This is a genomic window from Mucilaginibacter limnophilus, assembly GCF_004005815.1.
Classification (GTDB): domain Bacteria; phylum Bacteroidota; class Bacteroidia; order Sphingobacteriales; family Sphingobacteriaceae; genus Mucilaginibacter; species Mucilaginibacter limnophilus.
Genome location: NZ_SACK01000004.1, coordinates 229,192 through 286,862, shown reverse-complemented (window position 1 = coordinate 286,862; position 57,671 = coordinate 229,192). Strand labels below are relative to the sequence as shown.

Genomic DNA, 57,671 nt, shown 5'->3' with positions numbered 1-57,671 from the left:
GCAGGTGCCTTCAAACATTACCGGTACCGGACAAGCGCGCGGTAACAGCGGTTTGTTTTTGGCGCAACTTGGCCGCGGTGATAACGGTTATGAACTACAAATATTGGATTCGTACAACAACAAAACCTATGTGAACGGCCAGGCAGGCAGTATTTATAAGCAGTTTGCCCCGTTAGCCAATCCTAACAAAAAACCGGGTGAGTGGCAAACGTATGATGTTGTTTGGACAGCCCCAACTTTTAACGAGGACGGCACAGTAAAAACTCCGGCCAAAGTAACCGCGTTTTTGAATGGTGTACTGGTACAAAATGCTACCGAGCCGCTTGGCCCGACGCAATACATTGGCAAGCCATCATACAGAAAGCATGGCGCGGCCCCTATCTATATACAATCGCACGGCGACCCAAGCGAGCCGCTTAGCTTCAGAAATATCTGGATAAGAGAGTTGTAAGACCTCACCCAACCCTCTCAAAAGGAGAGGGGCTTTTCTGTTTGGTGACGATACATTAAACAGGAGCCGGGGAAGCAAATATTTAAAGCCCTTCTTTTTATAGAGAAGGGCTTTTTATTTTTAGGTAGGATAGCTTGTGCAGAAACTTACAGGATAGTTTACCACTTAGTATATGGGATGCTGAAACAAGTTCAGCATGACATTTGAATCTAAACCGCTGATTTTTGTGATTTTTTGATTAAGCTGATTTTCTTACCTCTTATGTGTCATCCTGAGTGTAGCGAAGGATCCATTCGCCGCCAGATACTTCGTTCCCTCAGCATGACAAAAAAGGCAAACAGTAGAAAAAGAGCCAGACAACCCTTAACGTACGCTTATTGAAAGGATGCGGCATCGTAATGCCGGAAGGGCAGAGACAGTGCTATAGCAGTAACATTGGCCGGCAGTGCGCAGCCGCGAGGTTTGTTTTTGGTTATTTTTTTCTTTTCCGGCAAAAGAAAAAGTAACATCCACTGACGCATTATATGGTATAAAGCCATTGCTAACGGTGTTGACGGTGTTGACGGTGTTGACGGTGTTTACCCTGTTGACGTCAACACCTGCAACCTGTCATTTCGACCGTAGGGAGAAATCCTCTTGGCAAGGTGATTAGCAACTATTGCTCTTCTTTAAAATAAACCTTGTAATAGTTCATAGCCTTCTCGTCGTCAAAGCCTTTTTCTATCAGCTCTTTGTTTCCATGAATGTAGATATGAAAGTTCTTGTCGAGCTTTAATACGCTTTTGTACACCCTCGATTGCTTTTTAACCGCGTTGGCCGATATCTCGAAGCTATCGGCAATAGGCATGTCAAACTCGCTCTCGTATTGCTCCTTATAGCTTTTGAACGACTCAATAGCCTGCGGATTGCCAATTACCTCACCTGTAAACTCGTCCATATCAAAAGTATCCTTCTCCTTAAAATACTTCATTGATCGGTTCAGCAGGTCTATCTTATCGGCTTTATCCATTTCAAATTCCTCGTCAAGCTTCTGGGTAACGAAGTTTTTGTACACGCCCAGCACATTGGTAGTCTGGTTAAAATTATCGTTGCGGATTTTTAACTGTAAAAAGTCGTCCTTCCAATAAACCGCCGCCTCTTGCGAACCGGCTTTGTCAATTACCGCTACTTTGTAACCGTCTTCCTTGCCGGTATTAAATATCAGACAGCCCTTATCCAGTTTGTTGATGTTAATGCCGTCCTCTTCGTAATCAACACTAAAGCCGCCCTTATCGGGGTACACTTTCAGGTAAGTTTCTTTATTTTCAGATTTAAAAACACCAATAGCGTCAAGCAGTTCACCTTCTATCTGCACCTGGCGAAACAGCGCGACATATATCTCGCCGGCCTTAATTTTAGGGTGATTGGACACGCTGTACAGGTGTCTGGCTATCAACTGAGATGTTTCATGGAAGGTGGATTCATCTTCAAAAATTTTTGTGGCGAAGCTGTATATCTCATTCAGGTTGAGGTCGCCGCTGTTGTGCATCAGGTGATACACTTCGTTAGTTTTCTCAAAAGGGGTGAGGAAGTACTGTTTTAGCAAGTTAGGTATAATTTCATCCTGCAATTCCAAAGGATTATCAGACAGGGAGTACATCTCATTTTGCGATTGGTTGCCAACGTGGTGTACTGATACAGCATCAAGCGAAGCTTCAAAAAAAGTGATCATAATTACAGCCAAATAAGGAAAATTTTTCCGTTTGACACTCCTCTGTTGATAACACATGGCATTTGCCTATATTTTCACGAACTTTACGCCCTCAATACCATGGGCTATTGTCCATGGACCATGGACAAATGAATTATACTGAAGATACCATAGTGGCCCTGGCCACACCAAACGGAACGGGTGCTATCGGCGTTATACGTCTTTCGGGGCCGGATTCCATAACCATCGCTAACAGCGTTTTCAAGGGGAAAGACTTAACCCAACAGCCTTCGCACACTATCCATTTCGGGCATATTGTGGATGGTGATGTTACACTTGATGAGGTGTTGGTATCGTTATTCATCGCACCACGCTCATATACCCGGGAAAATGTGGTAGAGATATCGTGCCATGGGTCAAATTATATTTTGGAGAGTATAATCAAACTGATGATAAAGCGTGGCGCACGTGCGGCAAAGCCCGGAGAGTTTACGCTAAGAGCGTTTCTAAATGGACAACTTGATCTTTCACAAGCGGAGGCTGTTGCCGATTTGATCGCGTCAAACTCAAAAGCCTCGCAGCAGGTAGCCTTGCAACAACTTCGCGGCGGTTTTAGCAGCCAGTTAAGCCAGCTTCGTGAACAGTTGGTACAGTTTGCTTCGTTGGTTGAACTGGAGCTCGATTTTTCAGAAGAAGATGTAGAATTTGCCAATCGCGACCAACTCAAACAGTTAATATTAGATACAGTAAAAGTGATTGGGGGGCTTATACGTTCATTTGAGTTAGGCAACGTAATTAAACAAGGCGTAAATACGGTGATAGCCGGCAGACCCAATGCCGGTAAATCCACATTGCTAAATGCACTGTTAAATGAAGAACGGGCAATTGTGAGCCATATCCCCGGCACCACGCGCGACACAATTGAGGAAGTGCTTAATATAAATGGCATCAACTTTCGGCTGATAGACACTGCCGGTATACGGGAAGCTACCGATGCCATTGAGCGGATAGGGGTGGAGCGCACGATGGAAAAAATCAGCCAGTCGGCTTTGTTGATCTATGTTTTTGATGCTGAACAAATAACGATTGAGGAACTGAATTCTGATCTTGAAAGTCTCCAGCGCGAAGGATTAAATATGCTGATTGTGGCTAATAAAATTGATCTTTTGAATGCCGAGCAGCTATCAGCATTACCACATTCAGAAACAGTAATACCGGTTTCTGCACGTGAAAAGCAGCATATAGACGAATTGAAAAACAAGATTTATTATGCCGCGATAAAAGAACAATTAACCGGACAGGAAACATTGGTAACCAACATTCGTCACGTGGAAGCCCTGCAACGTACAGAAGACGCCCTGCTGCGCGTTCTTAACGGTATCGACGGTTATATAACGTCCGACTTTTTAGCAATGGACATTAAACAAGCGCTTCATTATTTAGGTGAAATTACAGGTACCGTTACAACAGATGATTTACTGGAAAATATCTTTAGCAAGTTCTGTATCGGTAAATAATTGATTTTCAATAAGTAGCATTAACTTTCATAAACACATATTATCTCTCATTAGTTCTCATTTTTTAACATTAATCTTCAGTTTAAATGTAACTGTGGTGTAACTGGTGAGGTTGAGTTACAATTTCAGTTTACAACAGTAAGTTTAAAGAACTGCCGCATAATTATAAAAAGCTAAACGAGCAGGAAATCAAAACCATAAACGATCATCCGGCCTCATACAAAGCATTTCCCCGGCAGGAAAAAGGCAAAAGGCAGTTATGCGCGTTGCCGTATAATTTGCATGCAAACGGTCAGCTAAATAAAGCAGGCGATAGCTTTAAAATCACCATGAAATGCGGTGCCGTAAGCGGTGCGCCATTTAATGTTGCTGCACATTCGCCATACACCGAAGCCGGTAAAACGAAACAGATGCGAGTATGAAATTTTGCGGTTAAACCAGGGGACGAATTTAGTTACGAATGATATTTTAACAATTTTGAAAACAGCATATATCATTTGGTATTAAACGGTCCAAACGGTTTTTCCGGCAGTTTAAAGGGGATAAAAACGACCCTGAACTACATGTTAATCTTATTTATAACAAAGCCGGCAATCTTGAGATAGAGTTTCATGATTTGAGTAAACAAAGAGGATATTATATCACTGTAGCCGACCTGTCATATATACGGTCAACTCACAAAGTTCATACTTAAACCCGGACAATGGATCAATAAAATCATCAATCTTCAACACAGCCACCACTGGTATGATCTAGGTATTGCTATTGATGGTACGATGCTTTTGTACGACGTTTTGCAGGGCGCATTGAAACCGGCAAACATGGCTTTACCGATCCTGCTATTGGCGCTTGATTGGCTTAACAGCTCAACAACTTTGCATGTTTTGTTAAATAGGAATTTGGCGTACTTGCTAGGAAATTGCCGCAATTCCCTTCCGAAATCTTAAAAAATTTGTTTTTTAAAAAGTACTAAGATCTATTAAAACGCTGAACCCGTTGATATTCTAATCAACCATTTACAATGCAAGGTGGTGTAAATTCGTAAGGAAGTAGTTTGAGAAATCTCCACTAAGTACTACCTTAAAGGCAAATCAGACCCTTAATCGATTTGCCTTTAATTTTTCACTCACAAACCGCCTTGACCCTATTAAACCGCAGATTGTCTCAATGATGAGAGTAGTAGAGTTTCCGAGCCGTCAAAAGAAAGATTTTCTAGGTAGATCGAACTTACGAAATGTCTTTCTTCTTACAACCAGCATTTTGGTGCAACTTTGGCGGCGTAAAATTTTTAATGCCTTGTTCGGCAAAGTGTCGATGCCTCCAACTTTGATGTGTAGAAACCTCCACTAAATTCCTTCAAGTATGGCAGTTTGCGGTTCTTTTTTTGTTTGATGTCGCTGTGATTGGTAGTGTCAAGGTCGCCGCTTAACAACAAATCTTGCAATTTATTCTTGAGTCATTGGAGAGACTATCATTTATGACTGACAATTATGAATTTAGCAAATGGGCTGGCTGGAAAGGACGTCAGGGGCTATTTCTACAGCTCCGCTAAGCATAACGTTGCCAAACTATACTCTTTTAATATAAAACTTTTTGCCTGTGTATGGAGTCGTTATATCAAGCTCCCAAAAGTTTTCATTTGATATGAAGTGTAGCGACTGGTAAAGCTCCTTTACCATCATGTTTTTTGCTGTGGGAATATATTCACCCTGTATTTTACTGAAGCCATTTTGAAGAGCATCGGCTACAATGCAATTAATAATGAACTGTTCCATACCGCGTTTTAATACACGACAGCTCATGGCCCAGTTCTCTATAAAAAGAATATCGTCGTTAATTTTTTTCAGCACAGCAAAGGATATCAGGCCGTTGTCGCCAAAGGTATCGGTAAGGGTGAAGGAATAGGTAAAATAGCTGTCGCTGTTTACCATAGCATTCAGTTCCTCTTCGGTGTACCTTACCGTGCGTAAATTAAACTGGTTTGAGCGTTGTGACAGTTGCGACACCCGCGGAATAGTAAAACTATTAAACGACGCCACTACCGACTTCATGTTAAGACTTGCCAAAAACTCATCTTCGTTGGCAAACTTTTGCATTTTTATGGTGCGTTTGGCTTCTTCCTGGTATTGCTGTGTGCGCTGCGCGTCGCCTTCGGTGTACGATGCCGTTTCGAACAGGTTCAGCTTTTTCAGAAACAACAGGTATTCGGCCGGGTCTTCGGGCATATCAGGTACGGTAATGCCGGGTATTTCCTTTTTTACCAGTTCGCGTTCAAACGGGTTATCATCAATAAAAACAATAGCATCCATGTTAATGTTCAGTACGCTTTGAATGGCGCGAATGTTATCAGCTTTATTTTCCCAGTTTGCCATAAATACAGCAATATCCTCAAGCCGCAGCACCATTTCGGGATGATTTTTAAAAGGTTCCAGTGCAATTTCTTCGGTGTTTTTGCTGCATACGGCTACTATTATCCCGCGTTGTTTAAGCTGTTTTATCCACAGTTGCAGTTCAGAGAATATTTTGCCTGTGCCGAGATCGCCAATCTGAATGCCTTCCATACCATCGTCGCCAATGATGCCACCCCAGGTAGTGTTATCAAGATCGAGGATGATGCATTTTTTAAACTTGCCATGTATAGAAAGTATCACATCACAGATGTTTTTGGCAAGCACCGGCAAAAAATCGATACTGAAAACCATATCTGCAGCCACATATATTTTACTATCGAAGGTGTAACGGTAACCGTGATGCGTTACCAACGCGTCAATATCAACCAAAAAAAGGTTTTTATTGATTTGCGCCAGTTCCATCAACCCAAGGTTTAATTTTTTCAGTTGAAACGGCAACGATGAGGGTACTTTTGCAGCATAATTGCCAAATACAGCATCATTAAGTTCAATAAATGTATTGGTAATAACGCGGCAATGGCTTATGCTGCTTAAAATGGTTTGGTGTAAATTTTCAGTATAGCCAAGCTGAGCATCAGCAAAAGTTGTCTTCGCATCAGCTTTATAAAACTGCTTAGTTAAACGTTCGGTACCGCGAAGTATCAGTACATAATCAGGTGCAAATTCGTAAAGTTCCGAATTAGGGTCGAGTATCTGACGGTCAATTTGGTTATAATCGGCCTCAAAAACCACAAAGTTAACGCCGTATTCAATGGCGTAGCCTTTTATTGCCTGTGTTATGAATTGCGAGGCCATATCAGCCAGTATGGCCATGCGTAGGGTCGGCATGCCGGTAACCACCTTTTTCAGGTTTCTTTTCAAATGATTGAAATCGGGGATGTTCATTGCCTTGTAGGATTAAGTTGTTGGCTGCAGGTCGGCGGGCAATTCGTTATGCGTTTCTACCACAAATTTTGCGGGCTGACCGGAGTAAATACTGTCAGACTTTTTAAACGCCTTGGTAAGTACCGAACCAGGCGTAAGTACCGAACGTGCGGGCAATATGCTGCCGGCAGTTACCACGCAGTTGCCGCATATCCACGAACCACTTTTTATTATCACGGGCTTGGCCGCATGTGGCCCGAAACGGTACGACCTACCCTGAAAAGTATGATTGCCGCCAGAAATAAGGCAGTTTGGGCCGATAATGGCTTCGTCTTCAATAGTAAGATCGGTAGCTATAATAATAGTGCGATGACCAAAACCTACATTATCGCCCACCCAAAGACCGCTTAGCGAATTGATAATGACTGTTGAAGGTACGAGGAAATTCTTACCGCAATGCTTCATCATCAGTGAATACAAAAATCCACGGAAATACATAAACACAGGCACATCAGGCAACCAAATGGTGGCCATGCGTACAAAACACGAGTATAGGATTGACAGGCGTGTTTTCACTACTTTTTAGCTACAAAGGCGGCGTACATTATCGGAATTTTATATTTTTCGGCATAGGCTGACGGTTTGTTGTCGGTTATGGCAATGGTTTCTTGCAGTATGTGCAGCCCGCAACGGTCGAATAATTCGCGTATCTCATCTGTATTGTTAAACAGGTAAATATGGTCAATCATGGGCGCGTTAACCGGGGTGGTAACATAGCATACGCCGTTACCGGTAAGCAGCTCTGTTATTTTATTAAGCATCTGGTCGGGGGCTTCCAAATGTTCCAGCACTTCGCCAATGGTTATCACATCATACTTTACACTCGCATCAAAATCAAAAAGATTTTTGTGGTAGTAATTGATGCTGTCGTTATTCAAAATGCCTTTGGCCAGATTAATTGAGCTTTCGCTGATATCAACCATATCAAACTGTTTAACATCTTTAAGCAGTTCAAAAGCTTCGTAAATATACAAGCCATGCCCGCCGCCTATTTCAAGGTAGTTTTGCGCACCTGCGGCATATTTCGGCAGATTTCCGCTGAAGAACAGAAATCGCTGAAACTGATCGTACCACATAAACTGGGCAAGTACCAACCCGTGCATGTGTATATTCATTATTTCGGGGTTTGAATATACCTGCTGCTCCACTTCGGCAAACGAACTGTTTGAATATTTGCCGCTGCGTATAAACTCCATCCGCTCTTCGCGCATGTGGGTCACCATTTCCATGTAGCAGTGTACACCATAATCGGGCTGCCTGCCGCTGTTTTCGAGGTAAACTGAATATCTGCCTAAAAAATCAGCCGCTTTTTGTTCGTACCAGTCGCCAAGCCCGGTAAGGCTTTCGCGTAGGTGCGCTTCGTGTTTGGGGTTGCGGGCAGCAATTTCGTTAAGTATGGCTTCCGGATGGTTAAACATAACAAGGGCTTTTTAAGAAACTGCTTGCTTTTGTATAATAGCGGCAACAATATCGCCCACGTTGCTCCAGTTTTGAGCCTGTGCGGCGGTAAATCTTATGTGGTAGTGTTTTTCAATAGCCACAACCAGTTGCAAATGATTTAACGAATCCCAGTCTTCCAGGTCGGCAGCGGTGGTTGTTTCATCAACAGAAATGTCGTTATTATCAAACACCTGCCTGAAAATAATATTCAGTTGTTGTATTATTTCTTCGTTAACCATAATTGTGTTGTTTAAGCCGGGTCAAAGTAAAATGTTCAATGTTATCGGTATGTCAACGCTGTTTAATCATTGTGATTTAAGAGCCGTTTAAACAAGTGTTTTAGATGGTATTTAACTGATTTTTAAACAAATGCATTTTGTATAATTAACAATAATTTAACCGGCAGGGCTGAGGTTGGTAATATTCGGCGTTTAATTTTACCGGCTGTTAAGGTACGCTTATCACACATCTCCCATGGTAAAACTGGTATCGTTAATATTAAAAGTACTGCCCCGCGCCGTGGTAATATTTATTTATGATATGGTGAAGCCTTATTCGCACAAGTTATTTTACGGCATCAGGTATTGCGTGTTAAAGCGCCTGTGCATGCGTGTTGGTCAAAAGGTTATTATTGGTGCCAACGTTACCATTAAGCATTGGGATAACATTGTTTTTGGGTCAGGTGTTAGCGTGCACGAAAACTCGTACATAGAGGGCTTCGGCCATGTTGAAATTGGCGATAATGTGTCAATAGCCCATAACTGCTCAATAATTAGCTTCACCCATACCTGGGCCGACAGAAATTTGCCCATACGCCTTAACCCCTGTATTAAACAACCTGTGCATTTGCATAACAATATTTGGATAGGCTGTGATGTGCGTGTACTTGGCAACGTTACCATTTATAACGATGTAATAGTGGGCGCCGGCACCGTAGTAGCCAAAAGTCTTGCGGCAAATGGGGTGTATATAGGCAATCCGCCAAGGTTTCATAAACCGGTGTATGCCGATGACGCTATCACAATTCCCCTACAAAATCATCAGCTAATAAATATCAACTAAATGGAAAAGCTGCTTATACATGCCTGGGTGGTACACAAGCAAAACGGTAAATACTTTTTGCCCTACACGCATTGGATATACCTACAGCAAATTGTAAAGTACTACAGCCATATCTGCCTGATATCACCGGTAAAAAAAATAGCCGATGGGGGTGACGATAAACTTTTCTCTTTGGAAGAGTTTACTAATTTGTCGGTATATGAACTACCTAACAGCAACTATAGCTATGCCGGAGCCATAAAACATATAGGCAGTTATTACAATGCTTACAAGAGGCTGCATAAGCACTTTGACAAAGTGTATGTACGGTACCCGGTACCATTTGGCTGGTTAAGCAAGTTGTTTTTTAAGGATGCTGATCGCACTATCCACTTTGTAGGTTATCCGCTTGAAGTAACTAAACTGAACCCGGAGCTAAGTACATTTAAAAAGAATTTGCTGCTGTTTCTGTTCCGTCCCGAACATAGTTTATACGTATGGGCATGCAAGGGAGCAAAAGTATTTACCAACGGGCATCATATAAAAGAAAACCTGTGCAAGCAGGGCGTTAATGCCACGGCGGTTATATCGTCAACCCTGGTTGAGTCTGACTTTTATTTCGATGAGTATAAGCAAATTGATACCGCTAACGTCAAGCTGTTGCATATTGGCTACCTGCGCAAATGGAAAAACATCGACGTTATAATAAAAGCCTTTAAACTTTTACTGGCCGATAAACCGGGCGCCACGCTAACCATTGTTGGCGAAGGTGAGTGTAAAGAACAACTAAAATCGCTCGCCGTCCAATTGCAAATAGCCGATAAAGTTGATTTTAAACCCCATGCCTCGCGCCGCGACGAGCTGACCGGCTACCTGCGCACACACGATATTTTCTGCTTTTCGAGCATTTCCGAGGGGTCGCCTCGGGTGATACTGGAAGCCATGGCTAACGGTATAAACGTGCTGAGCAGCAGGGTAGGTTCGTTGCCATTTATTTTTACCCATAAGGTTGACATTGCCTTTGCCGACAATAACGAGCAGGATTTTTATAACAAATTAATCAAGATAACCGCCGATGCGGGATTAATGGCTAGCATAAGGGCCAACGCTTTTGATAAGGCGCAGCAGTTTACCATAGCGGCATTCATCCGCACTATATTTAACCAGGTACCTGTTGCCGAAGAGCAACCTGTTTATGAAATTTAAGCTGATACAGGTGCTTAGGGCTATAGCCGCTTTGGTGGTTATACTTTATCATTTAATAGCGCACATCAATCAGCATTTTAACTATACGCTTTTTAATAACATTTTTCAATTCGGTGTAGCAGGGGTTGATTTCTTTTTTGTGCTGAGTGGTTTTATTATTACCTGGGTACATTATAATGATATAAAGCTGCAAGGCAACTGGCGTAGATTTTTTACAAAACGCATTATTCGCATTTATCCGCTGTACTGGGTTATCGCAATCCTGTCGGTAGTCATCTTTGTTTTCATGACCCCTAACCGTCTGAAAAGTACAGGCCTCACTATGGACCTTACCTCTCCTTATATATTAGGCTCGCTGCTGCAATCATTCGTGCTTATACCACAAAAAGGCATGTACCTGGTAGGCGTAGCCTGGACATTGTCTTACGAAATGCTGTTTTACCTGGTGTTTGGCATGTGTATAGCTGGCGGTTACTATTTAACACGTATAGTCACGGTAGCATGGTTAACATTAATTACAACCAACGCTCTGTTTTTTAGGTGGGATAATTTTTATATTGATTTCCTGCTCAATCCGATTATACTTGAATTTATGATGGGCTGCGTGGTTGCATGGCTGTTTATAAAGCGGATAAAAATTCCGGTTAAGCTATTATATGTCCTGCTGCCCGTTTTGTTTGTATTGGCTATCTTAACCATTAAGCTCGACGGTCTTAAAATTGATCGCGACTTATTAACAGTGCTGATATTGGGTATTTCGTTCGCCGTGTTCACTTACGTTGCCGTTGATGCCGATATAGGCTATCCAAACGCGCGCTACCCAGCTGTATTGCTGCTTATAGGCGACGCGTCTTACGCGATTTATCTTTTCCACCAAACACTTTACGGTGCTACTGTACGCATGTATTTAAAGGCTGCCGTAATGCTGCACATCAGCCTGCCGCCGGTGGTAGTGGCTTTAATAATGGTAGTTATAACCGTATTTGTTGGCGTGTTTATACACCTGTACATTGAAATGCCCCTGCTTCGCGCCCTGAACAGGAAATTTACACAGACCCCAGCACCGGCTTTGCAAGCCTCGGCAAGCTAAAATTACCCTGTTTTTATTAACAGATAACCAAAGCTACCGCCGCTTTTGGTGCATGTGCATGGCGCCTGCATAACTGGTGCTGTGTGCCCTGGTATTTGCGCAGGTTTCTTTTAAGTAAAATATTATAATATATGTACGTGGTATTAACAATGGCATAATTTGTTTTTTATACCAATGCAGTTTTTGTCTTTTAACGTGTTGATTTATAACGAAATGTTAACAGGCTTTTTATGCTTTAGATATTTTACCTCCCTTACTTTGTGATGCATGTAAGCTATAATACATACATAAACATAATATTAATAAGGCCTTTAAATCATCATCACATAACCACAATCTATGCTGTTTTTTTACTTCCAAAGCTTACTCACAAAATTTAATAAACAGGCGGTTGTTTTAGCGGCAGTTGTTATGTTGCCGCTGTGTGTGTTGGGTAGCGCAGGTGAAAATTTTGGCGCGGCATTTTTTCAGGCTAACGGGCGTATAGCGGGCAGTGTGGTTGACGAAAAAGGCGTATCGTTTCCCGGGGCTACGGTAAAAATTGTGGGCCAAACCACCGGCGCGCAAACCAGTATCGACGGTACCTTTTCTTTCAGCATGAAGCCCGGTACTTATGTAGTCGAAATCAGCTTTATATCATACGAAACCAAGCGGATAACCGACGTTGTGGTTAAAGCAGGCGAAGTTACCTCGTTAAACATAGCGCTTAAGCCGCAAACCAATAACCTTAAGGAAGTAGTAATTACATCGTCATACAACAAATCATCAACTGAGGGGCTTTACAGCAAACAAAAAAATTCGGCTACCATAACCAACGGTATTTCGGCCGAGCAGATTGCCAAAACCCCAGATGTCAACGTAGGTCAGTCGCTTAAGCGTATAAGCGGCCTTTCAACTTTTGATAACAAGTATGTTATTGTGCGCGGTATATCTGAGCGTTATAACGTAGCCACGCTTGACGGTACCCCGCTGCCAAGTACCGATTATTCGCGCCGTAACTTCTCGTTCGATCTGATACCCTCGGAAATGATTGAAGGAGTAACCGTTGTAAAAACTGTTACACCTGATTTACCTGTTGGTTTTGCAGGTGGCTTGGTGCAAGTTAATACGCGTGATATTCCTACAAAAAACTTCGTCAACTTTTCGGTTGGTACAGGTATAAACGATCAATCAACCGGTAAAGATTTCCTTTCAACCAAACGCGGCAAGTATGATTACTGGGGTTTTGACGACGGTACACGCAAAATGGCCGGATATTTCCGCGTGACTGATGGCAACGCCTCGTCGGGTAACAATGCCGAATTTACCGAACAGGATTTTGCCTTTAGCCGCCAGTTTACCAATAACTGGAACCTTTACAGGTACAAAGCCAACCCGAATCGAAATTATACCCTGTCGTTGGGCCAGTCGTATAACTTAAAAAATCCGAGTGAACGTATAGGTTTTATAGCTTCTGTAAACTACCGCAATACCCAAACCATAACCGAGATATTAAACAAACGCGACCTGTTTCTGATCACACCTGAACAGAACACCGCATTTGACCAGGCTAGGGTTCCTGCCGGTTCAGGGAAGGTGTATAATTTCAATACCACATTTGGTGGCATACTTAACCTTGGTTACCGCAGTAAAAAAAATCAGATAAGCCTACGTAACAGTTATAGCAGGATATTCAGCAATCCGCTTACGGATGTTTTTGGTTACGATAACGACAGGGGGGGCGTATTCATTGGCCCGCAGTATGCGCCGTCAACCGAACGTATTGTTACCGAGCCCGACTTTTTAAGCCTGTTACAAAACAAATTACAGGGCGAGCATCAATTAGGCACCGTAAAGGTAAATTGGGATATAAGCCGTACTACTATTGACCGTCAGCGCAAAGATATGTTGCGCAGGCAGCTGGAAAACGATAACCAGCAATATGGAAGCTATTTCCACGACATTGTAGATGCCGACGGTGCTACGGTATTTCCTGCATCAAGGCAAACTTTTAACCTGAAGCAAACCGATTATAACTGGATGACGTCGGCATCACGTTATATTATAAAAGAGGGCGATTTTGCTAATATCCTTAAAATAGGCTATATCGGCTTTAGCAAAAAACAGGAAAACAGCTTTATTACTGCTTATTTACGGCCAACAACCGCTGCTGCCGCTGCCGAATTTAACTCTTCAAAGTTTCAACTTGAGGATGTGTACAATGATGAGCTGTTTGGCCCCGGTAAATTGGTCTACCAGGTTGACCCCTTCGGCCTGAATGAATACCAGGGAACATCGAAGTTTCATGCAGGTTATGCCATGCTTGACCAAAAGTTTTGGGGCAGGCTGAGATTTATAGGTGGCTTGCGTGTCGAGTATTTTAAGCTGTTTCTGATTGATGATGCCATATCATCAGTTAACTCGCTATTTCAACCCGGTGTAAAGCTTGTTCCGAGCGAGCGTGACAGGGATAAAGAGTGGCAGTTTCTGCCGTCGGCAAACTTAACCTACTCACTTACCGATGAGATAAACTTAAGAGCGGCTTATTCACAATCAATGGTAAGGCCTGAGTTTAACGAACGCTCATTATCAAGCAACTTTAACGCCGACCTGCAGGCTGACGTTACCGGAAGTATAGTGGTAAGTACAAAAACCAGCAGTTACGATTTTCGTGCTGAGTGGTTCCCGGGTTCGGGCGAAGTGCTGTCTGTCGGTGCATTCTATAAATACCTCGACCGTCCGTTAGAGCTCGTAAGGCAAAACGCGCAGGCGCTGTATATATACAATAACAGCAATTGGGCCAAAAGCTACGGTTTAGAAGCCGAGGTGAGAAAGAAACTTGGTTTTATAAATGACGACCTGCCTATACTGCAACAGTTTACCGTTTTTAGCAACGTAACCTTTCTGCGTTCAAAAGTAGAGGCGGTTTATTCCCCGCGCGCTGTACAAATAGACCCAGAGAATGATCCGCTACTGTATCAGCTGCAATATGAAACCGACAGGCAAACACGTCCGCTGTACGGCCAAACACCGTTTCTTTTAAACGCCGGCTTTGAGTATAACGGTGAAATTTTCGGGCTTAACATCGTGCACAACCATTCGGGCCGTAAATTCTTTATCCTTACCAACAATATAAGCCTTAATGAGTACGAGGCACCGTATGACCAAACTGACATACAACTTAACGCAAACGTCTTCAGAAAAAAAGGGAAAATACGCTTCAACCTGGGTAACCTTTTTAACAACGTTAACTTCTTTTATAATAGTCAGAACAGCTACGATTATATAGACCCGGCCGATCCCACAAAGGGGCAGGCGCTGCGCCCCGGCTTCACCGATAATTATGAAAAGGGTGACTTTATCACCTTCAGGAGGAAGTACGGACGCACATTCACCATGTCATTCAGCTATACATTCTAACAAGCAATAAATACGCAAACAAACAAACAATAAACTATACCACACAAAAACTAATTGTCAAAAAATTCATCATGAAAAAGTTTTTAATCCTTAGCGCTGCTGTAGCATCACTTGCAGTAAGCAGCTGTAAAAAAGAATCAGCAAAAAATGTTGAGCCTGCAGGTAACTCAAACCAGGTTGATCCTAAAGCTGTTGATTACGCTCAAAGCGCACTCCCAAAAGACACTATTTCGGGCAACATCAGCACAAACAGAACGCTTACTGCCGACAAAGTATGGTACCTGCAAGGTATAGTTGCAATTGATAACGCAACCCTTACTATCGAACCAGGTACGGTTATCGTTGGTTTAGTTGACGCTAACAACAAACCAGGTACACTTGTTATCTGCCGTCATGGTGCTATCAATGCAACAGGTACTTCTTCTGCACCTATCATCTTCACCAGCAAAAACCTTGTTGACGGTAACACTTTCACTCATGCTGCTCCCGGCGATTTCGGTGGTTTGATCCTTTTAGGTCAGGCTCCGGTTAACGTTGCTAACAAAACTATCGAAGGCTTAAGCGCTATCGAACCGTTTGACAACAGGTTTGGTGGTAACGTAGCTAACCACTCTTCAGGTATATTGAAATATGTACGTGTTGAGTTTGGTGGTTACATCCTTTCAGAAGGTAACGAAGTTAACGGTATCACCTTCGGTGGAGTTGGTAGCGGTACTACTGTTGATCACGTACAAGTATCTTACGGTAAAGACGACTCTTTCGAGTTCTTCGGCGGTACTGTAAACTGCACTTACCTGGTATCAGTAGCTTGCGATGACGACGCTTTTGATTTTGACAACGGTTACAGCGGTACTATACAGTACGCAGTAGCAGTTGGTGACGTTTACGCTACTCATAGCGCAAGCGGGGCAAACAGCGATTCAAACGGTATCGAAGCTGACAACAATGCTCCGGCTGAAGACGGTACTTTCGCTCTTACTCCAAAAACTCACCCGATACTGCGCAACTTAACTATCATTGGTGCACAATCACTTAACACCTGGGCTGCTCCTGGTTACCTGTATGCTGCCCGTGTACGTCGTGGTGCTGAGATTGAGTTATATAATTCTATCTTCTTAGGTTACCGTGAGGCTATCAACTTTGATACTACTTCCGATGATTTCATCGCCGGTACTGCTACTGTATCTAAAGTACAAAACAACATCCTTTCTGCTTTCACAACATCAGTTACTCCTACTACTTTAAACAGCAAAATTGACGGTGCCGGTAACAGAAGGAACGTATTTGCTACAAACAGCAACGGTTTCGCTAAAATTACTCAGCCTTACCTAAACAATAACAACAACCAACTTAACCTTGTTCCTGTAAGTTCGTCTCCTGCTACTACAGGTGGTTGGGGTGCATTTAACAACACCAGCCGTCCACAGTGGTTAAACACTACCTGGATCAAATGGTATTTTTAATATCTGAACGTTCTTAAAATAATCATTTGTTTGTTTGAAAGATCTACTCCTTGTATAAATTTTATATAGGGAGTAGATTTTCAGTTATAGTACCATCAGCATAATCACACAATGAAATCACTCAAAAACAATATTCTTAGCATTTGCGCACTTTTTTGCGGCATGATAATTCTTAACAGCTGCAGTAAAGAAGAGCAATACCGCCCGGGTTTTGAAAAAGGCACTACCTTCCCTAAAATTAACCTTAAGGGTTTTACGCTTGATAACATGCAGGTACGTATAGGGCCTAAAAGCTCGCTGGCAGGGAATGTTTTTGAGGATATATCGGGTGTGGCTTTTGAGGTGCCCTTTGCCGATACACAACGCCTTAACCGTGTAGTTTTTTACAGCGAAGACGGCAAAACTCCATACAAAGGCAGCCAGATACGGTTTGAAACGCCTGGTAGGGACACTACCGTGGCTATATTTTATGATGGTAAAACATTTGTGCAAAATCCAGTTTTCCCGATGCCTGCCCCCGGCAATATGGGTGTAAGGTTTAATTTTAAATCAACAGCTTCGGCTTACAAAGGCCGTGTTAATATTGAACTGCACGAAGAATATGCCGCCAATGTAAGGGTACCGGCCCGCGACCCGCTTACCGGGCAGGTAGTACTTAATTCACGAGGCGATACGGTAAAAATTGATTCAACTGTGTTCAGAATCAAACCACAGATAGCCCTTACTGTACCCGATGTTAAGTGGACAGAGTTTGCCGTATTTACCGAAATTCCCCCGCCTGTTGAGCCTGATTTTTCAAGCTATGTGTTTTATATCCGCGTAGCCGATACCAGTAAACCGCTGCCATACCCTGCCGGATTAGACATTACTCCTTATGGCAGAATAGATTTTATTCCGGATTATACCGCGCTTTATACCATACAGGATATCCGGATTGAAACCGAAACACCCAATAGGATAAATTACCTGGTGAACGACCGGATGTCAAACTTTATGCAGTAACATTGTTTTAGTTACCGGCCTGCATTGCAGTATTGTTTTGCATAGCCGAGTTAAATAATGGTAACGTTACCGAAGCATTTTTTAATGCTGATGGCGCTTTACCTGCCGCTACCTTCCCGGTAATCAGGCTGATGGCTTTGCTGATAAAAGGGTCGGTTTCATCGCCAAAAGGTTTTAAAGGAAGGATGTCGGTTTCTGACGCGGTGAAATTTGGGCTGAGACCCGAGCTGTATCCACCTATGCCCGCCGCGTTGAACACTTTGTAAACAATGGGCTGCAACGTCCAGTTGATGCGTTTAGCAGCGCGCTTATCGGTAATGGTTATTGATGCTTCATCTTTACCTCGGGTGGTTTCGCCTATCTGTACTACCGTCATATACGGTCGTAAATTATTTATCATCAGTTCGGCTGCCGATGCTGTGGCTTGTGTGGTTAACACATATAGTTTGGTGATGTTTAGTTTGCGCTGCTGTAGCTGTGCAAATGAAGGTCCGTTTGAAACGCTTGCCGCCGTGCCGAAATTGTCTTTACGCACGCCTACATTGCTGTTGCCCCGGTATTCAATAAAAAGTTCTTCCTGTTTAACAGTCTGGGCTATCATGGCACACAGGGTAGCCGCCGCAGATACATCACCGCCGCCATTATAGCGTAAATCAAGTATCAGTTCGGTTATGTTAACTGCCTTAAAGCCGTCAAACACGGTTAAATAATCATTTCTTTCGGCACTGTTAAAACCGGTGAAGAACAGGTAACCTATTTTTTTGCCATCGGCGGTAAAGTTTTTTTGAAGGGCGGTTTGCTCAAATGTTTCGGCAGCGTTAATGGTGGTGTTGGCGCCTTCCTTAACAACACCATCTTCAAGCGTGGCCCGGGTTAACTGGACTGTTGTACCGTTAACTAATTGGCTATAAAGCTGGGCGGCATTGTCCTGGGTGATGGTCGTGCGGTTAATTTTGGTAAAATACAGGCCGCGCCTTATACCCGCGCCATGCGCCGGTGAAGTGTTAAGCACCAGTGTAACTAATCCTAGCACCCTGTCGCTGGCATCATCATGTATCACCATGTAATCAAAACCATATTTTACACGGCTGGTAGGCGATAAGGATGATATGCCGCCCGGCTGCATGATAAAGGAAAACCTGTCGGCATTATCCTTTATCGTGTTTAGGAAAGCGGTGGGCTCCAGATCTATGTTCGGGTTTGCCGGAAGGCTGCTTGCCCAATAATAATACTTTTTCAGGCTGTCAATTACCCACTGGTTAATTTCACGGTTTGTAACGGGGCCGGTTGGCGCGTCGGGCTTTGGGTCGTTTTTTTTGCAGCCGCACAAAAACCCAAGGCAAACAGCGGTTGTAAACAGGGTATTGGTAAAAACATTTTTCGATTTAAAAAGCACGGTATCTCATTTTAAATATGCCCTGAAATTACTTAACTAATGTGCTGATAATATCTAAAATGATATTGTGCCGATAAAATAATAGACGCTTAACAAGCTGATAATAAAGCATTGAATATGTTGCCGAGGCATTATATTATGAGAATGTATTAATAACATTAAGATAATACTGATAAAATACTTTTACGGCAATTAAAACTCCGCGTACACTATTGATTCCTTATCGGTATAATGCTTAAAAGAAATCCTAAACCCTGCTTAATTTTAACGAGCATTATGGTATGCTTTGCGGTGCTGGTTTTATTGTCATCGTGCGGGGTCAAGCGTAACCTGGTTTATTTAAGTGATTTGAACGACACCGCCAAATATACCTGGCAAATTAAAAATCATCTTGAACCGCGCATACAACCCGGCGATAATTTGGCGATAACGGTAAGTAACGTCGACCAAGAATCAAGCAACTTATTTAATAAGGGCGTACTCCCGGCGGCCAATCCGGTATCAAATGGCACGATTATGCAATCGGTAGAATTGCCCGAATATTTGGTTGATAAAGATGGAAATATCAATTTCCCGGCCATTGGAAAAATAAGCGTTGCAGGATTAACCATTGAAGAAGCCGTTCTGCGTTTAACCCAAACGCTTAGTAAGAGTGTGAAAAATCCCATTGTTGAAATAAAGTTTACCAATTTTAAGGTGACCGTAATTGGCGAAGTGAACCGCCCCGGCGTATTCAATATACCCAATAGCCGCGTAAATGTGCTTGAAGCACTTGGCCTTGCAGGTGATATGACGCAGTATGGCAAACGCGAAAATGTTATTGTTGTGCACGAAGAAAACTGCAAACGCAGCCTTACACACCTTAATCTTAACAGTAGCGATATGCTGCAATCTCCGTCATTTTATTTGCAGCAAAATGATGTGGTATATGTAGCGCCCGATAAGCTTAAAGAGCGCCAGGCACGTACCGATACGCGCTCACTGTCAATAGTAGTAGCTGCAGCTACGGTAATTACCGTTATTATTTCACGCTTATTTTAATCCAGATAACATATGTCGCAACCCAACCCTTTCCAGTTGCAACCGCTTGAGCCTGTCAACATAAAAGACACACTTATGCAGTACTGGCGTAACTGGGGCTGGTTTTTGCTGTCACTGGTACTTTGCTTAACCACCGCATTTATTTACCTGAGATATGCCACAACCGAATACATGGTTGAAAGCGCCATGGTAATAACCGACGACAACAACGGGGCGGATTTGCTGCAAACCGGTAATGTTTTCAGCGATCTTGAACTATTTAATACCTCAAAAAATATTGACGACGAGATTGAAATATTGAAGGGAAAAACCCTGATGCAACACGTAATACGCAAGCTTAACCTGCAGGTTACTTATCAAAAAAAAGGTAAAATAAGAGATTCGGAAGTGTACGGCCCTACATCTCCGGTTAAGGTAAGTATTATACGTTTCGATTCGCTTGAAGCTGGTAAAAAGGTCACTATAAAACCGCTCTCGGCAAAAGAATACACGCTTAGCGACGGGCCCCATAAAGCTGTTTACCAGTTTGGCCAACAGGTTGTGCTGCCATGGGGTACCTTTTTTATAACATCAACGCAGCAGCTGGCATTGTCATTAAATACCGATATTAATATCGAATTTAACAGCGTAAAAAAAACAGCCGCGGCATATCTGGGCGATCTTACCATTACGCCGGTAAATAAAAAAGGCAATGTACTTAAGCTGTCCATTGTTAGTAACATCCCCCAAAAAGGTATCGATGTTTTAAACGAACTGATTGAGCTTTACAGCCTCGAAGCCATAGAAAATAAAAACGAAATAGCCTCAAAAACCATAAGTTTTATTGACGATAGGCTCGTGTACCTGGTAAAAGAGCTGTCCGGAGTTGAAAAGGACGTAGAAAACTACAAAAGGCAAAACGACATTACTGACATCAGTTCCGAATCTCAGCAATACCTTCAAAATACCGGCGACTATGATAAAAAACTAAGCGAGTATGAGATACAAATAAATATACTAAGCGCTATAAAGCAATACATTAGCAGTGCCAAAAATCAAGATAACTTGGTGCCGAGTTCGCTTAGCATACAGGATGTTACCCTAGCCCAGCTGATAAGCAATTTCAACCAGTTACAACTGCAGCGTAAACGTGCGCTAAAATCTAACTTTGAGAGCAACCCCGTTGTGATTAACCTTACCGAGCAGTTGGTTGCCTTACGCCAGAACATCTTGGAAAATATAACGAATATACAACAAGGTTTAACCATAGCGCGTAATGCATTAAGGAGTAAAAACACAAAATTTGAGTCGCTCAAACAGCACGTACCGCAAGTTGAGCGTCAGTTATTGGAGATTAAGCGTCAGCAAAATATTAAGGAAAGCCTTTACCAATACCTGCTGCAAAAGCGTGAGGAAGCTAGCTTGGCCAAGGCGGCGGCAGTGTCAAACCTAAATATTATTGATAAGGCCGATGTTAACGATACCCCGGTGAAGCCGCGTAAACCGCTGTTATTGATGCTGGCCTGCGTTGTGGCGTTCATTATTCCTGTGATAGTGATATCACTTAAAAAGATATTGAAAAACAAGATATCAACCATTGATGATGTTAAGCATGTGGGCGCACCGGTGTTAGGCGAAATAGTACACACCACCCTAAAGGAGACATTGGTGGTTAAAGAGGGCAGCCGCACTGTGCTGGCCGAACTTTTCCGCTTACTGCGCAGCAAACTGCAGCTTTCGGCAGCAGCCGATAAGAATAAGGTGTTTTTGGTGACTTCAACCATGAGCGGTGAAGGGAAAACTTTTTTTTGCGTAAACATGGGTGCTACCATGGCGCTTGCGGGTAAAAAAGTGATAATGCTTGAGTTTGATTTACGTAAGCCGATGCTGTTATCGGGCTTAACGTTATCGGCTAATACGGGTATTACCAATTACCTGGTGTCGGGCGTAACCAATATCGACGAGTTGATAATGAAAGTACCCGGTTTCGATAGCCTGTTTGTGATGGGCGCTGGCGCTACGCCACCAAATCCCTCTGAACTGATTTTGAGCGAAAAAAACCAGGAATTATTTGGTTTGTTGCGCGAGCGTTTTGATTACATCATCATTGACTCCCCGCCAGTTGGGCTTATCGCCGATGCTTTCAACCTTTCGGAGTTTAGCGACCGCACACTGTACCTCATTAGATATAATTACACCTTTAAAAAACAAACCGGTTTAATAAAGGAGATTTATGAAAAGAACACGCTTAAAAACCTGATGCTGGTATTAAACGACGGGCATCAGGAAAACATAAACCAGTATGGGTACGGATATAATTATGGTTATAGTTACGGCTATGTCAGTGATGAACCGGAACGCTCGTGGTTGAAAAGGTTATTTAAGAAAAATATTTAATATTTTGAATGATAAGTTAAAACTGTATTCATGTAAATAACATATCCAAACGGTTACTTTATTGAAAAATACAATCACCTTATGACACCTGATTTCAGTTTAGCTAATGCGCATATCACAGTAATTGGTCTAGGTTATGTTGGTTTACCGCTGGCAGTAGAGTTTGCCAAACAATATAAAGTAACCGGTTTTGACATCAATGTAGGCCGTATTGCCGAGCTTACCGCAGGTTACGACAGGACAAAAGAGGTTAACGATGAAGATCTTGCAGCGGTATTAAAAGTAAGCAACGAAAAGGGCCTTACTGTTAGCAATAGTTACGACGATATAAGCCAGTCCAACATATACATTGTTACCGTACCTACACCCGTTGATAAGTATAACCGTCCCGACCTTAAACCACTGTACAAAGCCAGCAAAACGGTAGGTACGGTTATTAAAGATGGCGATATTGTGATATATGAGTCAACCGTTTATCCGGGCGTTACTGAGGACGAATGCGTACCCGTAATTGAGCAGGTATCGGGCATGAAATATAACGAGGACTTTTTTGTGGGCTACTCGCCCGAAAGAATAAATCCGGGCGACAAAGAGCACACGCTTATACATATTAAAAAGGTAACATCAGGCTCAACACCCGAAGTGGCCGATTTGGTTGATGAACTGTACAACTCAATAGTTATAGCGGGTACCCATAAAGCACCGTCGATAAGAGTGGCCGAGGCAGCCAAGATCATCGAAAATTCTCAGCGTGATATCAACATCGCTTTTGTAAATGAGCTTTCGAAAATATTCACCAAACTTGATATCGATACCCGTGACGTGCTTGACGCCGCCGGTACCAAATGGAACTTTTTGAAGTTTAGTCCAGGCTTAGTGGGCGGGCATTGCATAGGCGTAGATCCATATTATTTGGCGCAAAAGGCGCAGGAAATGGGCTATCACCCCGAAATAATACTTGCCGGCCGTAAACTTAACGATGGCATGGGCGAATACATAGCCCACGAAGTAGTAAAGCTGATGGTGAAAAAAGATATTCCCGTAAAAAACGCGCAGATATTGGTGATGGGTATCACCTTTAAAGAGAACTGCCCCGATGTGCGCAATACCCGGGTTATTGATATTGTGAACACGCTGAAAGAGTACCATGCCGATGTGCTGGTGTACGACCCGCTGGCCAATTGCGCCGAGGTTGAACATGAGTATGGTATTAAATGCGTGAACGCGCTTGAAGACGGTAAACGCTTTGATACATTGGTGCTTGCCGTTGCTCATGATGCTTTTAGAACCCTTGATGTAAATACGCTTTGCAACAGCCATAAGGTTATTTATGATGTAAAATCGGTACTGCCGAAAGGTGTTGCCGACGCAAGGCTGTAACGTAGCCAATTATGCTGAAACGGCTTTTAAATAAACCCGATGCTAAAAGCTATGCCTTCTCGTTTTTAGGCAACATGGCCAGCGCTGCCAGCCAGTGGATAGTGCTGATGTTGCTTACCAAACTTTACGGCACCTTGCCCATGGGTAATTATTCGCTTGCCATGGCGTGGATATTGCCGCTGTATGCTTTCTTTTCATTACAAATAAGAAACATACACGTTGCCGACCAAAGGGACAGCTACGGCTTCAACCTATTTTTCAGCATACGCTTGCTAAGCGCCGGCGCTTTTTTATTGACGACATTACTTATAGGCGCGTTGTTTTACAAAGATATTTTCACCGTATTCCTGTTCGGCGGGCTGTTTAAAACCTTTGAGATGCTGAGCGATATGATACATGCCGAGTTTCACAAACGCCGCCAAATTGAAGTGTACAGCAAAATGCTGATATTCCGCTCGGTACTGGCCATTGCGCTTAACATAGTGCTGTTTAAATTTCTTGCATCGTATCAACTCGCGCTGATATCATTACCGCTGGCCTACCTGTGTAGTCTGGCTATTGACGTTCGTTTGCTTAAAGGGTTGAATTTTCCGATATGTGTAAACTTTGCTGATAAGCGGATAAAAAAAGTAGTGGCTACCGCCTTGCTTACAGGATTATCGTTATTGTTGGTTTACATGCTGCCGGGCATACCGCGCTTCATTCTCGAAAAATTCCGCAGCAATTTCGAGGTCGGCATTATATCGGGTTACCTGGCATTGGTAGTGTTTGGGCGGATATTTGTACAGTCGGTTGTGCAAAACAGCCTGCCGCGCTTGGCCGCGCATTTCGACGGGCATAATTATAAAGGCTTTCTAGCAGTATTAAAAAAAGACGCGCTGGTGATAGGTACGCTTGGCCTGATGCAGTTTATATTGGTGCCCATCAGCAACTGGTTGTACCCACTGATATTTAATGCCGATTTTGCAGGCAGGCAGGGCTTACTGTCGTTAATCTTCGCCGGGTCGTTTTTCTCGTTTATGGCTTTCGTGCTCAACAATGGCATTAATGCCATGAAAATGTTCCGCATACAATTGCCGGTGTATGGCGCTGTGTCGGCGCTGTCGCTAATGTTAAGCTATTTGCTTATTCCTGTTTACGGCTTAAACGGCGCCGCGCTGGTATTTCTGGTGGTTAACCTATGCACCTGTGTGCTGCTGTTTATTCCTTTCTATATAAAAATAAAAGCTGCCATGGCGGCGGCTAAAAAACCTGTTGAAAAGTTAGACTTAACCCTAAGCCTATAATATGAATACCCCGGTAAACAGGTTAACAATTGCACTATCGGTAATGGCGGTTATAAACCTGTTTATGCTGATGGTGCTGAATATTCCGTTCGACTGGTACCTGCTGCCGGTTTCGGTAAGCGGGGTGATGTCGGTTTACCAGTTGCTTTATCTTTTGCACATTACAAAACAAAACGGGTTACGACTGCCCATGGTGTTTTACTTTTATTGCACCATTTGGTTTGGTTGCTACTTTGCGCCGCTGCTGCATTTCGCGCTTAATTTCTGGCTTATATTCAACGCCTCGTTAATGCTACCCCAGCACTGGGAACCTTATGTATTCATCATCGGTATATTAAATGCTGTTGGGTTAGTGATTTTTATTTTAGCGTACAGGTACTTCTATTCAACCAGCAAACCGGGTAAAAAAGTGTACCTTCTGCTTAGCAGTACCAAGCTTAACTATGTTTACCTGCTTTGCCTGATAAGTTTCTTGTTCCAGATGTTTATCTACAGCAGGCTTGGGGGTATATCCGGCTTTATATCTACTTATGAAGCCCGTGGCGAAGACCAGGGCTTCGCTGGTTTCGGGATATTGTTTATCATATCCGAGTTTTTCCCTATAGCACTTATCTTCCTGTTTTATGTGAATGCTATGCGTAACGCCGCCTTGCAAAAGGGCAGTGCCATTGCCATATTTCTTGTCATACTGTTCGCTGCCTGTATATTTTTCGGCGGATTACGCGGCAGCCGCAGCAATACGGTGCTTACTATACTGCATGCCTGTATGATTATGCATTACTTCATCCGTAAGTTCAAAGTGCGCGAAATGGTTATTGGCACAATGTTACTGGTGGGCTTCATGTATGTATACAAGTTTTACAAGCAGGGCGGCTCCGAAGCGGTGTCGGCTTACACGCAGGGAACATTGGACGAATCGGAAGAGAAGTATAATTTTGATATTTTCGAAATGCTGCTTACCGATTTTGCCCGCGGCGATATACAACCCTACCTGGTTTACCGCTACGAAAATTCAAACTATCAGCCCAAAATGGGTGCTACTTATCCCGGCGGATTTGTGCATTTCTTCCCGTCGTTTATTATTGATAAGGAATCTGTCACCACCAAAAAAACAGCCGCAACCGAGTTGATGTACAATTATAACGGCGAAGTAATGGGTTTTTACACCACCCGTATTTTTGGTTTGCTTGGCGAGTATATTTTGAACTTTGGTTATTACACGGCCTTCCTGGTTTTTTTACCGCTGGCGTTTTTTATGGCTAAGCTTGATAAGTGGGTGTATTCGCTCACGCCCGGCGACGTACGCAATTTCATAGTGCCGCTATGGATATTGTTCGTTATTTTCCTCTTTAATGCCGATTTGGATAATGCTATTTTCTTTTTTATGAAACGCATGCTGATGGTGATTGTGATGCTGTGGATGGTATCGGCAAAATTTATAATGCGGCCCGCAGCCAATAAGGAAATTGACCATGAAAGTTAAGCTGTTTATTTTAACACTGTACGTATTGGCATCGCTGAACGCGTGTGCGCAAAATGGATTTTTTTACAAACCCATACCTTCACAATTTCTCCAAATAAAAGAAAGTGCTGCAGTGCAAACCCGCTTTAAAAACCTGAAGCAACAAGCCTACGATGCCACAAGAGCCCTGCCGCAAGGTTATAAAACTGATGGTACTGTTGATTATACACGCTACATGCAATTAGCTTTTAACGCTCACGACGTAGTGCTTATGCCCAATTTTCCAGTGATGGTGAATGATAGCGGTTTAACCGTAAATAACGGACAAACCATTCTTTTTGATAGCCTGTCGACATTGTTGCTAAAGCCGAGCAATCTTGAAACTTACGAAATATTACGTGTGCACCAGGTACAGAATGTAGAGATATACCGCCCGGTTATTTATGGCGATAAATACACGCACCTTGGTGCTGCCGGCCAGTGGGGAATGGGGATAGCTGTGCGGGCATCAAAAAATGTAAATATTGTTAGTCCGCACATATATAAATGTTGGGGCGATGGTATTTACGTAGGCCAAATAAATAAAATACCCGCGCAGGGCATAACCATTACCGACCCACTGCTTGACGATAACCGCCGCAACGGCATGTCGATTACGGCAGGTAACGGTGTTACAGTTACAGGGGGTATAGTAGCTAATTCAAATGGGCAAATGCCCATGAGCGGTATCGACATTGAACCCAATCATACTACCGATGTAATTGACAACATCACCTTGACTAATTTAACTACCATGAACAATCGTAAGTATGGTATCGTGGTGTCGTTGCAGCATTTGCTTAAGCGTACCGTGGGCAAAACAGCCATAAGGATAACTAACGCGAGGGATGAAGAATCGGGTGTAGGTTTCGGTATCATAGGGCGGCCATCAACTGATACTATTAACGGGGCAATTTATGTGCTTAACCCGGTATGGATAGAAAACAAAGAGGTAGCCCTGCGCTACCCGGTGCGTAACTTTGGCATGTACGTATTGTTTAAAAATCCGGTTATACAAAGACGTACAGCGGCTTACGAATTGAAGCGATTAAGACAGCAAGCCGAAGCCGACCCTAAAATAGTAGTAGAATAGCACTTTAACATAGCGTTGATGTTAAATGCATAGTGTTTTCATTTTCAATGCAAATATTTGCAGCGACATGGTTTCTATTATTACTGCTGCATACAATTGCGCGCCATATATTCAACAAACAATACGTTCGGTACAAAGTCAAACCTACGAAAACTGGGAAATGATTATTGTTGACGATTCTTCTACCGACGATACTCTTGAATTTGTAAAAGCTGAGGCTGAAAAAGACAACCGTATAAAATACTTGGTTAACGAGCGGAATTTGGGCGCGGCAAAATCACGTAACCGCGGCATTGAAATGGCCCGGGGCAAGTACCTAACCTTTTTAGATGGTGACGACCTGTGGTTGCCCGGCTTTATTTCCACATCACTTATTTACATGAAAAGGCATGATTATTCCTTTGTTTTTTCGTCGTACAGGCGTAAAGACGAAGAACTGAATCCTTTATATGAAGATTTTATAGTTCCGGCGAGAGTGAATTACAACAGCTTGCTAAAAACCTGCCCAATATCATGTCTTACTGCGTTTATTGATATTGAGCGTACAGGAAAGTTTTTTATGCCTGATATACCCAAGCGACAGGATTATGGCTTGTGGCTGTCGATATTAAAAAAAATAGGCAATGCCTATGGGATACAGGAGCCACTGGCTGTGTATCGTATCCGTAAAAACTCATTGTCGCGCAATAAGTATAAGGCCATGTTGTATGTGTGGAAGGTATATCGTGATGTAGAGAAAATTAATATTTTCTATTCGTCATACCTTATGGTGAACTATGTAATAAACGGGATGATAAAATACGCACGATGAAAAATGTGATAATAACCGGTTACAGCGGTTTTGTAGGGAAAAACCTCACCGGCTATTTAATGCGTAAAGGTTGTAAGATTACTGGTGTAGGGCGTACTCAAGGTGTTGTTGAGCCGTTTGATACTATAACTTATTCTCAATTGTCGCAATTAAATAATTTCGATGCGATAATTCACCTGGCAGGCAAGGCGCATGATCTAAAAAACACAAGTCTGGAAGCCGAGTATTTTTTAGTAAATACCGATTTAACCATGCAGGTTTTTAAGGAGTTTTTAAGATCAGAGGCTACCGATTTCATTTACCTGAGTACAGTTAAGGCCGCTGCAGATAGTGTAAGCGGTGAATTACTGGAAACAGATGAGCCCCAACCCGCAACTGCCTACGGCCGCTCAAAACTGGCTGCCGAACAACAATTGCTTGCCATGCCGTTGCCTTTGGGTAAACGGCTTTTTATTATACGGCCATGTATGATACACGGGCCGGGAAATAAGGGTAACCTTAACCTGCTGTACACGCTGGTAAATAAACGTGTGCCCTATCCGCTGGCGGCGTTTAGCAACAAGCGATCTGTATTATCAATACAAAATCTGCTGTTTGCCCTTAACGCAATTTTGAGCGATAGCAAAATACCCGGCGGCATCTATAATATTGCTGATGACGAGCCGCTGTCAACCACGCAAATGATTGATATTATGGCGAAGGCTTTGCATATAAAAGCGTTTAAATGGCACATATCGCCGGGACTTATCAAGTTTGCCGCCCGCGCTGGTGATAAGCTGCACTTGCCGCTAAACAGCCATCGCCTGCAAAAGCTTACCGAGAGTTATGTGGTTAACAATGCCAAGTTGAAAAAGGCCTTGGGCATAAGCAAATTCCCTGTTTCGGCCCGTGATGGTTTAATCTACACTGCTTTAAACCTATAGCACATGTATTTGTACCTATTAATATCGCTGTTGTTGGTAGCTGCCATACTGGTTTATTTTCGCATAGCCGAGAAATTTAACATTATTGATGTCCCCAATCATCGCAGTTCGCACCAGCAGGTAACCATACGCGGGGCAGGTATAATTTTTCCGCTGGCAGCTGTAACAGGTATATTTTTAACGCTTGATATATCATACCCGCTGTTAATTAGTGTGGTACTTATAAGCGCCATAAGTTTTATTGATGATATGAACAACCTGTCGTCGGGCGTGCGTTTGGGTGTGCAGTTACTATCTTCGGCATTAATGCTATACGCGGTTAACGGGCAGCAAATGTTTCCTTTTTGGCTACTGTTTGCTGTGCTGATAGTGATTATTGGCGCTATAAATGCCTTTAATTTTATGGATGGTATAAATGGTATAACTGGCATATACGCGCTTGTTGCCCTGCTTACCATGTGGTATATTAACAAGTATATAACAGGTTTTGCCAACAACGCTTTGATGCTGTGCCCTGCAATTGCCTGCGTTATTTTCCTGTATTTTAATTACCGCCCCAAAGCCCGTTGTTTTGCCGGTGATGTGGGTAGCGTAAGTATAGCCTTTTGGCTGCTGATGCTGCAACTGCTCATCATCCGCGAAACGCAATCGTACAAATACCTCTTCCTGTTCAGCGTGTACACGGTTGATGCCGTACTTACCATACTTAAGCGCCTGACGCTTAAAGAAAACATATTACAGGCACACCGCCGCCATGTGTATCAATTGCTGGTAAACAACGGCAAACTACCGCACCTTTTTGTGGCCTTAACTTACGGAACAATACAATTACTTATCAATTTTATACTGCTAAATACATCATTTACTGTGCCTGTTTACCTGTTTATCATTATTGTGCCGCTAAGCTTATTATATTGGGTGTTTGAACGCCGTTTTAATAATTCTGCATCAGCGGTAGGTGCGTAATGGTTTTTTACATGTTTATTCTAACTATCTAGAAATCAGTCCGAAATATGATGCTTTACTTTATTTTCACAATGGCATATAGATAAGTTTATACAGCTTATTAATTGATATTAAATATGCTGTTTCTAATCTCTACAATTAATAGTGACTTAATTTTCATTTATCACATCCCCACTATACTTGTAAAGGCTTGCTGTTTAACGCTTTTGCACAGGTCGTAATAGAAAAACAGGTATAACCAAGTCACATTTAGCCGCAATGTTCAAACTACTCAGCAAAGCCAAACACATACCCCGGTGGTTAATACTTTTTGCTGATGTTTTAATTGCAGGCATCGCTTTCAGTGTATCCTACTTCATTATACTTAAAATAGCCGACACCGCTTTTGATAGCAACACGTTTTTACCTGCGATACTGGCATATGTCGGCCTTTCGGCGGCGGTGTTCTGGCTGATGCGTATACATACTGGCTTAATACGCTACACCAACTCTGAAGATATGCTGCGCATATTTACCGGTGTGTTTTTATGCAGCCTGCTGTTTTGCGCGGCATACCTGTTTGTATTCCCCTTTAAAAGAGCCATAGCTGCCGATAAACTTGCTTTGCTGTTGCTTATCAGTTTCTCCATAAAAAGTTCGGTAATGGTAATGTTGCGTACTATGGTGCGCAGTATTTACTTTTATTTGAAGTTCAACTCATCAGCTAATAAAAAATCAATACTTATATATGGTACAACCCATAATTCGCTATTGTTGAAACAAGCGCTTGAGGCCACCCGCCGTGGTGATTACCATGTGGCCGGGTTTATCGAACTGAACAGCGATAAAGTGAACCGTTTTATTGAGCAGCGTAAAGTGTACCCGTTGGAGGCGATAAGCCGACTGAAGAACAGGCTGAACATTCAAAAACTTATTATCCCCGACGATAAAAGCATTAGTAATGAGGCAAAACAGCTTGTTATTGAAAAATGCCTTCAGGCAGGAGTACGTATATCAACCGTCCCATCGTCACACCAACTACTGGCCGATGAAGGGCTTTATAACCATATCAAGCTAAAAAATCTAAAAATTGAAGACTTGCTGTCTCGACAGCCTATAAGTATCGATGACAAGGCAATATTTGAAGAACTTAGCAGCAAGCGCATCCTGATAACCGGTGCCGCGGGTTCAATAGGATCTGAAATTACACGACAGGTGCTTAAATACAACCCGGCACAGGTAGCCTTGTGCGACCAGGCCGAATCTCCCTTGCACGATTTGCAAATGGAGATAAACGACCTGAACCCGCAAACAACAGTGGATATTTTTATTGCCGATGTACGCAACTACCGCCGTATGCGCGCCTTGTTTAAACAGGTGCGGCCCGAGATTGTGTTCCACGCGGCGGCCTACAAGCATGTGCCGCTTATGGAAAATTATCCTGCTGAAGCCATACAAACCAACGTGCTTGGTACCAAGAACGTAGCCGATCTGGCCGTACATTTTGATGCCGCCAAGTTTGTGATGGTATCCACCGATAAGGCGGTTAATCCAACTAATATAATGGGCGCCTCGAAACGTATTGCCGAAATATACGTGCAATCGTTAAACGAGGCGATAACGCATGGGTATGAGCATCTGACTTCGGTTGCAGATTTTTACAGGTCAGATGCGTCAACAACTGTTAATACCCGCTTTATTACTACACGTTTTGGTAATGTGCTCGGCTCAAATGGGTCGGTAATTCCGCGGTTTGCCACCCAGATAAAAAAAGGCGGACCGGTTACTGTTACGCACCCTGAAATTACCCGCTATTTCATGACCATCCCGGAAGCTGTACAACTGGTGCTTGAAGCCGGTGCAACGCTTGATGGGGGTAAGATACTCGTGTTTGACATGGGTGAGCCGGTTAAAATTGCCGACCTGGCCGATAAGATGATACGGCTGTCGGGATACATCCCCGGTAACGAAATAAAAATTATTTATACCGGTTTGCGCCCCGGCGAAAAGTTGTACGAAGAGCTGCTGAACAAACACGAAAGCACCCAACCCACACATCACGAAAAAATAAAAATAGCCAACGTTGGCGTATACGACTATAAGGACGTGGTGGCCGATATTGATGAGCTTATAAAACTCGCAAGCAAAGACGACCACAATGCCGTGGTGAGAAAAATGAAGAAAATGGTGCCCGAATACCTCAGCAATAACTCGGAGTACGAAAAATTTGACGTCGGTACGGCCAAAGTAAACTGAAACAACACATATAACTATTGATAAAATGTTACGTAAATTATTCGCTTTATTGTGCTTGTATTTAACCGGTACATCAGTTTCACAGGCACAACAGGTATTACAGCGCGATAGCCTCTACCGCAATACCGATTTCGAAATCATTTCGGCAAAATTTTACAGTTTGCGAAGCACTGCACCACAATCGGGCATTGTTGTCGACCTTTCAAAACAATCAAAAGTTAAAGGTTCATTACCTATACATCAGGGTAACCTTGATGCCTGGTACTTTGACGCCGAATTAGGCTCGAACAATGATTATGTGCCGCTTTTTGACAAAGGTAAATGGGCCACCAATGCTATAGGAGCCTTTTCATACACCGTGTTTTTGAACAGGGATAACCGCTACTGGGGGGTAGATAGTCTTGCTATATTGGGGCCGTCATTTTTGAAACCTACGCAAACATTTTGGATATGGCTAAATGCAAAGGCCGGTTACAATCTGAACAGTTTCCTGTTCGCTAATGATAACCCGAACAATGCTAACAGCTATATTTCGCGCCAAACTTATCATAATATTTTCGGTCAGGTTAACGCGGGTTTTTATTTCGACCCTTTTAAAACGCAATTTACATGGCTGTCGTTCGCGGGTAATGTTGGTTTTGAGTATCGTCAAAATGATCATAACTATGCTTCAATGCAAACTGTAAGGATAAACTCATTAAATACAGTCGGTAACACAGCACCGGGCGGTACTGAGGTTGAAATTGAAAGCGAAAAAACATCAGCAAAACATGGCAGGTTCATAGTGGCCAATACACCTGTTGTAAACTATAATGTCAACCTGTTGGTAAACAGCTATAACAATATCACCTTTGGGGTTAACTTTTTTGGCCGTACCCGTTTGGCTGAAGCACTACGTTCAACAGACATTGGTGTTGGCGTAAACTTACCGGTACACAAAATTTTTAAAGCCCAAAAAAGGATAATGATGAACCTTAATCTTGAGTACCAGGTACCTGATGTTACTAACAACCTTGGTACAAACGCGCGTTATTCAGACAAAGGCATACTTAGCCTGGGGGTGGCTATACCGGTTTATTCGTTAACGTATAAAAAATAATTTGCACAGCAATGCACGGTATAAGCAAAAGCAAACATGAACATCTTATGGATGCGTTGCTGCAACTGGAAAATTTGTTGCTGATGGAAACTACTGCACATACAGAGGTTACTGACCCCGAAACTGGCACGCAGGAAATGGAAAGTACCTACAAGTCGGTAAAAAAAACGCGTGCCGAATTGGAGGAATTATTTTCTACCTACAATGTTGCGCTTGGTTCGTTAGCCACTATGATACAGCGCTACGAGGAATTATACAATTACTCAAGGGTGGAATATTTGGCCAAGGTGCTTAAAGAATTACGCCGCCGTGCCAACCCAGCCGATGACCAGTTTAAACTCATGAAAGAAAATATCCAAACAGTTTACCGCACGTAGATTACACCCTGTTAAATTTACTTAATTTTTCACAAGATCAAAAACAGAAAAGCTGTACATCTGCAAGGTGGCGCATTTCGTCAATGTAAGAATAAGGTAGATAGGAGTTAATGAGCACAGGAACGTAATCAACATTTCTTACATTTCGGATAAAAAATAGTTTAGTAAACGTAGCTATTCTAAACTAGTTAGAATGACACAATCATGGAAGTTCATTTTCGTCTGGATTTTTTTTGTGGGCCTGATCACCTCATGTAAAAAAAGCGAACAGTCACCCATCGCAAGCGACTGCGCGTAAACGTCTGCCTTACGACCTACATCATCCCTGCTGTGTTAGAGCCGTCAGGTCCGGCGATAAGGGTTAGCTTCCCGTTATCAATGCGTTTAATGTAGCCGTTTGCGGCGATGTAAATAGTACGGCTGTCCTTGTTCAAAATAATGCTTGTAATTCCACCCAGATCTAAGTTTTTAATATCCGCTCGGTGTAGCCGTTGGGTAAGTGTTTGTACAAGTGGCCTCCGTAAGCAAAATACATCACATTATTGTAACCAACCGTAAGTGCGCTGCGGTTCCGGTGACGCTCCTCGCTTTCTGGATATCCAGGTATTCGTTGGCGAAATATGGCGGGTCGGTGCCAATCCAGCCGCGATCCGGTGTGATCAGAAATTTTACCTGAAGCCCATTTTGAGCAGTCCAGAAAAAGTCACCGTATGTCTTTGACTAAAGTGCCGAAATGGCATAAAACGGTGCAATGGCAAAGTAGAAAGTGCCGTCAGCTTTATAGATACGATTCTCGCTGAAACCTTCATAACTTATACATATCACGTTGATGATACCCGTTTACTTACCGCGATATATTCCGGCTGCATAATCGGGTTGGCGACCGGCTGTGGTACCGGCAGCGTGGTTACTTCTCCTTTGGTAGTCACTTTGCGCACTGTATTGGTATTTCTGTCCGCAACATAAATATTTCCGTCCGTAAGGTGTGTAGAATCTCGCGTTGGCTCCCTTTCCATCCTGGTAATCTAATCCGCCACCGGCAATGGTAGTGATGGTGTTTGGTGTGACTGCATGCTTACGGCCAGCATTATAAAAATCCGGACGTCCTTTCGAAGGATAACGCAATCCTATCACTGATGAGACCCAAATTTTTTAAGAAAACGCTGATGTGGTTCCTGCTTAATGTTTGTACACATAGACTGCGTAGAGTGATCCGGGTTGACGACCTGGTCATTAATAAAGCGGGCTGACATATTGTAGCTTGCAAGTCAGTGTTAACGGTGACGTAGTTGAATATTCAAACCAAGTAGCTGAGCAAAGCTTTTTGCCACTACGCTATGAATAATTTTAAAAAGTTACCTTCTGTGTGTTTGTTATTAAATAATTAACAACTTTTTGTAAATTAGGCCATCATGGCCGTAGTTACCCAGCTATCCGATTCAGAACTGCTCACACTCATGGGAGGGGACGACCGTGCTGCATTCAATGAAATTTATAATCGTTATTGGAAATTGTTGTACCATTCGGCGTGGAATGTTCTAAAGGACAAAGATTCATGCATGGAGGTGGTTCAGGAAGTGTTTGTGTGGCTATGGGAACATAGGGCCGGAATTCGAATCAATTCACTAACACCTTATCTAAAAGCTGCTGTCAAATATAAAGTCACTGATGTTTTACGTGCATATAAGGCCCGGGATGCGGTCTTTGTCAATTTGGATGAATTGGATGTTGTAAATTTATCATTTGAAGACGATCCGCTTGAAATTAAAGAATTGAAAGAGATTATTGTAAAAATGAGTTCAAAATTGCCTGCAAAAGCTAGATTAATTTTTGAATTAAGCAGAAACGAGCAGCTTTCAAATCGCGAGATCGCTGAAAAGTTAGGCATTGCTGAAAAAACGGTTGAAAATCAAATGACTATTGCGTTAAAGAAGCTAAAGATTTCCTTGGGGAGCTTGTCTGCATGGCTCTTCTTTCTATAAATATCGGTTTTTTTCTCCTGTTTATGTTTTTTTTAATTTTTTTTCTAATCTTTTTGGGGGTTGGTTGTCATTTTTTCGCCTTAATATCGAAAAGGCTTAAATCCTCGATAAGAAATGACAAAGGAAAAATTCTTAAAGATTGTTGACCGCATTAGAGACGGTAGTGCCAGTCACGAGGATGTTCGTCTTTATAACGCCTGGTTCAATAACTTTACGCCGAATAGTGAATGGGATGCAGAAGCGGGCGATGCTGAAACAATCAGGAATATAATGTCTCGCAATATCAACGAGCGCATTGCAACGCGGCGTGTCAATCACAATATTACGCCATTGTGGATAAGGTTGGCAGCAGCCGCTTCTATTGTTTTATGCCTGATATTTGGTAGTTTTTATATCCTGCAGAAGCAGGAACCGGATCAACCGCACTATAGTAATGATGTCGCCCCGGGTCATAGTAAGGCAACGTTAACTTTAGCGAACGGGCAAAAAGTTTTATTGACAAAAGGATTGTATAAGCAGCTCACCCAGGGTGCCGCTAGCATACAGATTGACAACGGAATCATTTATTCAAAAGGTATAACCGACGCAGCGAAGATTACCTACAATACCTTGTCTACTGCAGCAGGAGAACAATCCCCGTATCCGCTGATCCTTCCTGATGGGTCTAAGGTTTGGTTAAACGCCAAATCCTCAATAACATTCCCGATCGCATTCTCCGGTAAACAAAGAACGGTTAAAATGAGGGGTGAGGCCATGTTTGAAATTGTGCATGATGAAAAGCATCCTTTTATAGTACAAACCGATGAGCAGACTATTGAAGATATCGGTACTATATTTAATGTGAATGCCTATGCAGATGAAACAGCAACCAGAACCACTCTGGTGGAGGGTAAGGTTAAGGTGAATAATATTCTTTTAAGCCCGGGTCAGCAAAGCGACGGTCATAGCCTTAAAAAGGTCAATGTTAAAAGATACACAGCGTGGCAGAATAATGATTTTCATTTCGAGAACGACGCTATTGAATCCATCATGAAAGAGCTTGCGCGTTGGTACAACATTGAAGTTAAGTATGAGGGCGATATCACAACGGAAAAGTTCACGGCGCAAATTAACCGTGACAAAAACCTCAGTTCCATACTGCAAATATTAGAGAATACAAAAGGTGTGCACTTTAAAGTTGAAGGAAGGAGGGTAACCGTAACAAAATAATCCCTAAAAAAGAGCACAAAAAAAGTCATCTGGCGGTAACCGGATGACTTTGGATAGGATTGCTCCAATAATTAATAAAACTATTATGACTTGCGCCAGCCTGGTGTCTTCGAAAACTGCAAGGCGAACGCACAACCCTAACTTAGCAAATGTACAAAATTTACTCAGAACACTTTGTCCTGCCACCTGGCTTTGCAAAAAAAATCGTTTTGTTCATGAAACTGACCTCCCTGATGCTGATCCTGGCCTTGATGCAGGTAAGCGCGAGCACCCTTGCGCAAAAGGTTACCCTGTCCGAACGAAACGCATCATTATCCACCATATTTGAGCAGATACGTAAGCAAACAGGCTACGACTTCGCTTACACTACGGCAACCATTGAAGCCGCCAAGCCGGTAACCATCAATGTAAAAAATATGGAACTGCATGACGCGCTGAAATTGGTTTTCAATAACCAGCCGCTTGATTATAAAATAGATTATAAGTCTGTAAGTGTAACAAGGAAAGAGCCATCTTTTCTGCAGTCCCTTCAGGAAAGGACCGCTAAATTACTTAAACTTCCCACTGATATTCGCGGCAGTGTTACCGATAGCCTGGGTCAGCCGCTGATTGGGGCAAATGTGAGCTTAACTGTAAAGGGGCTTAATTACGGCGCCATAACCAACGAAAATGGTGAATTCTATTTTGCCAGTGTGCCGGCAAACCGTTACACATTATCCATAACCTACGTTGGTTTCAGTAAACTTGAAGAAACTCTGGATGTTACCGGCGGAGAGATATTGTTAAATCTGATTATGCATACGTTACCATCAGCGCTTGATCAGATACAGGTTATCGCTTACGGTACCGAATCGAAACGGTTCAGTGTTGGTTCGGTTTATACCGTTGGCGCCGACGTGATAGGGAAACAACCGGTCACAAATCCCCTGCTGGCATTACAAGGGCAGGTGCCGGGGCTTTCTGTTATTTCCACTAATGGCGTGCCAGGTTCCACTACGCTGGTGCAACTACGGGGGCAAAATTCACTTGCTACCGACAGGCTTTCATTTAAGCCCTACGATCAGCCTTATTTTATTGTTGACGGCGTGCCTTTCTCACCGCAAAATGTAAACATTAGTCAGTTATCCAATCTGGCCAACGGACAATCATTTAGCGGTGGCCTCGACCAGCCAATGGGTATAGGTGCCTTTAATAATATTAATCCTGCTGATATTCAAAGCATCACCATACTTAAGGATGCCGACGCAACAGCCATTTATGGTACAAAAGGCGCTCACGGAGTTGTCTTAATAACCACAAAAAAAGGAAAAGCCGGAAAAACGGTTGTCGATATCAACGTAAACTCGCAGGTTAACGCGGTGGCCAGGCCAATACAACTGTTAAACACAGAACAATATTTAGAGTTAAGAAAAGAGGCATTTAAACAGGATGGTATAACGCCAAACAATGATCCTAATGATTACTCCGGCGGTTTTGCACCGGATTTGACAATTTATGATCAGAATAAATATACAAACTGGCAGAAAATTATTCAGGGAAACAGCACACATAATACCGATATACATGCCAGCGTATCGGGCGGAAGTGGTGGCAGTACTTTTATTGTTTCCGGTGGTTACACACAATCTGATTATAATTACCCTGGTGATTTTGGTGATAAGAGGTATACCCTGCACAGTGCATTAACCACTGCATCTGCAAATAAAAAATTAAACCTTACCCTTATTGCTGATTATACTTACGAGCAAAATAACTCAGCCAGCGGATATGGAAATGGCGTGTTGTTACCACCAAACACACCCGATTTGATTGATGGAAACGGCAAATTGGTATGGGACTATAAAGGTGTCCCCTTTTACACGAATTTTTACGCGGGTTTAAAGCAGTTGTCGGACCTTCAGAGCTTCAATTTTAATAGCTCATTAAATGTTAGTTATGAAATAATTGAAGGGCTGAAGATTGGTGCCAATGTTGGTTATAACCGTAATACCGGTAACGAGCATTCCATAAATCCGTCTACTGCTCAAAATCCTACCTATATCAATATAAGTGCGGCCTTTGCCAATACTTCCGCGCAAAACATCAACATCGAACCGCAGATAAATTTTAACAAGTCGATCGGCAAAGGCGAATTCACCGCATTAGTAGGCGGTACTTATCAAAAAACTACTACATATTCTTTTCAAACGCAGGCTTATGGTTATTCAAACGATGCCTTCCTGAATTCGATTAACGGAGCCAGTTCACTAACACCATTTGACCAGGCGGGACTTATTAAGTACGTGGCCTTGTTTGGCCGTTTGAAATATGTCTATGATCAGAAATATATCATTGAGTTCAGCGGCAGGCGGGATGGATCGAGTAATTTTGGGCCGGGCAACCAATTCGGTAGCTTCGGTTCAATAGGGGCGGGCTGGATATTTTCTGAGGCGGCCCTGTTCAAAAAAGCACTGCCTTTTATCAGCTTTGGTAAACTATCGGGAAGTTACGGTACAACCGGCAGCGATGCTTCGTCAGGATACAAATTCCAAGCCTTGTACAGTGCTTTCCCTTATGGTAATACCACACCTTTTCAGGGTATAAAACAGAACATTCCGATTAACCTCTACAATCCTGATTTTAAGTGGGCTACAAAAAGATCAATTAATATCGCGTTAGACCTTGGGTTCCTGAATAGCCGCTTATCGGTAAATGCTACCTATTACCGCGATCGTGAAGGCGACCAACTGGTTGAATACCCATTGGCTTCGCAGGCAGGTTTTGCTACCGTATATGAAAATCAGCCCGCTACTGTTCAAAACAAAGGCTGGGAATTTACGCTGACATCCATAAACGTGAAAACTACTGATTTCACATGGTCAAGTAATTTCAACATATCATTTAACCGCAATAAACTGCTGGCGTTTCCAAACCTGGAATCGTCCTCCTATACCAATCAGTACGTTATTGGTCAGCCTACCAGTGTTATATTCGGCTACAGGTATAAAGGCGTGAACCCTGAAAGCGGCCTTTTCGAATTTTACAAGGCCGATGGGACAGTCACTACCACGCCCGATTACAGGCCGGTATGGAAAGGTGGCGACCAGGTAATAATTGCCAACAGGGAAACAAAATTCATGGGCGGATTTGGTAACAATTTTACCTATAAACAATTCAGTCTCTATGTTTTCTGCCAGTTTTCAAGCAGTACTCAACCCAATGCCATTTCGGCACTTTATAACAACCCGCCGGGTTTTGCAAGTAACATACCTGCTTATGTGCTTGGTAAATACTGGACCGGGCCCGGAGATACCGATGCCATACTGCAACGATTAGCGAGCAGTTATAATTCGCCATACGTAAATGCAGCGTACAGGTTTATTCCGTCAACCGGGGGCTATAGCAATGATACTTACCTGCGCGTAAAAACCGCGGCTTTATCGTATCAATTGCCGCAAGCCTTGATTGAAAGGGTAAATATTAAAGGTGCCGGAGTTTTTGTGAACGCCCAAAACCTGTTTACCATCACCAACTACAAGTTTGGCGACCCGGAACAGCCCGGCAATTTTAACATTTTTCCCCTGCAGCGCATTATAGCATTTGGTTTAAACCTCAAATTTTAGACGATCAGCATCATGAAGAAAATATTATCTGATAAAAATAAAATACTGGCGAGTGGTTTGTTAGTTGCTCTCAGTACCCTTGTTTCCTGCAAAAAATTAATTGAAATTCCTGCTAATCCACCAACGCAAATCACCCGAGAGCAGGTGTTTGCCGATAGCGCTACAACGATTTCGGCCGTAGCAGGGGTTTTCTCTTATACCCCCGGTGGGCATGGCATACCTTACAGCGATGGACTTTTCACGGCTGCAACCTCGCTTTCGGGTCATGAAGTGTTTTACACCAACAGTAATGGCGACAATGGTCAATTTTATAATTATCGCATCACACCGATAAATGAAGAATTAGAACAATTATGGGCAATGCCTTACGCAGAGATTTATCATGTTAATGATGTGCTAGCCGGAATAACCGATAACAGCAACTTATCAGCGTCGTTTGTCAAGCAAATAACTGGTGAAATGAAGGTAGTAAGAGCTTTCTGTTATTTTAATATGGTTAATTTATTTGGCGGGGTGCCGTTAATTACTACAACCGATTACTCGGTCAACGCGCAGATGCCCAGGGCTTCGGTTGACGCAATATATCAACAGATATTAACGGACCTTGACGATGCTGTTAAAAAATTACCCGAAGCTTATCCGTCGTCGGGCCATGTGAGGCCAAACCTTTACACGGCTATAGCATTACAGGCAAAGGTCAATCTGTATCAGGAAAGATGGCAGGCCGCTTATAACGAAGCAGATTCGGTTATTAAATCAGGTTTGTATGATATTACAACAACACCCTTAAGTGATGTGTTCTTAGAGGGAAGTGCCGAAGGGATATGGCAGGTGCCTATTCAAAATCAATACGCTGGATCGGGAGATGCTAACCAGTTTTACCCTTACTCCTCTGACGCTACACCCAATTACATAGTGACAGATTCATTGTTAACTCAATTTGAGGCCGGAGATCAGCGCTTTAGCAACTGGGTGGGTGTTAACGTGGTAAATGGTGATAATGTATATTTCCCAGCCAAGTATAAAGACCTGCAGCCAACCAGCCCTGCTACTTATTTTATGCTGTTGAGGCTTGGCGAAATGTACCTTATCCGCGCCGAAGCTGCCGCACAACTTGGTCACCTCGAACAGGCTTTAGCTGATGTTAACATCTTACGCAACAGGGCGGGCTTGGGCAACAGTACAGCTAACCTGGCATCACAAACCGCTGTATTAGCTGCTGTTAGAAAGGAAAGGCGAACGGAGTTGTGTTTTGAATTTGGCAACAGGTGGTTTGATGTAAACAGAACAAGTACCGATAATAAATACCCGTTAAACGGGCAGGCAGCTGTCGTGCTTGCAAACTGGAAACCTGATTTTGGCTTATATCCGTTGCCTCAATCACAACTGCAGTTGAACACCCATTTGTCACAAAATCCGGGTTACAATTAAGTAGTAAATTTTAATAGAAAGCATCTTGAATCATATCCGGGGCATGGTTATGCCCCCGGACAGGGCATCTCATTTCAAAAATAAATATGGAAAATTCAATTTTGAGTATTAAAAACTTATCGCACCGCTACAGTACCAGCTGGGCTATCCGCGACATCAACCTGGATATAAACCGTACCGGGATTTTAGGCCTACTCGGCTCAAATGGCGCCGGTAAATCCACCACCATGAACATTATGTGCGGCGTTTTAAACCAAACGGAAGGTACGGTGCTGGTTAATGGTGTTGATATACGTGAACAGCCTGAATTGGCCAAGCGCCAGATAGGCTTTCTTCCGCAAAATCCGCCATTGTACCTTGACTTCACAGTAGATGAATACCTGACTTACACAGCCGAGCTGCGGAAAATGGCCCCCATGGATATTAAGCCCGCGCTGGAAGAGGCGAAAGACCGTTGTGGTATAGCGCATTTCAGTAACCGGTTAATCAAAAACCTGTCGGGCGGTTACCGCCAGCGGGTAGGTATAGCGCAGTCTATTATCCATAAACCTAAGCTGGTGGTCATGGATGAGCCCACAAACGGCCTGGACCCTAACCAGATTACCGAGGTGCGTTCACTCATAAAGGAAATTGCTGTGGAACACGCCGTGATTTTTTCGTCGCATGTTTTATCAGAAGTGCAGATGCTGTGCAAAGAGATAAAGATGATAGCCGACGGGAAAATCGTCTTTTCGGATACCATGGATGCTTTTAACAACTATGTTGAGCCGCATAGTGTGCTGATGAATATGGAAAACCCGCCAACAGCGGCCGAGCTGTTGAAAATAGCCGGTGTAAACAAAGTGGACTTTGTGACAGAGCGCCAAGCCCGTGTTTATTTTACCGGCGACCGTGAGATTACCGAAAGGCTGATAGCGGCAAGTGTGCATAACGGCTGGCGTTTAAGAGAAATCAATCTTGACAAAACAGCGCTCGATGAGATTTTTAAACAATTATCTACCAAAACAACGCAATCTTAATTTATCCTGAAATGAAACTAACGTTCAAAATAGCGAAGGCCGAGCTACGCAACCTGTTTTACTCGCCTATAGCGTGGTTCTTAACCATCGCTTTTATGGTGCAATGCGCCTTTTCCTATACCAAATTGATAAACAACTATGCCAGTCAGCAGGAAATGGGCGGTATGGGGTTGAACTACATGAACCAGTTAACCTATAATGTATTTACCAGTCCATACGGATTGTTTAACGGCATCATGCAAAACCTGTATTTATATATTCCACTGTTAACCATGGGGCTTATCAGCCGCGAGATTAATGGCGGTACCATCAGCCTGCTGTATTCGTCACCGGTAAAAATAAAAGAAATCGTTTTCGGCAAATACATCGCGATGATGGCTTACAGCGTGATTTTGCTGCTGGTGATAAGCATTTTTATGGTAGCCGGTGTATTGGATATCAAGTCTGCAGATTACGGGATGCTTCTGGCAGCAGCCCTTGGCTTTTACCTGTTGCTGTGCGCTTATTCTGCCATCGGACTATTTATGTCGAGTTTAACCAGCTACCAGATCGTAGCGGCGGTAAGTACGTTTGTAATGATTGGTGTGCTTACGTATATCGGCACCCTGTGGCAGAGCATAGATTTTGTACGCGACCTCACCTATTTTCTTTCTCTTTCTGGGCGTACCAGCCACATGCTTGGCGGGCTTATCACCACAAAAGATGTGATTTATTTTATTATTATCGTGTACATCTTTTTGGGGCTCACGATTTATAAGCTGCAATCGGGACGTGAAACAAAACCTTGGTATGTCCTGGCAAGCCGTTATGTTGCGATTGTTGTTTCGGCCTTGGTCATCGGTTATGTTACCTCGCTTCCAAGCCTTATTGGTTATCTGGATACTACCGCTAATAAAGACAATACGCTTACGCCTAAGGTGCAGCAGATTATTAAGGAATTGGGCGATGGTAAGCTTGAGGTTACCTCATACAACAACTTTCTGGATAACTATTCGTGGTTTGGCCTGCCTGAGCAACGCAACGATTATTTAGGGAGATGGGAGTCGTATTTACGTTTTAAGCCGGATATAGAGTTTCATTATGTAAACTACTATGACATGCCTTTAGCCCTCGGCTACAACCTGTTTGAATCGTACAAAGGCAAAACCATTAAACAAATTGCAGAGCAAAGGGCCAAGGGATCTGATTTGAGCATGGATATGTTTAAAACACCTGAGCAAATTCAGAAGGAAATTGATTTAAAGCCCGAGCTGAACCGTTTTGTAATGAAATTGACCTACAAGGGTAAGTCAACGTTTCTGCGTGTGTTTAACGACCAGGTTGTTTGGCCGATGGAAGCCGAAGTTTCGGCTGCTTTTAAAAGATTGCTGGAAGCAAAGATGCCTAAGATTGCCTTTGTAATCGGCAACGGCGAACGTAGAATTGGCAAAAAAGGCGACAGGGAGTACAAGCTGGTAACCAGCGACAAAACATTTCGCTACGCCCTTATTAACCAGGGATTTGATGTAGATACACTTGCGTTGAATACTCAAAACATTCCGGATGATATAAAGGCATTGGTAATTGCCGACCCGCAAACCGAATTAAGCGCGGAAGCCACTCAAAAAATACACGCCTATATAGCAAAAGGCGGCAACCTGTTAATAGCTGGTGAACCGGGCAGGCAGCACTTGCTTAACCCATTACTGAAAACATTGGGCGTGCAATTAACAAATGGTATGCTGGTGCAGCAAAGCGAAGACTACGCGCCAACATTGGTGTTGCCATATATGACAAAGGCTGCCATAGGTTTCGCCAAACTGTTGGACAAACCTTCGATAGATACGTTGCCAATTTCTATGAACGGCTCAGCTGCATTAACCTATCGTGATACCAGCGGCTTTACTGCAAAGCAATTGCTGATTACCAAAGCCGGGCTTGTTAGCAATACCATGCGGCGAAACCCTGATTTGGATATTGTTAACACCAAAGACGAGGAGAAGTCAACATCAACCGGCGGAGTACAAATAATGGCTGCTGGTGGTGGTGGTTTTGTTACAGCTGCACCAACGGCTACTGGTGGCGCGAAAAAGCCAAAACCAGTTTCGACTAAAAAGAATACTTCAAAAGAAAAATTTACCATCGCTTTAGCGCTAACACGCCAAATTAACGGTAAAGAGCAACGCATTCTTATTAGTGGTGATGCCGACTTTTTAAGCAATTCAGAATTAGGAAGGTATGAACCACGAACATCCAATTTTAATTTTAGCACTGCCTTATTTAGCTGGTTGAATTATGGTCAATATCCTGTAGATGCCTCACGACCGGATGCCAAAGACAACCGTGTTACGGTAAGTACAGACCATGTTGCCTTTTTAAAGATACTGTACATATACGTTGTACCGGGATGCATCCTGATTTTCGCCGTTATCTTTTTAATTCGCCGTAAACGGAAATAAGCATGTTATTTACAACTGACAAGCAAACACAAGACGACCTCAATATCTACGGTAAACAGGGGACTGATTCTATCTTTTCCCTGTTCAACCGTACATCAACGGTCAATGGCTCAAAATTACTGGAAGAGTTGTTTCGTCACCCGCTTTCGGAAGCAGAAACGATTAACGCGCGCAGCGAAAAAATCAGTTACCTGAAAACCGTAAAGGCCGTGTTCCCTTTCGGTGCCGAACTGTTTGACCAAGCCGAGCAATACATGGCAAACACCGATGAAAGAACCAAACTTACCGCCGAAAAACCATCGTTTGAAAAAATGCTGACCGCCCTGGTAGCATCGAATGCCGACTATAAGCAGATTGTTAGCGGGATAGGCGCGTTGATAGAAATTGTTCAGCTGTTGAACAGTTATTTAAACGATGTTTTGCTGTTAGCTGGTAGTCCGTTTAAAAAAGACGAGGAAATAGCTGATATCCATAAGTTGCTGTATACCGAACCGGTAAATTTATTACTGAAGGAAAACGCAAAAAGCAAGCTGCCGCATGAAAAACTGGTGGCTTATGATTTAACACTGAGGTTCAGGCACCGCGATACTGTGCAGCAAATATTGCGGTGCATTTACCGGCTCGATGTATATATCACGGTTGCCAAAGTAGCTGCCGAACGCAATTATGTTTTCCCCAAAGCCGTGCCCAAAAATTACCACCTAGTAAAGATTGATGCTTTTTATCATCCGCAGTTAAAAAATGCGGTAGCCAACAGCATACATATAACAGCCGACAGTAATGTTATTTTTTTAACGGGGGCCAATATGGCAGGTAAATCAACCTTCATGAAATCGTTTGGAATAGCCATGTACCTGGCGCACATGGGCTTCCCTGTAGCGGCCACAGCAATGGAGTTTTCAGTGCTCGACGGAATATATACCACCATCAATTTGCCCGATAACTTAGGTATAGGCGCAAGCCATTTTTACGCCGAAGTATTGCGGATAAAGAAAATTGCCAAAGAACTAAGCGCGGGCCACAACATCTTCGTGATTTTTGATGAACTGTTCAGGGGTACAAATGTAAAAGACGCTTACGAAGCCACCATAGCTATCACCACCGCTTTCGCAAAAAAGCGCGGCAGCAAGTTTGTTATTTCCACCCACATTATCGAGGCGGGCGATGTACTGAAACAACACAGCAACATAAGTTTTAAATACTTGCCTACCAAAATGGACGGAACTACGCCCATATATACCTACACCTTACAAAGCGGCATAACCGACGACCGGCACGGGATGATCATCATTAACAACGAAGGCATACTGGATATGCTGAAAAAAGGAAAGGGAGGCGATAACAAATGAGTTTTATAGCTGATAAACAAACGCTTGAAGACATGAACATGCTGGGCAAGTACAACCACCACTCGATCTTTAACCTGTTTAACAAAGTAAAAACAACAGGTGGAGAAAAGCTGCTTCAGCAGATGTTTCAAACCCCGCTTACTGATGCGGAGCTGATTAATAAACGCAGCCGAACTTTCGCATATTTTCAAAGCACGCAAATCACTTTTCCGTGTAGCAACGAACAATTCGGCGCTATGGAGAATTACCTGAGCGGCAGTATCGGTAAATTTTTTCCGGGGGTAATTATATACCATGCAAGCAAAAAATTACAGGCTGCTGTATTAAGAGACGAGGAATATCCAAAGCTGCAAAACGGCTTGCAGCAAACAATTGCGGTATTGCGGCAGTGCAAAGCATTCATCAGCCAATTTGAAGAAAAGGCAAGGCAAAAACATCCTTTTTATGATGAACTGCAAATGGTTAAAACAATACTTAGTGACCCGAAACTGGAATGGCTGAATAAAGCGCAAAGTGGCCAATCGTCCCTGTTAAATACAGCCAGATACGATTACCTGTTACGGCATACCATGCAACAGGCTCTGCAAACTGTAATGGATACGTTTTATATGCTGGATGTATATCTCGCGGTAGCCAATTTAGCCCGCGAAAAACAGTGGAATTTCGCAACAGCACTGCCAAACGGAACTAACCTGTTTACGGCAACCGAACTAAGGCATCCCAACATTAATAAAGCGGTAGCTAACCCGGTATCATTTAATAGCGACAGCAACCTTATATTTTTAACAGGGGCCAATATGGCGGGCAAATCCACCTTTATGAAGGCCTTTGGTATCAACGTTTATCTCGCGCACATGGGCTTTCCGGTAGCGGCAAACAATATGGAGTTTTCGGTTAAACAAGGTATTTATACATCTATCAATGTACCCGATAACCTGGATATGGGGTTAAGCCATTTTTACGCCGAAGTACTGAGGGTAAAAAAGGTGGCCGAAGAAGTAAGCAGCGGAAAAAATCTCGTGATCATTTTTGATGAGCTGTTTAAGGGCACCAACGTAAAGGATGCCTACGATGCCACACTGGCGGTAACGGCAGCTTTTAGCGAATACCGCAATTGTTTGTTTATTATCTCCACGCACATTATTGAAGCAGGAGAAGTTTTAAAACATCAAAGCAACATCCAGTCGCTTTACCTGCCTACTATTATGAATGGCTCTGTTCCCACTTACACATATCAATTAGAAACCGGCATATCGGCTGATCGCCATGGGATGATGATTATTGAAAACGAAGGGATACTGGAATTGCTGGAAGCACAAATCAATTAACAAATGTCTTGATTAAATCAAACCTGATTATGCACTCAAAAATTTATCGCAAGCCCTACATTCTGGCGCTTGTATGCTTTTCATTTTTTACATTCAATATAAACGCGCAAACCATCCCATTGGATGCAAAGGTGCGCACGGGTAAACTGGCCAACGGCTTTACCTATTACATAAGGCATAACGAAGAACCCAAAAACAGGGTGACCTTTTACCTGGCCAACAAAGTTGGGGCGGTATTAGAAGATGACGACCAGCGTGGCCTGGCGCACTTTATGGAGCACATGAGCTTTAACGGTACAACTCATTTCCCTAAAAACGAATTGATAAACTATCTGCAAAAATCGGGCGTACGCTTTGGCGCGGATATTAATGCTTATACCAGTTTCGACGAAACGGTTTACCAGTTACCGTTGCCATCAGACAATCCGGAGATAGTAAAGAACGGTGTTTTAATTATGCACGACTGGGCCAACGGTGCCACGCTTGATGACACGGAGATAAACAAAGAACGTGGTGTAGTACTGGAAGAAAAACGCCTTGGACGCGGTGCCGGTGACCGCATGCGGACTAAATATTTCCCCGTTATACTAAACAATTCTCGCTATGCCGACAGGCTGCCTATAGGTACAGAAGAAGTGTTGAGTAACTTTAAACCCGAAGCCATTAAACGCTTTTACCGCGATTGGTACCGTCCAAACTTGCAGGCTTTGATTGTAGTGGGCGATATCAATGTCGACGAGATGGAGAAAATCATTAAATTGAAATTCGCCGATCTTAAAAATCCTGTAAAGCCAAGGGTGCGTACCAAATACTCGGTACCGCTAACCGGTAAAAACCAGTTTATAGCAGTAACTGATCCTGAAATGCCTGCGATTAATGTCGAAGTCACGATTAAGCAACCAGAGCTGAAATTACATACTAAAGCCGAATACAGATCAAACATAATACGCGGCTTATATAACCAAATGATGGCTGAACGCTATACCGAATTACAGCGCCAGGCGGAGCCGCCTTTTTTAAACGGCGGTGCAGGGATCGACAAATTTTTGGGCGGGCTTGATGCTTACACCGTATCGGTAACTGCCAAGCCGGGCGAACTAGAAGAAGGCTTTAAAGCCGCATGGCGTGAAAACTATAGGGTTAAGCGTTTCGGTTTTACTGAAAGTGAGTTGGCACGCGCAAAAACCAGCTATCAAAGCCAGTTTGAAGCCATGCTAAGAGAAAAGAATAAAACGCGATCTGAAAGTTATGTAAACGAATACCTACAGCACTTTTTGCATGGCACAGCATCTCCGGGCATCGACTACGAGTACAAATTAGTGACAGAAAATTTGGCCGGTATTACCCTTAATGAGCTAAACACGCTTGCTAAAACAATTATCAAATCTACAGACAGGGATATTTTGCTGATGGCGCCTGAAAAAGATAAAGCAGGGTTACCAACAGAAGCTACTTTCAATACCTGGATGAAAGATGTGGAAGCCGAAAACTTAACACGATATCAAGACGAAACAAGTACCGAAACCTTGCTTATGAAAGAGCCCGTTGCGGGTAAAATAGTAAGCGAAACCAAAGATGCAAAATTAGGCATAATCACACTTGCCTTAAGCAATGGTATAAAAGTGCTGTTAAAGCCAACAGATTTCAGAAACAACGAAGTGTCGTTTTCAGGTTTCGCGCCGGGAGGGACATCGCTGTATTCTGACGCGGATTACCAGTCTGCCTCAGCTGCGGACATCGTCCCTGAATTTGGCGCCGGAAATTATAATGCGACAGTCTTAACTAAATACTTATCAGGCAAGCAGCTAAGCGTGCAAACTTCGATAGGCGAGCGGGCTCAAACTATAAGCGGCGGCGCTGTGAATAGTGATCTGGAAGCTGCCTTGCAACTGGTGTACGCCTATGTTACAGAGCCGAGAAAAGATACGGCGATGTTTCATGGTATGATGCAACAGGCAAAAGGCAGCCTGGTTAACCGACTGAATGATCCAAATAGTGTCTTCCAGGACACCATAAGTGCTGTTTTGAGTAATTATAGCGTCCGCCGTTCCGGTCCATCGGTTGAAAAGATAGATCAAATAAATCTTGATAAGGCATACTCGGTTTACAAAGAACGTTTTGCTGATTTGAGCGGGTTTACCTTTGTATTTGTGGGTAGTATTGATACAATTACCATTAGGCCGTTAATTGAAAAATATATTGCAAGTCTTCCTGCAAACGGTAAAACACAACAGGCAAAGGACTTGAATATTAACATACCACCAGGCCTTATCGAAAAGATAGTTTACAAAGGGTCGGAACCTAAGGCAACGGTAAGATTGGTTTTTTCTGGAGCTTTCGATTACAGTTTTGAAAATAAACTCAAGATGGACGCGCTGAAAGAAACTTTGCAGATAAGAATGCTGGAAAGATTACGCGAAGACGAAAGTGGTGTGTATTCACCGGGTGTGCAAATGAATACAGTTAAATTACCAAAAGGCAGGTTCAGCACCATCATCACTTTTGGCTGCGCCCCACAAAATGTCGACAAGCTGATTGCTTCAGCGCTTGATGAAGTAAATAAGATCAAAACCGATGGTCCGCCGCAGATCAACGTAGATAAGTTTAAGGCTGAAACACAAAGAGGAATAGAAACTGCCTTAAAAAACAACGGCTTTTGGTTGGGTTACCTGAACACGCAATTACAAAACGAAGAAAAGCTTGATGAGATCGATCATTATATCGATCAGCTGAACAAGATAACACCAGCTGATGTAAAACAAGTGGCTGAGAAATACCTCACAGGCAAAAATTATATCAAGCTCGTGTTGCTTCCTGAAGACGCAGGAAAACCCGGCACCAAATAATTGTTTTTGTTCTTTATATCAGTTAGTAGTTACCTCAGTAATTACGGTTAATTAGTGCAAAGCGCCCTCCTTGAAAAAGCGTGGGCGCTTGCTACATTTTGCGATCCGTAAAATTTCAATAACAATGTGCCGGTCGTAAAATAAGCAACAAGCTTATTTACCAATCAGTAGCTGTTTCGTGTTTAACAATTTCGGCGTTAATATTATCAAAAACATTTCCTCCAAAAAGCATTTAAGCTTACCTGTCCTAAAATTAAATGAGTCATCCTGACTCGATACTCAATTTAGTGATTTGACTGAGACCAATGTAACGAGCATGCTAAACACACGGCGCCCGACTTGTACAGTTTTACCGGCCCTGTACACGGGTATGTCGGCGAATTTAGCCTGATGGGTAAGTAGGGGTAAGGCACCTACTTATAATGCATGGGAACGATGGCTGTTCGGAGGGTTCAGTGGCAGTCAGGTTAGTTTCATCAGGGGCCAAGGCTCCGGGGCAGCATAGCTTATTGCATTTAATTGCAGCATTTAGTCCAATAAAAAATATTAATTCAGATTTTACCATTAAAGGAAGGAACCTTTCGATAAGTACCCCCACCTTTACAGGTATAACTTCATCATCGAATGCCGACCAAAATTGTTCACTGATCAGTAACTGTTGATAGTAATATTCTCCGGCGTTAACTTATTATTAACTACGCTGTCCGTTCAAATGTTAAATAATGTCATGCTTTTCATTGTCTGCTGCATTCGGTAGGACAGAGTTTGGCCCCCGACTGGAAAAGGTATTGCGCTTGCTGGATTCTGTATAGAATATGGCGGATAAATCGGTATTTTTCTGATTAACGCGATAAAGTTTGCTCGCCGTAAACACCACAACCGTTAATCTTCATACGGCAAAATTTTATGAATTGTTAAACTACTTTTAAGGTTGCAAGCTTTTTTATACTTTTAGTTTCAATACCTCCCCTGTTAACTATAGCGTTTTGGCTGACTATAAAGTGTACTCAGATGCTGACCTTACCGTGCTTTTAAAAGCAGGCGACAGGTTGGCTTTTGCCGAAATTTACGACCGCTATAAACTGATACTGCACAACCACGCCTGGAACAAAACCCGCAACACTGTTGAAGCACAAGATGTCATTCAGGAAGTGTTTTCAAACCTATGGACGAAGAGAGAGGTGCTGCAAATTGGCAGTAACCTGTCGGGCTACCTGTATAGCGCGGTGCGTAACCACATACTTAACCTGTTTGCCAAAAAGCAGGTAAAAGAAAAATACATACAATCTATACAACAATTCAATCAGCAGCGCGCCGGTGTTACCGACCACCGTGTGCGCGAATCAATGCTGCGCGAATTGATAGAAAAGGAAATAGCGCAACTTCCGCCAAAAATGCGCGAAGTATTTGAACTGAGCCGCAAGCATCATCTCAGCCACAAAGAGATAGCCGAAATAATGGGTACAACAGAGCAAACTGTAAAAAAACAGGTATCGAACGCGCTGAAACAATTGCGTAGCAAACTTGGCCTGTTGTTGTACCTGTATTTGCTTTGGACCCTGAAGCACTAAGCAACGCACCTTTATTTTAATCCACAATACCCCCTGCATCCAACCACCCTGTCTTACGGTATAAAAACACTGTTTAGATAGTTGGAAAATAGCATTGTAAAGGCATCAAACCTGTCGCACAGGTATAGTCGCGATTGGGCAAATCAGGGATATCAATCTCGAAATAAGTAAAGTAGGAGTGCTAGGTTTGCTTGGCTCGAACGGAGCAGGTAAATCAACTACCATGAATATTTTGTGCGGCGTACTCAGCCAAACCGAAGGCACGGTGCATATTGATGGTATAGACTTGAGGAAACATCCCGAAGAAGCTAAAACCCGCATCGGCTTTTTGCCGCAAAACGCCCCGCTGCACCTCGACCTTACAGTGAGGGAATACCTTACTTACTGCGCGCATCTGCGAAGCATAAATAAAAGAAATATTAAGACTGCCGTTAATGCCGCTATGGAAAAATGCGGGGTGGCGCATTTCAGGTCAAGGGTGATCAATAACCTGAGTGGGGGGTATAGGCAGCGGGTTGGCATTGCCCAAAGTATCATCCATCAACCTAAACTGGTGGTGCTTGATGAACCTACCAACGGCCTCGATCCAAACCAGATTTTAGAAGTACGCAAGCTGATAAAAGAAATAGCGACAGAAAGAGCGGTAATATTTTCATCGCATATACTATCTGAGGTGCAGGCTACTTGCGATGAGATACGCATGATTGAAGGTGGCCGGATGGTGTTTGCTGATACCATGACGGCGTTTAATAACTACATATTGCCCAATTCGCTACTGGTGTATATGGATAACCCGCCGCCTGTTAAAACGCTGGCGGCTATACAAGGCATAAATGCTATCGAACAGCTTACTGATGGTGGCATACGTATGCATTTTGACACCAGCACAAAAGTATCGGCAAAAATTATCGTGATGGCCGTAACCAACAACTGGCAGCTAACTGAGATAATGCTCGAAAAAAGCAGTCTCGATGAAATATTCGTCCAATTATCAAATAAAACTGCCGAACCATTATCATGACCAAGATTTTAAAAATTGCCAGGCTCGAACTCAGCATCCTCTTTTATTCGCCGGTGGCCTGGCTGGTACTTGCTATTTTTATGGTGCAGGCTGGTACGGGCTTCTTCGGCATGCTGAGCAGCTTCCAGGAGCTGTTTATGATGGGCGAAAAGGCGGATAATTTAACGCGCATGCTTTTCCCGGGTATAAACGGTTTATTTGATAAGGTACTGCAAACACTTTACCTGTATATTCCGCTGCTCACCATGGGGCTTATCAGCAGGGAACTAAGCAGCGGGTCGATAAAGTTGCTGCTATCATCACCGGTAAAAATAACGGAGATAATATTGGGCAAGTACCTTACCATGTTGTATTACGCGCTAATGCTGATAGCCATTTTAGGCATATACAGTTTAATTGGAGTAGTTATTAAAGATTCGCTGCTGTATAAAAGCATGATGGACCGCTCAAGGGCACGGTACTACAACCGCGCAAACGACCCCGGCGCTGCGTTTAACGATACCATAAGCGCGGTTTTAGGCAACTACAACTTTCGCCGCACAGGACCATCGCTCAAAAAACTTGATATGGTAAACCTCGATAGGGTTTTTAGTATATATAAAGAACGGTTTGCCAATGCCGCCAATATGGCTTTTGTGTTTACCGGTAATATTGATGTAAAGGCAGCCAAGCCACTGTTTGAAAAGTATCTTGGTTCGTTGCCGTCAACATCAACTACTGAAAAACCACGCGACCTGGTTATTGACCCACCGGTAGGCAAAATATCTAAAACGATTATAAAAGGTAAAGAAGCAAAAGCCACGGTGGTTATGGTGTATTCTGGCAAGTATGATTTTAATAATCAAAACAATATTGTTTTTGATGCTTTACAGGAGAATTTAAATATCAGGCTGATAGAAACACTTCGTGAAAGGGATGGGAGCGTTTACAGTCCGCGGGTTGATTTTAATTTGGTTAAAGAACCCGCGCAAAGGTTCTCGCTCACCATACAGTTTGGATGCGATCCGGCGAATGCCGAAAAACTTATTGCCTCGGCACAGGAAGAGGTGCGCAGGTTATCGGCCGAAGGCCCGCAGGAAGAAAATATAGCCAAATGGAAAGCCGAATGGCGCCGCCAGCGCGAACTCGACCTGCGTGAAAATGGCTGGTGGCTAAATTATATAATACGTCAGCTACAATCAGTCGCTGATGTAAAGGAATGTAATGAAGATGCTAAAATTGTTGATGCTGTTGATACTTCCGCAGTAAAAAAGGCTGCTAAGCAATATCTGCTAAACGGTAACCTGATAAAATTTACCCTTATGCCCGAAGCACACTAGTGAAGCGAGAGCAAGTAAACGTTTTTTCATTTTACGTTAAAAATGAGGTTTTACAGTTAATTAGGCGCTCCCCTGAAATGGGGGCGTTTTTTTGCTATGCAGCCCATTAGCGCTGTAACCCTGTAAACGGTAACCGCTAAAAATTTATGCCTAAACCATTTCGCGTAACCCTTGTTAACAACATATGAATAAATTTTTCAGGGCAATTATTGCAGCCTGGGGTGCAAAAAAGTTAGGCGGTGGTTGTTTGTCAACTATAGTAATTTTTGTATTGATTTATGTAGCTTTAGGTAAGTGCAGCAATTCGCGTGCTGCTGAAATGCCTGCAAAACGTCATAATGTTATTGTAGCAAAATAACTAGACATACTGTTATTTCGCCTTTTCTTTATCTTTCTTTTTGTTGCGGCCCAATTTGATTTTAATACCGCCGTCTTCATCGTCAACAGCCAAAAGGTGTACTACTATTCCCTTCATGCGTTTTTTCTTCAGTTCTTCTTTGTCAGTTATCTTGTAATCGTCTTTCGGGTTGCGCAGCGGAACGGCCAGTTCTATATTGGTGCCTTGGGTTAACGAGTAAACCCCGGCCACGTCCATATTCAGTACGCTCGAACTTATTTGCATGGGATGTATGGTAATCAGGTTTCCGCGCATGTCAAACCTGCCGTTTAGGTTGTTAAAGGTGATGTTGTTCAGGTCGCGGAAGGGGAAAGCGAATTTGCCGACTTTACGTATCGGGTCAAAATTAAGCAATGCGCCTTTCTGCAAGTCAAAAGTAACTACCCCGTTTACCGACCGTGGCACCAAATCGCCGGTATTGCTTATACGCCCGGTTACATTGGCTGTTGATGAAAAGTTGCCACGCAGGTTTTTTGAGGTAAGGCTTTTCAAACCAAAGTTATCAAACGCGTAAAAAAACTGGCTGATGTTTACATGGTTAACCAAGCTATTCAATGTAAAGGTATTATGGCTGCTGTTTTGTGCCAGTTTGCCGCTTAGTTTGATACCGCCACCTGCATGACGAAGGTTAATGTTCTTTATGATAATACTATTATCACGAAGAAATAAATTAGCGATACCGTTTGTGGCCAAAAATTTACGGTAATAAATCTTATCGGCTTTTAAGTGTATTTCTGCACCGCCTTTTTCAAACACATCGCTAAGCTGGTCGGCGTAATTTATTTTGGCAGACTTACGCGGCGAGCGTTTTACACTTGCACGGGCATTAAGTAACCCTAAAAATTCACCCAGCCTAACTTCCGGGCTATAGATATTCCAAACCAGGTTGATCTTTTCGGGTGAGTTGTAATACAAATTCAAAAAATTACTTACCCGGCCATCCATGCGCACAATGCTTCGCCCGCTTTGCAATTGTATGTTACGCAGTATCAGGTCGTCTTTCACAAAATTAAGTGTAAACGATGTGTTGTTGAACTGAAGGTTGCGTGGCACATATTTCACTTCCGCGCCGCTGATGCTTATGGTACCGGCCAGCATGGGTTTGTTGATCTGGTAATCTACAATATCGGCCTTATAACGCAGGTTCAGGTTAGCGTTGCCCTTGCCGAACTTCAGCGGATCACCGCCCAGCGAGTTGTTGAGCTTAGCTACCGGAAATGCCGACTTGAACGTTCCCAACGCTATGGGGTTATAAAAGTTGATAATTATGGTTGTATCGGCTGTAAAAGGCATTTGCTGGTAGCTGCCTTTCAACCTGAATAGTTTGATGGCCGAATTTTCATCGCCGTTTTCTTTACCTTTTTGATAATTGTTGGTAAACATCCCGTCGAAATCACAGCTATCTATACGCCCGCCCGGACTGATTAGGACATTGTTGCGCACCTGGCAGGCCACATCAATTTTAGGGTCGCCGCCGCCACCAAAGTTACCATCTATAACGGCCTGCACCTTAAGCGGTTTTTTCAGGTTAAACATGTTCATTTTAGCGGTAATGTTTGGCGCGAGTATAGCCGACGCGTTTCTCCAAAGTAATTCATCAGCTTTTATATTGATGGTAAACGCAACCGGTTCATCCTTTGTGCGGAATGCAGCACTAATAGTAAAATCGTCATCACCAATTTTTAGATTATTTGGTTGTACATTTATTACACCATTACTTCCGTGATAGCTAACATCAAAAATACCCTTTAACTGCTTGTCTTTTAGAAAGCTGCCCTTTCGGGTGTTAAATGCCATACTTTTTACGCGGGTATCTAAATCAAACTTTCCCTGCCAGTCGTCTCCCTCGTAATTAACTTTTCCACGCAATGTGTTTACATCGAACTGAAAATTTTTATAAGCTTTTTGATTGTCCATCGTAAAACTCACCTTATTCATATTTATACGCTTAATAGTGGTCAAAGCGCTATCATCTCCCTTATCGCGTTGTTGCTGTGGGGCGGTATTGTTTTTTTTGAAAACAGCTGTATTACTGTAGCCT

The 57,671-nt window shown here is 43.0% G+C and carries 42 protein-coding genes (2 of these 42 only partly in view); 33 read left to right on the top strand and 9 right to left on the bottom strand.

Translation table 11 applies throughout. The features are described from left to right. Positions 1 to 451: the 3' portion of a 3-keto-disaccharide hydrolase gene (locus EOD41_RS12115; RefSeq protein WP_240663370.1), read on the top strand. The gene continues 314 nt to the left of window position 1, outside the view; only the last 451 of its 765 coding nucleotides appear in the window; its start codon lies beyond the left edge, outside the window; its stop codon occupies positions 449 to 451. Positions 452 to 1,106: 655 nt separating this feature from the next. Here EOD41_RS12115 and EOD41_RS12110 read toward each other — a convergent pair. Next, a complete protein-coding gene (locus tag EOD41_RS12110; protein ID WP_127705192.1) occupies positions 1,107 to 2,162 on the bottom strand; it encodes a nucleoid-associated protein in 1,056 nt (351 codons plus the stop codon). 128 nt (positions 2,163 to 2,290) lie between these two features. Between EOD41_RS12110 and mnmE the strand changes: the two genes are divergently transcribed. Further along, positions 2,291 to 3,658, top strand: a complete 1,368-nt coding sequence (gene mnmE / locus EOD41_RS12105) for a tRNA uridine-5-carboxymethylaminomethyl(34) synthesis GTPase MnmE (protein ID WP_127705258.1) — start codon at positions 2,291 to 2,293, stop codon at positions 3,656 to 3,658. 296 nt (positions 3,659 to 3,954) lie between these two features. Here mnmE and EOD41_RS12100 read toward each other — a convergent pair whose 3' ends face one another. The 5 genes from EOD41_RS12100 to EOD41_RS12080 form a co-directional block, all read right to left on the bottom strand. Then, positions 3,955 to 4,155, bottom strand: a complete 201-nt coding sequence (locus EOD41_RS12100) for a hypothetical protein (RefSeq protein WP_127705189.1) — start codon at positions 4,153 to 4,155, stop codon at positions 3,955 to 3,957. 1,071 nt (positions 4,156 to 5,226) lie between these two features. After that, positions 5,227 to 6,954: an HAD-IIIC family phosphatase gene (locus EOD41_RS12095; protein WP_205780549.1), complete on the bottom strand. Its 1,728-nt coding sequence runs from the start codon at positions 6,952 to 6,954 to the stop codon at positions 5,227 to 5,229. A gap of 12 nt (positions 6,955 to 6,966) precedes the next feature. Continuing rightward, positions 6,967 to 7,509: an acyltransferase gene (locus EOD41_RS12090; RefSeq protein ID WP_127705187.1), complete on the bottom strand. Its 543-nt coding sequence runs from the start codon at positions 7,507 to 7,509 to the stop codon at positions 6,967 to 6,969. After that, complete coding sequence (locus tag EOD41_RS12085; protein WP_127705185.1) at positions 7,509 to 8,411, bottom strand: class I SAM-dependent methyltransferase; 903 nt, start codon at positions 8,409 to 8,411, stop codon at positions 7,509 to 7,511. Before EOD41_RS12085 ends, EOD41_RS12090 begins: the two co-directional genes overlap by 1 nt. A gap of 12 nt (positions 8,412 to 8,423) precedes the next feature. Further along, a complete protein-coding gene (locus EOD41_RS12080; protein ID WP_127705183.1) occupies positions 8,424 to 8,672 on the bottom strand; it encodes an acyl carrier protein in 249 nt (82 codons plus the stop codon). Positions 8,673 to 8,907: 235 nt separating this feature from the next. Here EOD41_RS12080 and EOD41_RS12075 point away from each other — a divergent pair, with 235 nt between their 5' ends. The 6 genes from EOD41_RS12075 (at position 8,908) to EOD41_RS12050 (ending at position 17,634) form a co-directional block, all read left to right on the top strand. Then, complete coding sequence (locus EOD41_RS12075; RefSeq protein WP_127705181.1) at positions 8,908 to 9,495, top strand: acyltransferase; 588 nt, start codon at positions 8,908 to 8,910, stop codon at positions 9,493 to 9,495. Next, positions 9,496 to 10,680: a glycosyltransferase gene (locus EOD41_RS12070; protein ID WP_127705179.1), complete on the top strand. Its 1,185-nt coding sequence runs from the start codon at positions 9,496 to 9,498 to the stop codon at positions 10,678 to 10,680. Then, on the top strand, positions 10,670 to 11,770 hold the full coding sequence (locus tag EOD41_RS12065) for an acyltransferase family protein (RefSeq protein ID WP_127705176.1): 1,101 nt from the start codon (positions 10,670 to 10,672) through the stop codon (positions 11,768 to 11,770). The genes EOD41_RS12070 and EOD41_RS12065 overlap by 11 nt, the downstream gene beginning before the upstream one ends. A gap of 339 nt (positions 11,771 to 12,109) precedes the next feature. Continuing rightward, positions 12,110 to 15,169: a TonB-dependent receptor domain-containing protein gene (locus EOD41_RS12060; protein WP_127705174.1), complete on the top strand. Its 3,060-nt coding sequence runs from the start codon at positions 12,110 to 12,112 to the stop codon at positions 15,167 to 15,169. A 71-nt stretch (positions 15,170 to 15,240) separates the two neighbouring features. Further along, complete coding sequence (locus tag EOD41_RS12055; RefSeq protein ID WP_127705172.1) at positions 15,241 to 16,632, top strand: hypothetical protein; 1,392 nt, start codon at positions 15,241 to 15,243, stop codon at positions 16,630 to 16,632. A 111-nt stretch (positions 16,633 to 16,743) separates the two neighbouring features. Beyond that, positions 16,744 to 17,634: a hypothetical protein gene (locus EOD41_RS12050; protein ID WP_127705170.1), complete on the top strand. Its 891-nt coding sequence runs from the start codon at positions 16,744 to 16,746 to the stop codon at positions 17,632 to 17,634. Positions 17,635 to 17,641: 7 nt separating this feature from the next. Here EOD41_RS12050 and EOD41_RS12045 read toward each other — a convergent pair whose 3' ends face one another. Next, the gene (locus tag EOD41_RS12045; RefSeq protein WP_127705168.1) at positions 17,642 to 19,030 is read right to left on the bottom strand and encodes a S41 family peptidase; all 1,389 of its coding nucleotides are present in this window, start codon (positions 19,028 to 19,030) and stop codon (positions 17,642 to 17,644) included. 276 nt (positions 19,031 to 19,306) lie between these two features. Between EOD41_RS12045 and EOD41_RS12040 the strand changes: the two genes are divergently transcribed. The 12 genes from EOD41_RS12040 to EOD41_RS11985 all read left to right on the top strand — a co-directional run bounded on the left by EOD41_RS12040 (position 19,307) and on the right by EOD41_RS11985 (position 34,118). Next, entirely contained in the window at positions 19,307 to 20,071 is a 765-nt protein-coding gene (locus EOD41_RS12040; RefSeq protein WP_127705166.1) for a polysaccharide biosynthesis/export family protein, read from the top strand. 12 nt (positions 20,072 to 20,083) lie between these two features. Then, positions 20,084 to 22,447 (top strand): GumC family protein, encoded by a 2,364-nt coding sequence (locus tag EOD41_RS12035; protein ID WP_127705163.1) that lies wholly within the window; start codon positions 20,084 to 20,086, stop codon positions 22,445 to 22,447. An 81-nt stretch (positions 22,448 to 22,528) separates the two neighbouring features. Next, positions 22,529 to 23,827 carry a nucleotide sugar dehydrogenase gene (locus tag EOD41_RS12030; protein WP_127705161.1) on the top strand — a complete coding sequence of 433 codons (1,299 nt, stop codon included), beginning with the start codon at positions 22,529 to 22,531 and terminating at the stop codon, positions 23,825 to 23,827. Positions 23,828 to 23,838: 11 nt separating this feature from the next. Beyond that, positions 23,839 to 25,113 (top strand): lipopolysaccharide biosynthesis protein, encoded by a 1,275-nt coding sequence (locus EOD41_RS12025; protein WP_127705159.1) that lies wholly within the window; start codon positions 23,839 to 23,841, stop codon positions 25,111 to 25,113. A 1-nt stretch (position 25,114) separates the two neighbouring features. Continuing rightward, on the top strand, positions 25,115 to 26,596 hold the full coding sequence (locus tag EOD41_RS12020; RefSeq protein WP_127705157.1) for a hypothetical protein: 1,482 nt from the start codon (positions 25,115 to 25,117) through the stop codon (positions 26,594 to 26,596). Then, complete coding sequence (locus EOD41_RS12015; protein ID WP_127705155.1) at positions 26,586 to 27,707, top strand: right-handed parallel beta-helix repeat-containing protein; 1,122 nt, start codon at positions 26,586 to 26,588, stop codon at positions 27,705 to 27,707. Before EOD41_RS12020 ends, EOD41_RS12015 begins: the two co-directional genes overlap by 11 nt. Before the next feature lie 67 nt (positions 27,708 to 27,774). Then, positions 27,775 to 28,518 carry a glycosyltransferase family 2 protein gene (locus EOD41_RS12010; RefSeq protein ID WP_205780548.1) on the top strand — a complete coding sequence of 248 codons (744 nt, stop codon included), beginning with the start codon at positions 27,775 to 27,777 and terminating at the stop codon, positions 28,516 to 28,518. Next, entirely contained in the window at positions 28,515 to 29,441 is a 927-nt protein-coding gene (locus EOD41_RS12005) for an NAD-dependent epimerase/dehydratase family protein (protein ID WP_127705151.1), read from the top strand. Before EOD41_RS12010 ends, EOD41_RS12005 begins: the two co-directional genes overlap by 4 nt. A gap of 3 nt (positions 29,442 to 29,444) precedes the next feature. Beyond that, positions 29,445 to 30,407 (top strand): MraY family glycosyltransferase, encoded by a 963-nt coding sequence (locus tag EOD41_RS12000; RefSeq protein ID WP_127705149.1) that lies wholly within the window; start codon positions 29,445 to 29,447, stop codon positions 30,405 to 30,407. Positions 30,408 to 30,665: 258 nt separating this feature from the next. Then, positions 30,666 to 32,642 (top strand): polysaccharide biosynthesis protein, encoded by a 1,977-nt coding sequence (locus EOD41_RS11995; protein ID WP_127705147.1) that lies wholly within the window; start codon positions 30,666 to 30,668, stop codon positions 32,640 to 32,642. 25 nt (positions 32,643 to 32,667) lie between these two features. Further along, positions 32,668 to 33,741, top strand: coding sequence for a hypothetical protein (locus tag EOD41_RS11990; RefSeq protein ID WP_127705145.1), 1,074 nt, complete (start codon positions 32,668 to 32,670; stop codon positions 33,739 to 33,741). Between the two features lie 11 nt (positions 33,742 to 33,752). Then, positions 33,753 to 34,118 (top strand): hypothetical protein, encoded by a 366-nt coding sequence (locus tag EOD41_RS11985; RefSeq protein WP_205780547.1) that lies wholly within the window; start codon positions 33,753 to 33,755, stop codon positions 34,116 to 34,118. Between the two features lie 840 nt (positions 34,119 to 34,958). Here EOD41_RS11985 and EOD41_RS11980 read toward each other — a convergent pair. Beyond that, positions 34,959 to 35,252, bottom strand: a complete 294-nt coding sequence (locus tag EOD41_RS11980) for a hypothetical protein (RefSeq protein WP_127705142.1) — start codon at positions 35,250 to 35,252, stop codon at positions 34,959 to 34,961. A gap of 278 nt (positions 35,253 to 35,530) precedes the next feature. Here EOD41_RS11980 and EOD41_RS11975 point away from each other — a divergent pair, with 278 nt between their 5' ends. The 13 genes from EOD41_RS11975 (at position 35,531) to EOD41_RS20745 (ending at position 55,591) form a co-directional block, all read left to right on the top strand. Next, entirely contained in the window at positions 35,531 to 36,100 is a 570-nt protein-coding gene (locus tag EOD41_RS11975) for an RNA polymerase sigma-70 factor (RefSeq protein ID WP_127705140.1), read from the top strand. Between the two features lie 114 nt (positions 36,101 to 36,214). Then, a complete protein-coding gene (locus tag EOD41_RS11970; RefSeq protein WP_127705138.1) occupies positions 36,215 to 37,309 on the top strand; it encodes a FecR family protein in 1,095 nt (364 codons plus the stop codon). Between the two features lie 215 nt (positions 37,310 to 37,524). After that, positions 37,525 to 40,911: a SusC/RagA family TonB-linked outer membrane protein gene (locus tag EOD41_RS11965; RefSeq protein ID WP_240663368.1), complete on the top strand. Its 3,387-nt coding sequence runs from the start codon at positions 37,525 to 37,527 to the stop codon at positions 40,909 to 40,911. 12 nt (positions 40,912 to 40,923) lie between these two features. After that, entirely contained in the window at positions 40,924 to 42,342 is a 1,419-nt protein-coding gene (locus EOD41_RS11960) for a RagB/SusD family nutrient uptake outer membrane protein (protein ID WP_127705134.1), read from the top strand. Between the two features lie 86 nt (positions 42,343 to 42,428). Beyond that, positions 42,429 to 43,361, top strand: coding sequence for an ABC transporter ATP-binding protein (locus EOD41_RS11955; RefSeq protein WP_127705132.1), 933 nt, complete (start codon positions 42,429 to 42,431; stop codon positions 43,359 to 43,361). A gap of 11 nt (positions 43,362 to 43,372) precedes the next feature. Next, positions 43,373 to 45,799 (top strand): Gldg family protein, encoded by a 2,427-nt coding sequence (locus EOD41_RS11950; protein WP_127705130.1) that lies wholly within the window; start codon positions 43,373 to 43,375, stop codon positions 45,797 to 45,799. 2 nt (positions 45,800 to 45,801) lie between these two features. Beyond that, positions 45,802 to 47,148 carry a MutS-related protein gene (locus EOD41_RS11945; protein WP_127705128.1) on the top strand — a complete coding sequence of 449 codons (1,347 nt, stop codon included), beginning with the start codon at positions 45,802 to 45,804 and terminating at the stop codon, positions 47,146 to 47,148. Beyond that, positions 47,145 to 48,476, top strand: a complete 1,332-nt coding sequence (locus EOD41_RS11940) for a MutS-related protein (protein WP_127705126.1) — start codon at positions 47,145 to 47,147, stop codon at positions 48,474 to 48,476. The genes EOD41_RS11945 and EOD41_RS11940 overlap by 4 nt, the downstream gene beginning before the upstream one ends. 29 nt (positions 48,477 to 48,505) lie before the next feature. Next, positions 48,506 to 51,322: a M16 family metallopeptidase gene (locus tag EOD41_RS11935; protein ID WP_127705123.1), complete on the top strand. Its 2,817-nt coding sequence runs from the start codon at positions 48,506 to 48,508 to the stop codon at positions 51,320 to 51,322. Between the two features lie 986 nt (positions 51,323 to 52,308). Beyond that, complete coding sequence (locus EOD41_RS11930) at positions 52,309 to 52,893, top strand: RNA polymerase sigma factor (protein WP_127705121.1); 585 nt, start codon at positions 52,309 to 52,311, stop codon at positions 52,891 to 52,893. 178 nt (positions 52,894 to 53,071) lie between these two features. Then, entirely contained in the window at positions 53,072 to 53,914 is an 843-nt protein-coding gene (locus EOD41_RS11925) for an ABC transporter ATP-binding protein (RefSeq protein ID WP_317133199.1), read from the top strand. Beyond that, positions 53,911 to 55,233 (top strand): insulinase family protein, encoded by a 1,323-nt coding sequence (locus EOD41_RS11920; RefSeq protein WP_127705119.1) that lies wholly within the window; start codon positions 53,911 to 53,913, stop codon positions 55,231 to 55,233. The genes EOD41_RS11925 and EOD41_RS11920 overlap by 4 nt, the downstream gene beginning before the upstream one ends. Positions 55,234 to 55,417: 184 nt before the next feature. Further along, positions 55,418 to 55,591: a hypothetical protein gene (locus tag EOD41_RS20745; RefSeq protein ID WP_164849928.1), complete on the top strand. Its 174-nt coding sequence runs from the start codon at positions 55,418 to 55,420 to the stop codon at positions 55,589 to 55,591. A 12-nt stretch (positions 55,592 to 55,603) separates the two neighbouring features. Here the strand turns inward: EOD41_RS20745 and EOD41_RS11915 are convergent, their stop codons facing one another. Beyond that, a protein-coding gene (locus EOD41_RS11915; protein WP_127705117.1) for an AsmA family protein crosses the window boundary here: on the bottom strand, positions 55,604 to 57,671 show its 3' portion. The gene runs 386 nt beyond the window's last position; 2,068 of the gene's 2,454 nt are visible here — the last part of the coding sequence; the start codon falls outside the window, past its right edge; the stop codon is at positions 55,604 to 55,606.

Coding starts and splice junctions, on each gene's coding strand:
- EOD41_RS12040 (WP_127705166.1), top strand. CDS start 19,307: ATGGTATGCTTTGCGGTGCTGGTTTTATTGTCATCGTGCGGGGTCAAG.
- EOD41_RS12030 (WP_127705161.1), top strand. CDS start 22,529: ATGACACCTGATTTCAGTTTAGCTAATGCGCATATCACAGTAATTGGT.
- EOD41_RS12095 (WP_205780549.1), bottom strand. CDS start 6,954: ATGAACATCCCCGATTTCAATCATTTGAAAAGAAACCTGAAAAAGGTG.
- EOD41_RS11995 (WP_127705147.1), top strand. CDS start 30,666: ATGTTCAAACTACTCAGCAAAGCCAAACACATACCCCGGTGGTTAATA.
- EOD41_RS12080 (WP_127705183.1), bottom strand. CDS start 8,672: ATGGTTAACGAAGAAATAATACAACAACTGAATATTATTTTCAGGCAG.
- EOD41_RS12055 (WP_127705172.1), top strand. CDS start 15,241: ATGAAAAAGTTTTTAATCCTTAGCGCTGCTGTAGCATCACTTGCAGTA.
- EOD41_RS11950 (WP_127705130.1), top strand. CDS start 43,373: ATGAAACTAACGTTCAAAATAGCGAAGGCCGAGCTACGCAACCTGTTT.
- EOD41_RS11975 (WP_127705140.1), top strand. CDS start 35,531: ATGGCCGTAGTTACCCAGCTATCCGATTCAGAACTGCTCACACTCATG.
- EOD41_RS11940 (WP_127705126.1), top strand. CDS start 47,145: ATGAGTTTTATAGCTGATAAACAAACGCTTGAAGACATGAACATGCTG.
- EOD41_RS12070 (WP_127705179.1), top strand. CDS start 9,496: ATGGAAAAGCTGCTTATACATGCCTGGGTGGTACACAAGCAAAACGGT.
- EOD41_RS11920 (WP_127705119.1), top strand. CDS start 53,911: ATGACCAAGATTTTAAAAATTGCCAGGCTCGAACTCAGCATCCTCTTT.
- EOD41_RS12015 (WP_127705155.1), top strand. CDS start 26,586: ATGAAAGTTAAGCTGTTTATTTTAACACTGTACGTATTGGCATCGCTG.
- EOD41_RS11985 (WP_205780547.1), top strand. CDS start 33,753: ATGCACGGTATAAGCAAAAGCAAACATGAACATCTTATGGATGCGTTG.
- EOD41_RS11960 (WP_127705134.1), top strand. CDS start 40,924: ATGAAGAAAATATTATCTGATAAAAATAAAATACTGGCGAGTGGTTTG.
- EOD41_RS11935 (WP_127705123.1), top strand. CDS start 48,506: ATGCACTCAAAAATTTATCGCAAGCCCTACATTCTGGCGCTTGTATGC.
- mnmE (WP_127705258.1), top strand. CDS start 2,291: ATGAATTATACTGAAGATACCATAGTGGCCCTGGCCACACCAAACGGA.
- EOD41_RS12060 (WP_127705174.1), top strand. CDS start 12,110: ATGCTGTTTTTTTACTTCCAAAGCTTACTCACAAAATTTAATAAACAG.
- EOD41_RS12100 (WP_127705189.1), bottom strand. CDS start 4,155: ATGATATATGCTGTTTTCAAAATTGTTAAAATATCATTCGTAACTAAA.
- EOD41_RS12085 (WP_127705185.1), bottom strand. CDS start 8,411: ATGTTTAACCATCCGGAAGCCATACTTAACGAAATTGCTGCCCGCAAC.
- EOD41_RS12110 (WP_127705192.1), bottom strand. CDS start 2,162: ATGATCACTTTTTTTGAAGCTTCGCTTGATGCTGTATCAGTACACCAC.
- EOD41_RS12025 (WP_127705159.1), top strand. CDS start 23,839: ATGCTGAAACGGCTTTTAAATAAACCCGATGCTAAAAGCTATGCCTTC.
- EOD41_RS12075 (WP_127705181.1), top strand. CDS start 8,908: ATGGTAAAACTGGTATCGTTAATATTAAAAGTACTGCCCCGCGCCGTG.
- EOD41_RS12005 (WP_127705151.1), top strand. CDS start 28,515: ATGAAAAATGTGATAATAACCGGTTACAGCGGTTTTGTAGGGAAAAAC.
- EOD41_RS12035 (WP_127705163.1), top strand. CDS start 20,084: ATGTCGCAACCCAACCCTTTCCAGTTGCAACCGCTTGAGCCTGTCAAC.
- EOD41_RS11970 (WP_127705138.1), top strand. CDS start 36,215: ATGACAAAGGAAAAATTCTTAAAGATTGTTGACCGCATTAGAGACGGT.
- EOD41_RS12020 (WP_127705157.1), top strand. CDS start 25,115: ATGAATACCCCGGTAAACAGGTTAACAATTGCACTATCGGTAATGGCG.
- EOD41_RS20745 (WP_164849928.1), top strand. CDS start 55,418: ATGAATAAATTTTTCAGGGCAATTATTGCAGCCTGGGGTGCAAAAAAG.
- EOD41_RS12000 (WP_127705149.1), top strand. CDS start 29,445: ATGTATTTGTACCTATTAATATCGCTGTTGTTGGTAGCTGCCATACTG.
- EOD41_RS11990 (WP_127705145.1), top strand. CDS start 32,668: ATGTTACGTAAATTATTCGCTTTATTGTGCTTGTATTTAACCGGTACA.
- EOD41_RS12065 (WP_127705176.1), top strand. CDS start 10,670: ATGAAATTTAAGCTGATACAGGTGCTTAGGGCTATAGCCGCTTTGGTG.
- EOD41_RS11955 (WP_127705132.1), top strand. CDS start 42,429: ATGGAAAATTCAATTTTGAGTATTAAAAACTTATCGCACCGCTACAGT.
- EOD41_RS11965 (WP_240663368.1), top strand. CDS start 37,525: ATGAAACTGACCTCCCTGATGCTGATCCTGGCCTTGATGCAGGTAAGC.
- EOD41_RS11945 (WP_127705128.1), top strand. CDS start 45,802: ATGTTATTTACAACTGACAAGCAAACACAAGACGACCTCAATATCTAC.
- EOD41_RS12010 (WP_205780548.1), top strand. CDS start 27,775: ATGGTTTCTATTATTACTGCTGCATACAATTGCGCGCCATATATTCAA.
- EOD41_RS12050 (WP_127705170.1), top strand. CDS start 16,744: ATGAAATCACTCAAAAACAATATTCTTAGCATTTGCGCACTTTTTTGC.